General features: G+C 46.3%; 49 protein-coding genes, 2 tRNA genes and 3 pseudogenes. 28 read left to right on the top strand and 26 right to left on the bottom strand.

What is annotated here, in order from left to right:
* Nucleotides 1-127 precede the first annotated feature (127 nt).
* From FTU50_RS09370 to FTU50_RS09385, 4 genes and pseudogenes are all read right to left on the bottom strand, one after another.
* A pseudogene (locus FTU50_RS09370) lies at nucleotides 128-379 on the bottom strand (transposase); the annotation flags it as partial.
* Between the two features lie 68 nt (nucleotides 380-447).
* Nucleotides 448-801: pseudogene (locus FTU50_RS09375) on the bottom strand (IS3 family transposase); the annotation flags it as partial.
* Nucleotides 802-918: 117 nt separating this feature from the next.
* Nucleotides 919-1,554, bottom strand: a complete 636-nt coding sequence (locus FTU50_RS09380) for an HAD-IB family phosphatase (protein ID WP_104498581.1) — start codon at nucleotides 1,552-1,554, stop codon at nucleotides 919-921.
* Nucleotides 1,521-2,726 carry a DUF1615 domain-containing protein gene (locus FTU50_RS09385; protein ID WP_180069677.1) on the bottom strand — a complete coding sequence of 402 codons (1,206 nt, stop codon included), beginning with the start codon at nucleotides 2,724-2,726 and terminating at the stop codon, nucleotides 1,521-1,523. The genes FTU50_RS09380 and FTU50_RS09385 overlap by 34 nt, the downstream gene beginning before the upstream one ends.
* 439 nt (nucleotides 2,727-3,165) lie before the next feature.
* Between FTU50_RS09385 and FTU50_RS09390 the strand changes: the two genes are divergently transcribed.
* From FTU50_RS09390 to FTU50_RS09410, 5 genes are all read left to right on the top strand, one after another.
* A tRNA-Met gene (locus FTU50_RS09390) sits at nucleotides 3,166-3,242 on the top strand.
* A 175-nt stretch (nucleotides 3,243-3,417) separates the two neighbouring features.
* Nucleotides 3,418-3,648: a transposase gene (locus FTU50_RS09395; protein WP_163145698.1), complete on the top strand. Its 231-nt coding sequence runs from the start codon at nucleotides 3,418-3,420 to the stop codon at nucleotides 3,646-3,648.
* A gap of 296 nt (nucleotides 3,649-3,944) precedes the next feature.
* Nucleotides 3,945-4,154 (top strand): cold-shock protein, encoded by a 210-nt coding sequence (locus FTU50_RS09400; protein WP_005178879.1) that lies wholly within the window; start codon nucleotides 3,945-3,947, stop codon nucleotides 4,152-4,154.
* A 231-nt stretch (nucleotides 4,155-4,385) separates the two neighbouring features.
* A complete protein-coding gene (dusB, locus tag FTU50_RS09405) occupies nucleotides 4,386-5,405 on the top strand; it encodes a tRNA dihydrouridine synthase DusB (protein ID WP_257223464.1) in 1,020 nt (339 codons plus the stop codon).
* Between the two features lie 222 nt (nucleotides 5,406-5,627).
* A complete protein-coding gene (locus FTU50_RS09410) occupies nucleotides 5,628-6,218 on the top strand; it encodes a hypothetical protein (protein WP_163145700.1) in 591 nt (196 codons plus the stop codon).
* A gap of 65 nt (nucleotides 6,219-6,283) precedes the next feature.
* Here the strand turns inward: FTU50_RS09410 and FTU50_RS09415 are convergent, their stop codons facing one another.
* A complete protein-coding gene (locus FTU50_RS09415; RefSeq protein WP_016659133.1) occupies nucleotides 6,284-7,327 on the bottom strand; it encodes a nitronate monooxygenase family protein in 1,044 nt (347 codons plus the stop codon).
* A gap of 209 nt (nucleotides 7,328-7,536) precedes the next feature.
* Here FTU50_RS09415 and FTU50_RS09420 point away from each other — a divergent pair, with 209 nt between their 5' ends.
* The 3 genes from FTU50_RS09420 (at nucleotide 7,537) to FTU50_RS09430 (ending at nucleotide 10,156) form a co-directional block, all read left to right on the top strand.
* Nucleotides 7,537-8,796: a putative DNA modification/repair radical SAM protein gene (locus FTU50_RS09420; protein ID WP_180069679.1), complete on the top strand. Its 1,260-nt coding sequence runs from the start codon at nucleotides 7,537-7,539 to the stop codon at nucleotides 8,794-8,796.
* Nucleotides 8,796-9,575, top strand: a complete 780-nt coding sequence (locus FTU50_RS09425; RefSeq protein WP_075166911.1) for a TIGR03915 family putative DNA repair protein — start codon at nucleotides 8,796-8,798, stop codon at nucleotides 9,573-9,575. The genes FTU50_RS09420 and FTU50_RS09425 overlap by 1 nt, the downstream gene beginning before the upstream one ends.
* A gap of 62 nt (nucleotides 9,576-9,637) precedes the next feature.
* Nucleotides 9,638-10,156 (top strand): hypothetical protein, encoded by a 519-nt coding sequence (locus FTU50_RS09430; RefSeq protein WP_045794890.1) that lies wholly within the window; start codon nucleotides 9,638-9,640, stop codon nucleotides 10,154-10,156.
* Between the two features lie 51 nt (nucleotides 10,157-10,207).
* Here FTU50_RS09430 and FTU50_RS09435 read toward each other — a convergent pair whose 3' ends face one another.
* The 5 genes and pseudogenes from FTU50_RS09435 to ahpF all read right to left on the bottom strand — a co-directional run bounded on the left by FTU50_RS09435 (nucleotide 10,208) and on the right by ahpF (nucleotide 15,290).
* On the bottom strand, nucleotides 10,208-10,909 hold the full coding sequence (locus FTU50_RS09435; protein WP_005178853.1) for a VIT family protein: 702 nt from the start codon (nucleotides 10,907-10,909) through the stop codon (nucleotides 10,208-10,210).
* 92 nt (nucleotides 10,910-11,001) lie between these two features.
* On the bottom strand, nucleotides 11,002-12,213 hold the full coding sequence (locus FTU50_RS09440) for a YeeE/YedE family protein (RefSeq protein ID WP_104484736.1): 1,212 nt from the start codon (nucleotides 12,211-12,213) through the stop codon (nucleotides 11,002-11,004).
* 173 nt (nucleotides 12,214-12,386) lie between these two features.
* Nucleotides 12,387-13,056 (bottom strand): annotated as a pseudogene (locus FTU50_RS09445) (DUF4372 domain-containing protein).
* A 130-nt stretch (nucleotides 13,057-13,186) separates the two neighbouring features.
* Nucleotides 13,187-13,531, bottom strand: a complete 345-nt coding sequence (locus tag FTU50_RS09450) for a hypothetical protein (RefSeq protein WP_104495508.1) — start codon at nucleotides 13,529-13,531, stop codon at nucleotides 13,187-13,189.
* Between the two features lie 193 nt (nucleotides 13,532-13,724).
* Nucleotides 13,725-15,290, bottom strand: coding sequence for an alkyl hydroperoxide reductase subunit F (ahpF, locus tag FTU50_RS09455; protein WP_075166909.1), 1,566 nt, complete (start codon nucleotides 15,288-15,290; stop codon nucleotides 13,725-13,727).
* Between the two features lie 296 nt (nucleotides 15,291-15,586).
* Here ahpF and FTU50_RS09460 point away from each other — a divergent pair, with 296 nt between their 5' ends.
* Nucleotides 15,587-15,808, top strand: coding sequence for a DUF1653 domain-containing protein (locus FTU50_RS09460; RefSeq protein ID WP_005178842.1), 222 nt, complete (start codon nucleotides 15,587-15,589; stop codon nucleotides 15,806-15,808).
* A 24-nt stretch (nucleotides 15,809-15,832) separates the two neighbouring features.
* Here the strand turns inward: FTU50_RS09460 and FTU50_RS09465 are convergent, their stop codons facing one another.
* A complete protein-coding gene (locus FTU50_RS09465) occupies nucleotides 15,833-16,042 on the bottom strand; it encodes a KTSC domain-containing protein (protein WP_005178841.1) in 210 nt (69 codons plus the stop codon).
* A 280-nt stretch (nucleotides 16,043-16,322) separates the two neighbouring features.
* On the opposite strand from FTU50_RS09465, the gene FTU50_RS09470 reads away from it, so the two are divergent.
* Entirely contained in the window at nucleotides 16,323-17,423 is a 1,101-nt protein-coding gene (locus FTU50_RS09470; protein ID WP_180069682.1) for a putative zinc-binding metallopeptidase, read from the top strand.
* Between the two features lie 47 nt (nucleotides 17,424-17,470).
* Here the strand turns inward: FTU50_RS09470 and FTU50_RS09475 are convergent, their stop codons facing one another.
* Nucleotides 17,471-17,947, bottom strand: a complete 477-nt coding sequence (locus FTU50_RS09475; protein WP_180069685.1) for a hypothetical protein — start codon at nucleotides 17,945-17,947, stop codon at nucleotides 17,471-17,473.
* Between the two features lie 156 nt (nucleotides 17,948-18,103).
* Nucleotides 18,104-18,667 carry an alkyl hydroperoxide reductase subunit C gene (gene ahpC / locus FTU50_RS09480; protein WP_005178834.1) on the bottom strand — a complete coding sequence of 188 codons (564 nt, stop codon included), beginning with the start codon at nucleotides 18,665-18,667 and terminating at the stop codon, nucleotides 18,104-18,106.
* 467 nt (nucleotides 18,668-19,134) lie between these two features.
* Between ahpC and FTU50_RS09485 the strand changes: the two genes are divergently transcribed.
* The 16 genes from FTU50_RS09485 to FTU50_RS09560 all read left to right on the top strand — a co-directional run bounded on the left by FTU50_RS09485 (nucleotide 19,135) and on the right by FTU50_RS09560 (nucleotide 37,720).
* Entirely contained in the window at nucleotides 19,135-23,109 is a 3,975-nt protein-coding gene (locus tag FTU50_RS09485) for a DUF3418 domain-containing protein (protein WP_180069687.1), read from the top strand.
* Nucleotides 23,110-23,139: 30 nt separating this feature from the next.
* On the top strand, nucleotides 23,140-24,255 hold the full coding sequence (locus FTU50_RS09490) for a beta-ketoacyl-ACP synthase III (protein WP_016659123.1): 1,116 nt from the start codon (nucleotides 23,140-23,142) through the stop codon (nucleotides 24,253-24,255).
* 10 nt (nucleotides 24,256-24,265) lie between these two features.
* On the top strand, nucleotides 24,266-25,027 hold the full coding sequence (locus tag FTU50_RS09495; RefSeq protein ID WP_180069689.1) for a lysophospholipid acyltransferase family protein: 762 nt from the start codon (nucleotides 24,266-24,268) through the stop codon (nucleotides 25,025-25,027).
* A 127-nt stretch (nucleotides 25,028-25,154) separates the two neighbouring features.
* A complete protein-coding gene (cysS, locus tag FTU50_RS09500; protein WP_075166903.1) occupies nucleotides 25,155-26,576 on the top strand; it encodes a cysteine--tRNA ligase in 1,422 nt (473 codons plus the stop codon).
* A gap of 65 nt (nucleotides 26,577-26,641) precedes the next feature.
* A tRNA-Gly gene (locus FTU50_RS09505) sits at nucleotides 26,642-26,717 on the top strand.
* 309 nt (nucleotides 26,718-27,026) lie between these two features.
* Complete coding sequence (locus FTU50_RS09510) at nucleotides 27,027-28,004, top strand: SIS domain-containing protein (RefSeq protein ID WP_163145708.1); 978 nt, start codon at nucleotides 27,027-27,029, stop codon at nucleotides 28,002-28,004.
* Nucleotides 28,005-28,007: 3 nt separating this feature from the next.
* Complete coding sequence (locus FTU50_RS09515; RefSeq protein WP_005178818.1) at nucleotides 28,008-28,547, top strand: HAD family hydrolase; 540 nt, start codon at nucleotides 28,008-28,010, stop codon at nucleotides 28,545-28,547.
* Between the two features lie 40 nt (nucleotides 28,548-28,587).
* On the top strand, nucleotides 28,588-29,130 hold the full coding sequence (gene lptC, locus FTU50_RS09520; RefSeq protein WP_005178816.1) for an LPS export ABC transporter periplasmic protein LptC: 543 nt from the start codon (nucleotides 28,588-28,590) through the stop codon (nucleotides 29,128-29,130).
* Nucleotides 29,120-29,686, top strand: coding sequence for a lipopolysaccharide transport periplasmic protein LptA (gene lptA / locus FTU50_RS09525; RefSeq protein ID WP_005178815.1), 567 nt, complete (start codon nucleotides 29,120-29,122; stop codon nucleotides 29,684-29,686). Before lptC ends, lptA begins: the two co-directional genes overlap by 11 nt.
* Nucleotides 29,686-30,429: an LPS export ABC transporter ATP-binding protein gene (gene lptB / locus FTU50_RS09530; RefSeq protein ID WP_180069692.1), complete on the top strand. Its 744-nt coding sequence runs from the start codon at nucleotides 29,686-29,688 to the stop codon at nucleotides 30,427-30,429. The genes lptA and lptB overlap by 1 nt, the downstream gene beginning before the upstream one ends.
* A 142-nt stretch (nucleotides 30,430-30,571) precedes the next feature.
* On the top strand, nucleotides 30,572-32,113 hold the full coding sequence (locus tag FTU50_RS09535; RefSeq protein ID WP_180069695.1) for a TolC family outer membrane protein: 1,542 nt from the start codon (nucleotides 30,572-30,574) through the stop codon (nucleotides 32,111-32,113).
* On the top strand, nucleotides 32,110-34,248 hold the full coding sequence (locus FTU50_RS09540; RefSeq protein ID WP_180069698.1) for a type I secretion system permease/ATPase: 2,139 nt from the start codon (nucleotides 32,110-32,112) through the stop codon (nucleotides 34,246-34,248). The genes FTU50_RS09535 and FTU50_RS09540 overlap by 4 nt, the downstream gene beginning before the upstream one ends.
* Nucleotides 34,245-35,429 (top strand): HlyD family efflux transporter periplasmic adaptor subunit, encoded by a 1,185-nt coding sequence (locus FTU50_RS09545; RefSeq protein ID WP_005178811.1) that lies wholly within the window; start codon nucleotides 34,245-34,247, stop codon nucleotides 35,427-35,429. The genes FTU50_RS09540 and FTU50_RS09545 overlap by 4 nt, the downstream gene beginning before the upstream one ends.
* Before the next feature lie 102 nt (nucleotides 35,430-35,531).
* Complete coding sequence (locus tag FTU50_RS09550; protein WP_180046194.1) at nucleotides 35,532-36,131, top strand: YigZ family protein; 600 nt, start codon at nucleotides 35,532-35,534, stop codon at nucleotides 36,129-36,131.
* Nucleotides 36,124-36,741 (top strand): DapH/DapD/GlmU-related protein, encoded by a 618-nt coding sequence (locus tag FTU50_RS09555; protein WP_005178809.1) that lies wholly within the window; start codon nucleotides 36,124-36,126, stop codon nucleotides 36,739-36,741. Before FTU50_RS09550 ends, FTU50_RS09555 begins: the two co-directional genes overlap by 8 nt.
* Before the next feature lie 136 nt (nucleotides 36,742-36,877).
* The gene (locus FTU50_RS09560; protein WP_005178808.1) at nucleotides 36,878-37,720 is read left to right on the top strand and encodes a universal stress protein; all 843 of its coding nucleotides are present in this window, start codon (nucleotides 36,878-36,880) and stop codon (nucleotides 37,718-37,720) included.
* A gap of 142 nt (nucleotides 37,721-37,862) precedes the next feature.
* Here FTU50_RS09560 and FTU50_RS09565 read toward each other — a convergent pair whose 3' ends face one another.
* The 4 genes from FTU50_RS09565 to mutS all read right to left on the bottom strand — a co-directional run bounded on the left by FTU50_RS09565 (nucleotide 37,863) and on the right by mutS (nucleotide 42,676).
* Nucleotides 37,863-38,528 carry an O-methyltransferase gene (locus FTU50_RS09565; RefSeq protein ID WP_005178807.1) on the bottom strand — a complete coding sequence of 222 codons (666 nt, stop codon included), beginning with the start codon at nucleotides 38,526-38,528 and terminating at the stop codon, nucleotides 37,863-37,865.
* A gap of 132 nt (nucleotides 38,529-38,660) precedes the next feature.
* Nucleotides 38,661-39,383 (bottom strand): D-Ala-D-Ala carboxypeptidase family metallohydrolase, encoded by a 723-nt coding sequence (locus tag FTU50_RS09570; protein WP_005178806.1) that lies wholly within the window; start codon nucleotides 39,381-39,383, stop codon nucleotides 38,661-38,663.
* Nucleotides 39,384-39,513: 130 nt separating this feature from the next.
* Nucleotides 39,514-39,837, bottom strand: coding sequence for a ferredoxin FdxA (gene fdxA, locus FTU50_RS09575; protein ID WP_005178805.1), 324 nt, complete (start codon nucleotides 39,835-39,837; stop codon nucleotides 39,514-39,516).
* A 205-nt stretch (nucleotides 39,838-40,042) separates the two neighbouring features.
* Complete coding sequence (gene mutS / locus FTU50_RS09580; protein WP_180069701.1) at nucleotides 40,043-42,676, bottom strand: DNA mismatch repair protein MutS; 2,634 nt, start codon at nucleotides 42,674-42,676, stop codon at nucleotides 40,043-40,045.
* Between the two features lie 207 nt (nucleotides 42,677-42,883).
* Here mutS and FTU50_RS09585 point away from each other — a divergent pair, with 207 nt between their 5' ends.
* A complete protein-coding gene (locus FTU50_RS09585; RefSeq protein ID WP_180057024.1) occupies nucleotides 42,884-43,036 on the top strand; it encodes a hypothetical protein in 153 nt (50 codons plus the stop codon).
* Nucleotides 43,036-44,109, top strand: coding sequence for a maleylacetate reductase (locus FTU50_RS09590; protein ID WP_005178803.1), 1,074 nt, complete (start codon nucleotides 43,036-43,038; stop codon nucleotides 44,107-44,109). Before FTU50_RS09585 ends, FTU50_RS09590 begins: the two co-directional genes overlap by 1 nt.
* A gap of 76 nt (nucleotides 44,110-44,185) precedes the next feature.
* On the opposite strand, the gene FTU50_RS09595 is transcribed toward FTU50_RS09590, so the two are convergent.
* The 9 genes from FTU50_RS09595 to FTU50_RS09635 all read right to left on the bottom strand — a co-directional run bounded on the left by FTU50_RS09595 (nucleotide 44,186) and on the right by FTU50_RS09635 (nucleotide 56,558).
* On the bottom strand, nucleotides 44,186-46,189 hold the full coding sequence (locus FTU50_RS09595; protein WP_163145713.1) for a triacylglycerol lipase: 2,004 nt from the start codon (nucleotides 46,187-46,189) through the stop codon (nucleotides 44,186-44,188).
* 113 nt (nucleotides 46,190-46,302) lie between these two features.
* On the bottom strand, nucleotides 46,303-47,211 hold the full coding sequence (locus tag FTU50_RS09600; protein ID WP_005178801.1) for an ABUW_2363 family tetratricopeptide repeat lipoprotein: 909 nt from the start codon (nucleotides 47,209-47,211) through the stop codon (nucleotides 46,303-46,305).
* A gap of 107 nt (nucleotides 47,212-47,318) precedes the next feature.
* Complete coding sequence (gene cysE, locus FTU50_RS09605; protein ID WP_005178800.1) at nucleotides 47,319-48,128, bottom strand: serine O-acetyltransferase; 810 nt, start codon at nucleotides 48,126-48,128, stop codon at nucleotides 47,319-47,321.
* Complete coding sequence (locus FTU50_RS09610; RefSeq protein WP_180069704.1) at nucleotides 48,121-48,975, bottom strand: RNA methyltransferase; 855 nt, start codon at nucleotides 48,973-48,975, stop codon at nucleotides 48,121-48,123. The genes cysE and FTU50_RS09610 overlap by 8 nt, the downstream gene beginning before the upstream one ends.
* A 29-nt stretch (nucleotides 48,976-49,004) precedes the next feature.
* The gene (gene dnaE / locus FTU50_RS09615) at nucleotides 49,005-52,571 is read right to left on the bottom strand and encodes a DNA polymerase III subunit alpha (RefSeq protein ID WP_075174375.1); all 3,567 of its coding nucleotides are present in this window, start codon (nucleotides 52,569-52,571) and stop codon (nucleotides 49,005-49,007) included.
* A 266-nt stretch (nucleotides 52,572-52,837) separates the two neighbouring features.
* Nucleotides 52,838-53,533, bottom strand: a complete 696-nt coding sequence (locus FTU50_RS09620) for a methionine ABC transporter permease (RefSeq protein WP_104499638.1) — start codon at nucleotides 53,531-53,533, stop codon at nucleotides 52,838-52,840.
* On the bottom strand, nucleotides 53,530-54,555 hold the full coding sequence (locus tag FTU50_RS09625; RefSeq protein ID WP_075174374.1) for a methionine ABC transporter ATP-binding protein: 1,026 nt from the start codon (nucleotides 54,553-54,555) through the stop codon (nucleotides 53,530-53,532). Before FTU50_RS09625 ends, FTU50_RS09620 begins: the two co-directional genes overlap by 4 nt.
* Before the next feature lie 75 nt (nucleotides 54,556-54,630).
* Complete coding sequence (locus tag FTU50_RS09630) at nucleotides 54,631-55,500, bottom strand: MetQ/NlpA family ABC transporter substrate-binding protein (protein WP_005178787.1); 870 nt, start codon at nucleotides 55,498-55,500, stop codon at nucleotides 54,631-54,633.
* A 506-nt stretch (nucleotides 55,501-56,006) separates the two neighbouring features.
* Nucleotides 56,007-56,558 carry a GNAT family N-acetyltransferase gene (locus FTU50_RS09635; RefSeq protein WP_104498293.1) on the bottom strand — a complete coding sequence of 184 codons (552 nt, stop codon included), beginning with the start codon at nucleotides 56,556-56,558 and terminating at the stop codon, nucleotides 56,007-56,009.
* Nucleotides 56,559-56,870 lie beyond the last annotated feature (312 nt).

A 56,870-nucleotide genomic window follows, 5' to 3' on the forward strand; every position in this document is an offset into this window, starting at 1 on the left:
TAGACAAAATGACACCAAATGAGTTTTACTATGATCAGCTACCCCAACAAAACAAGGTGGCTTAACTAGAGCGGAATATCACTTATAAATACGCTTTTAGTTGTTCAAACAAGTGGAACCACCTCTGATAATGTTGGTTGAGCCATTCATACAGTTGTTGCATCACCGGTTGACTGTGCTGTTGCCGGTATTCGCGGCGGTGTTGCGCTGTACCATCCGTCTTTTTTCTTAATTCTGCTTCTATCGCATACAGTTTCTGAATCAGCACTAATGCCTGTTCAGCGACCTGACTTTTTTGGGTCACATGCAGTTCGTGGAATTTACGACGTGCATGTGCCATGCAGCCCACCTCAATGACCTGACCTGATCTAAAGCGTGCATAGCGACAACACTGTGAAACGCTCAAGCCTACTTCTTTTTGCTTCTGGCAGATAATATACCTTTTGGCTTTTTTACGAGTTTTACTCCGTATTCTTTTTCAAGTACATCAATGATAGCTTCAAAGAATTCAGCTTTTCTTTGGGTATCGAGCAATTCTTTTTCTAATTTTTTGATACGTTGTTCAGGTGTTAAAGGAAGTGGATCAGACATGGCCTGTACTCCATTTGAAAAAGGGGAACCTTTACTCCAATCTAATCTACCATGCTTTCTAAGCCAAACTAAAATGGTGGAACATCCTTGGATACCATAGTGATCCTGTGCCTGTTTATAAGTCATTTCACCATTTTCAACCTAGTCTACAACTGACAATTTAAAGGCGAGGCTATAATCTCGTTGGGTTCTCTTGATGATTGTTTTCATTGCACTCTCCAAATTTAGGTTTAGAAAGTGTCAACTTTATTTAGGACGGGACAACCTTAATACGAGATCAAAGGGGTCAATTTTACTTTGCCATTTGTAAGGTAAAAGGGGGCAATTTTAGAATGCCGTTGACCCTGGCAATGAATGATCTGTACCAACCATATAAGAATAAGTCGCTAAACTCAGCATGGCATCATCTTCATCACTATTACCATACGCATAAATAGTAGTATAATTATTTAAATCGTATTGTTCTAAAATCCGTATTTTCTTTTGTTCCCGACTACAATCAGGTGTTGAATATCGCCCTGTAAATTGCAGATTTTTAATTTCTGTTTTAGTACAAATCAAATCGACATTTAATTGCTGACAAATATATTGCAAATAAATATCCACACTGGCTGAAACAATCACCACATCATCACCATTTAATTGATGTTGTTTTAATTGTTGTAACAGCTGCGGATTAAGGTCATGCATTAAATCTGCTGCATAGTGCTGTGCAAGTACTAATATTTCAGCTGTACTTGCATCTTTAAACATGGCATTAAACAATTTAGGTCGCATGGCATGCGCAGGGTAAGCTTTTAAATAATAAGCCTGAATCCAAGGCAAGATTTTAAGCCCTTGTTTAATAATATGCCGGTTAGATAAAACATAGAAAATAAACCCTGTAAAACTGTCTTTGCTGCACAGGGTTCCATCAAAATCGAATAAGGCTAGATTTTTATATTTTTGGCTTTTTGCATGCATGTGGTATATCGCCCGTTGACCCGAGTAGCAAACCAGTTGGTATTATAGTCGCGGCTGAGTTTTGGTCCGGAAATTACCACCTCTGGCATCATCGCATAAAATGGTTCTTTGCCAGTTTGTTCCTGATACAGTTTTAATAAGGCGCGATACGAGGCGGTATCTTCAAAATCCTGCTCTTTTTCTTTTTTCAGATCGGAGCGGATCTGGCGTGGGGTGAGCACAATATTATGTTTGGCAAAAACACTAATCAGCTCGCGTTCAGATTGGCTCTTGGCACTGCGAACACCGCCATCTTTGCTATAGAGCAGTAAATCACCGTCTAGAGATAATTCGGCTTCGGTTAAATCATTCAGCATGCTCTGAAAAGCGGCATTACGGCTGGAATACATGCCTGAGTTATAATCGGCAAAGCGATATAGCGGTTTATCATAGTCGGCCGGATACATCATCAGACGGTGAATACCATAATACAGGCCACCATATTGGCTGTATAAATCGGTACGTAATTCTGCAATATTGCCGCCCTGGCGTTTATGTTCCTTGGCATAACTGATATGCACCTGCATCGAACCTAAGGTGGTAATCGGATTCAGCTTTTCTCCGATATTTTGACCAAACAGCTTGGCGGCGCCGGTCAGGGCCGACACATGATAATGCTTGGCCATATAGTCAAAAATTTCACGATAAAGTTCATCCAGTTCCCGTTCGGTTTTGACCCGGCGCATCTGGCTTAAATAGTTATCTTCCGGGCTAGGATGGTTTTTCAGTACATCCTGAAAATAGCCGGCAATGGTGCCACCAATGGCTTCACCGAGTTTATCTTTAAACTTCTCGTCTAAGCGTTCCTGGACTTCTTTAACTGCTTTTTCACCTAAACCATAAACCTGTGGATCGGCAACAAAGTTGGATTCCTGATCGACCACGGCGACAATGGTACACATATTTTCCTTGGTCTGCGGAATGCCCAATTGTTCACTAATATCGTAAATATCTTTGGCCCATGAATCACGATCTTTCACGCGGGAAGGAATCAGTCGTTTGATCTGATCTGCATCTAGACTTGGCTCATCGCCTTTATTCCACCAGGCGCTGTCGCCACAGGCAGCTAAACTTAAAGATAACGCAATCAGGCTTAAAGATTTGATTACAGATGACAGGAAGGTGTGTTTCATAAACAGGAAAACTCGGTCCAGACGGGTCAGCCTACAGGGCAGATGAAGTATACAGAAATTCGGCTATACAGGTGTGAATATATATGTATACGGCCTACGTTGCACTGTCAATTTTTATCTGCAAGATGCCAGAGAATTGAGTGGCTCAAAAAGCGGATACTGTAGGGTTAGATACTAAATTCTATTTCAAAATAAAGCGCTGATTTTAATTTGATGATCTTCTGTTATTTTAAGGAAAAAATTTAAATAAATAAGGGAGATGCTGTATAAAATCATCTGAATTGTTTTTAAAATATTATCTGTTGTTTTTTAATAATTCCAAAATTTTCTACCCAAAATAAAGGGAATTATTTTAGCGTAGAACTGTGGTTATTTTAGTGTGTATTTTAAATAAACCTTGTGTTTAGCAAATATAGGGCGTATAAAGCTAACTCTCCTTTGCGGGGTGGAGCAGTCTGGTAGCTCGTCGGGCTCATAACCCGAAGATCGTTGGTTCAAATCCGGCCCCCGCATCCAACTTTTAATGCTTATAGTGATTGAATATTTGTCCATAATTGTGAGAATTGGGACAGTGAAAAGTTTAAAATAATCAAATTTGATTGTGTTTTTATCCGATTTTTGAAAGATGAAATTTTAATAAAATGGAACAGCTTTCTGAAATGATCACCTAAGCTCATATAATGAGTCAGTTATGTTGAATAATGTAGAAAATTGGCAGTTGGCCACTGCAGTCAATGGTCAGGAAATTTTTGTAAAAGTGATGCCGCTGAAAAAGAAGCAGCGCTCGAGTCAAGGCTTTATCTGGGTGGAAGTCGGTAAAATGATTGAGCTTCAGTCCGGCCAGCAGGTGGAATTTAACCTGGATGGTAAAAGTTTTTATATTGCTTTAAATCAGCTATATAAATTAGACTTCTTGCGTTAGTCAAAATTTAAACAGTCCAAAGCTACATTTTATAAGGTTTTAGCCAATTCAAAAATTTGGTGAAACGATACTTTCGCAAGAGGTCTATTGAATTAATTTATTTTTATTGCATTCAGAACAGAAGTCTGTATAGTGGTCCTTAACTAGAAGAATTACTATTGTTTCAGCAAATCTTTTCCCTCCGTCGTTTTTTAATATCCTTCGTAGTATCAGATTTTTAGTTTCAAAGTCATTTTCCAGTTAATTATTGGTTTATCTATGACCAATTTAAAAGTTTTTTAATACAGGATTATCTTATGTCAAATACAGTTACTGGTACTGTGAAATGGTTTAATGAAACTAAAGGTTTTGGTTTTATTCAGGCAGATTCAGGTCAGGACGTTTTTGCTCATTACAGCGAAATTACCAACCAGGGCTTCAAAACCTTACATGAAGGTCAACGTGTTGAATTTACCATCGTAGCGGGTAAAAAAGGCGATCAGGCCAGCGGTATTACTGCAATCTAATTGCCAGTTTCGCTGCAAAAAGCTCATCTTCTGATGGGCTTTTGTTTTTTAGAATGTACTAAAACCCCACTGCGCTGTGGTCTGAACAGATACATAGAAATTTTGTTCAGAAGGCTTTAAACTAGCCCGGTTTTTAGCGCCGTATCCGATTTTCTCCCCTATGAAAGATTCGCTGCGCATTTTCTGTTTCCTGAGGTTCATACATTGAGTTCACATCCTGTCATTCAAGAACTGTTTGATCGTCCTATTGAACGAAAGCTGTGGGTGGCTCCAATGGCAGGTGTCACAGATCGGCCGTTTAGAACACTGTGCAAATATTTTGGTGCAGGCCATGCAGTCAGTGAAATGATGACTTCGGACAAGACGTTGCGCATGAGCAAAAAAAGTCTGTATCGGGCCAACTTTGATGGTGAAATCGCGCCGATTTCTGCACAAATTGCCGGTTCTGATCCGGCTGATCTGGCTGAAGCTGCGCGTTATCAGGTGGCCAATGGCGCACAGATTGTCGACATCAATATGGGCTGTCCTGCCAAAAAAGTATGTAACAAGCTGGCGGGTTCGGCGTTGTTACAAGATGAAGATCTGGTCGCCCGGATTTTAGATGCAGTGGTGGAAGCAGTCGATGTGCCGGTAACCTTAAAAACCCGACTCGGTTTTTTAAACGGTCAGGAAAATATTCTGCGTGTGGCCAAGCGTGCTGAACAGGCCGGTATTGCTGCGCTGGCCCTGCATGGCCGTACCCGTGAAGATATGTACCTGAACACGGCGCGCTATGAGTTAATCAAGCAGGTCAAGGCGGAGCTGAATATTCCCCTGATTGCCAATGGTGATATCGACAGTCCGGAAAAAGCCAAAATGGTGCTGGATTATACCGGTGCAGATGCGATTATGATTGGCCGTGCGGCACAAGGTCGTCCCTGGATTTTTCGTGAAATTGCCCATTACCTGACGACTGGTGAGCATTTGGCTGCACCAAGTATTGAAGAGGTTAAACAGGTACTGCTCGGGCATTTAACTGAACTTTATAGTTTTTATGGTGAATATTCGGGCTGCCGCATTTCACGTAAACATATTGCCTGGTACACCAAAGGACTGCGTTCCAGCAATGAGTTCCGTCAGAATATGTACCGTGTGGAAAGCACAGCCGAGCAGTATCAGGTGGTGGAACACTATTTTAATCAGCTGTTAGAACATGGCAACATCATGAGTGATGTCGAGGTCGAACAGGTCAATCTGTTAGAAACCAAATAATTAAACATCTAACAAAACCATGGCGCCTGCGGGCGTCATTTTTTATCTCTGGTTGTGTCCGTTTACATTCTCTACAGACCTGAACACAGGGCAACATACGCTCACTGAACATGGACAGGACTTGGACATTGCAAGGCTTGGCTTGCTCTATGCTAGGTAGGTCTTCACTTGGCAAGATGATATTCCAGTCTTGTTAATAACAATGATCCAGGGAGTTTCAACATGACCAATACCAATCGTCCTGTGACTGAATTTAGCCATAAGACCTCAACAGAATTACCACAAGAACGAAGCCAGGGTTTAAATGTCGACCCGACCGATGTGAATGCACGTCCTGATTTGGACACCAATCGTGTCCCGGATATGAATGAAGCAGGAGATCATCCTGTTGGTACCAGTGTGGGAGTGTTAGGGGGTGCGGCCACAGGCGCAGCCGTAGGTGCTGCAGCTGGTCCGGTTGGTGCTGTGGTCGGTGGTATAGCCGGTGGCGTGGTTGGCGGACTGGCCGGTAATGAAATTGCCGATCCGATTGATCCGATCGCAGAAGATGTATACTGGCGTGATCAGTACCAGAACCGTCCATATTATAATGAAACCCGCAGTGTCTATGCCGATGTCGACTATGATCGTGATTATCGCGGCGCCTATCGACTGGGTTATGAAAACCGGCCTTTATATGAACAAAATGTCGATTTTGACCGGGCCGAGCCAGAACTGCGCACCAAATGGGAACAGATGAAAGGCGATTCCCGTCTAAACTGGGAAGAAGCTAAATTTGCAGCCAAAGATGCCTGGCAACGTGTCACCCGTTAAAGTATTCAAGATACTATCAAGCCAATAAAAAACATCTCCGCGGAGATGTTTTTTATTATTCTCGCTTAGTGACTGGTCATTTCCAGCACCAGTTGATTAATTAAATCACCGGCTTCCATGTCACGAATCAGACCGACATTGGCACCGGCCCAGAATGCACCAAATCCCTGTTCACCTTGCTGGCTAGCTGCGGCATGTAACTGCTTGCCAATATCATAAGTATACGGATAGGTCGGTACCGGCGGACGGTTTGGTGTATCCACCAGACGGTGCCACTGATTGACCAGACCACGTGCCGGACGGCCGGAAATTGAATCGGTAATTTGGGTACAGCTCTGGCTAAATAAAGCCTTGCGATACGCCTCATTGGCATTGGAAGATTTACATTGCACAAAGGCGGTCCCGAGCTGCACCGCAACTGCGCCCAGGTTCATGACACGCTGTGCATGTTGACCATTCATAATTCCACCAGCCGCAACCACCGGAATCTGACAATGCTGGGTCAGTAAAGTCACTAAATCTACCGTGCGGATACCACCATCAATAGCGGCATTAAACAGGCCACGATGACCGCCAGCCTCTACGCCTTGGGCAATAATAATATCAATACCCGCCGCTTCAATGGCTTGTGCTTCGGCCAGATTGGTGGCAGAGACCATGGTGATAATCCCGGCCTGTTTTAGCGCCTGAATCTGATGCGCGTGCGGAATACCAAAATGAAAGCTTACCGCCTGAGGACGGGTTTCCAGCACCAGATTCAGATAATCATCATTGCTTAAAAAACTAGGATACAGATTTTTGAGCTGGGTCGGCAGCGCTACGCCATAATGGACAAAATGCGGACTTAAATAATCCAGCCAGACCTGAGCAGCAGCTTCATCCAGCGGCTCGGGTTGATGACAGAAGAAATTGACCTGAAAAGGGCAGTCGGTCAGGTCCTGGGTTTTTAAAATCTGTTCTCGGGCAGACGCCACTGAACTGGCCCCTAAACCCAGTGAACCCAAGCCGCCCTGGTTGGAAACTTCGGCAGCCAGTTCAGGTGTCGAAACACCGGCCATCGGCGCTAAAAAAATAGGATGTTTAATGCCGAGCTGTTCCAATATAGACATGCGATTTCTCCTTATTCTTCCTACACTTTGCCCAAGCTGAACAAAATTAGCAAATCATAATCATTATTTATTTTTTAAATAATCTGCTCCTTCTTACACAGCAGTTACATTCGTTGCGACAAGCTGGGTCGTGCTCACGCATCGGCTTGCTAGGCGCAGCATTTTCGCTTTTTTATAATCAGCTTATCTCCTGATTTCTGCTGAAACGCATGTCTGAACGTATCCGTGAAAAACTGCAAATTTTAGCCGATGCTGCCAAATATGATGTGTCCTGCTCATCGAGTGGTAGTCGGCGCAAAAATACAGACCAAGGGCTGGGCAATACCGGTAATGGCATCTGTCACAGCTATACCGAAGATGGGCGTTGTGTCTCGCTGCTTAAAATCCTGTTCTCCAATGTCTGTATTTATGACTGTGCCTATTGCGTTTCGCGCCGTTCCAATGATGTTAAACGCGCGGCCTTTACTGTGCAGGAAGTGGTCGATCTGACCATGAATTTTTACCGGCGTAACTATATTGAAGGGCTGTTTTTAAGTTCCGGTATTTTTAAATCGGCCGATTACACCATGGAACGGATGCTGCAGGTGGTCAAAAAGCTGCGGCTGGAAGAAAACTTTAACGGCTATATTCATTTAAAAACCATTCCCGGTGCATCTCAGGAAATTATTACTGAAGCCGGTTTATATGTCGACCGGATGAGTATTAACCTGGAAATGCCGACCGAAGCCGGACTGCAGCAATTTGCGCCGGAAAAAAGTCATGCCGAAGTGCAGAAAGATTTAGGGATTGTCCGGGATCGGCTGATCCAGATCAAGGATGAATCGAAAATCATCAAATCGGTACCGAAGTTTGTGCCAGCCGGACAAACCACGCAGATGGTGGTGGGTGCACATCATGAAACTGATCAAGACATCATTATGATGGCTGACCGGCACTACAAGGAATTCAAGCTGAAACGGGTCTATTTCTCCGGTTATATTCCGATTAATACACAGGACAAAGCTTTGCCAGCTGTCGGTTCGGCTCCGCCATTACTGCGTGAAAACCGGCTCTATCAAAGTGACTGGTTAATGCGTTTTTATGGCTTTGCCGCGCATGAACTGGTAGATGATCAACATCCCAATTTAGACTTGGATGTCGACCCGAAATTGGGTTGGGCGCTGCGTCATCCTGAAGCTTTTCCGGTAGATATCAACCGTGCCGACTACCAGCTGATTTTACGGGTGCCGGGTATAGGCGTACGTTCGGCGCAGAAAATTGTGCAGGCGCGCCGGTTTGGGCACATTCATATAGATCAGCTAAAACGCATGGGCGTGGCCTATAACCGTGCCCAGCATTTTATTCGCTGTGCCGACAGCCCGAAATTTAAAAAAGAGCCGCCAGCGCAGCAGATACGCCAGCAGATTTTACAGTCGGGGCAATCCAAATATCAGCAGCAGCTCTCGCCACAACTGGGCTTTGCTTTTTAATGGCCACCTACTGCTTTGATGGCACGCTCACCGGCTTGCTTTGCTGTGTGTTTCGGGCATTTCGCTTTCAAGAGTTTGATGTACACATTACCGCCAATCCACAGTCACAGCATGGCCTGTTTGATGAGTTTATTGTCATCCCTTCGCAGGATGAGCAGGGACAGCGGGTCTGGCAGGGCTTGAAACAGAAAATCCTGCCCGGCAGCTTGCGCCAGTTTTATTTGTGCTTTTTGTCGGAGCAGGAACAGGCTTTTCAGCATCTGTTTGATTTTTGCATTTATGTGTTTCAACACGGCCATGCGGTGGATGGTAATTATGGCCATCCGGCGGTGTTGGGCATGGCACAGTGGGCCAAGCAGGTGGGCCGGGAAAAACATCGTATGGAAGCCTTTGTACGTTTTAAAAAATGTCAGGATGGTCTGTTCTTAAGTCTGGTGCGGCCAGATTTTAATGTACTACCGCTGATCGAGCGGCATTTTAAGGCGCGTTATCAGGATCAGCGCTGGCTGATTTATGATGAACAGCGTGATTATGGCATTTATTATGATTTGGATGATGTGCATCAGGTTCAGATGAATGCCCGGCAGCTGGATTCCAAGCTGGGCAGTGGCCACAGTCAGGCCTTTAGTATCGAGCTGGATGCTGAAGAATTTTTATATGACCAGCTGTGGAAAGATTATTTTCACAGCGTCAATATTCAGGCACGGCAGAACATGAAGCTGCATATTCAGTATGTACCGAAACGTTACTGGCGCTATATGAATGAAAAGTCGCTCTAACTTTCATCCCGGCCGGTTTCATCAGTATAATGCCCGGGTTGTATCGTGGATAAGGTAAAAGCATGAAGGGGTATGTGGGGGCAGTTCTGCTCACAGTAACAGGTTTAACAGCATGTGGGCCACATGAGGCAGAGCAGGTACAGGTCCAGCCTGAACAATATCAGGTGGCCAGTGCAGAGCAGCTACAGCAGCGCTTTAGTGCCTTAAACCGTCAACTGGAAGCCGATTTTCAGCAGTTTAAGCAGCTGGAAAGTATTGCCTTTGCCCAGCAGTTTCCTTTAGATGCCGATAATCTGATGACCTTGAACCAGCATCTGGTCAGCAGTACCGCCTTAAAGCCGACCAAAGCCGGCTATTGCGATATGATGAATGGCTATTTTGCCGAGATGTATCGTCTCGGACATTATAATCTGGAACTGCTTGATCAGATCCAGCTGCCCCAGGCTCAACAGGAAAATTTAAAGCAGAATTTTGCCAATGCCGACAATTTTTATGATTTTATTTTAAACCGCTATACCAGCTATCGTCAGGTGCAGCAAACCATGAATTATGGCTGTAACCTGAAAGCGGCTTTACAGTAAACACAGCCCTAAGGTAAAAGAAAAAACCGCCCAATTTGCTGGGCGGTTTTTTTATAAAGGTGTGACATGGAACAACGAGCCAATCCAGTGTGCAAATAGCATGGCCACCACGCCCCAGACCGTGACCCGCAAGCTGCCTCTGAGCATGGAGGTGCCGGCAAAATAGCTGGACAGGGCACCCAGTAAGGCCAGCGATAAGACACCTACAATCACAATGCTTCGGTCCAGATATTCCACCGGACTAAAGACAATGGTCAGTAAAGGCAACAGCGCCCCTAAAGAAAATGCAATCGCCGAGGATGCCGCCGCCTGTACCGCATTGGCGGCAGTATTTTCATGAATGCCGATTTCATCGCGGGCGTGGGCGGCTAGGGCATCTTTGGCGGTCAGCTGTACCGCCACTTCATGTGCCAGCTCAGGCGTCAGGCCGCGCAAGGTATAAATATGGGTCAGTTCTTTTAGTTCCAGATCGGGGTTTTTACGCAGTTCTCTGGATTCCATGTGCAGGTCAGCCTGCTCGATATCTTCCTGGGATTTGACCGAAATATATTCGCCAGCAGCCATGGAACTGGCGCCTGAAATCAGGCCGGCAATACAGGTAATCAGCAGGGTCTGGCTGGAAGCACCACTGGCCGCCATCCCGATCACCAGACTGGTCACCGAGATAATCCCGTCATTGGCTCCCAACACCGCAGCACGTAACCAGCCCGTTCTTAAAATATAATGTTTTTCATGATGATGTGAATAACTCATAGCCCTCCTGATTTTTTATTGTATGCGGCTATCTTAACCCAGAGATGAAAAAAGCCCCAACTTTTGGGGCTTTTTGAACGGCAAGTCAGGAATTAACAGCCGGTCAGCTTTTCCGGTTGTGGGCGTTCTTCCGGGAAGAAGAATGGACGCAATTTGACCCCAATGCCATTGCCAATAAAGGCAAATACCAGCCACAGCCAGCCATGTAAACTGCCAGAGGCAATACCACTGAAATAGGCACCAATATTACAGCCGTAGGCCAGACGTGCGCCATAACCTAACAGCAAACCGCCAACGATTGCCGCCATCAGGGAGCGTTTTGGAATATTAAAGTTTGGTGTGAATTTACCGGCCAGACTGGCTGCCAGCAGGGCGCCCAGCATAATCCCGAAGTTCATCATCGAGGTAATATCAAACCATAACGATTCCGTTAGTGCTTTGGCATTGGCCGGTTGCTGCCAGTAGCTCCATGAAGCCACATCAACACCCACAAAACTGGCCGATTTGGCGGCCCAGACGGCCAGCGCAGAGGTCACGCCCCATGGACGTCCAGCCAATGCAAGAGTAGCAAAGTTAAGCAAGGTCAGGATGATACCGCCCCACACCAACGGCCACGGGCCACGTAAGAAGCGTTTCCAGCCCTGATACTGTGCCGCCGGTTCAACTTCCAGGCTGCCATGACGTTTCTTTTCATACCAGACGGTAACCAAGGCAATCAGGGCAAACAGCACAAAGTTCAGCAATAACGCCGGCATCACGCCTAAGCTTGTGACCAGTGAAATGGGCGCTAGATGCGGCAGGTTAAACCACCAGTCTAAATGTGTGGTGGCAATCAGTGAGCCTAAGCAGAAGAACACCAGCGTTACCAGCATGCGTGCGCTACCACCACCCACGGTATACAGCGTACCAGAAGCACAGCCGCCGCCAAGCTGCATACCAATACCAAAAATAAAGGCACCAATCATCACCGACATTGACACTGGGCTAACAAAACCATTGACCGGATTGCCAAACAGTTCACCTGCACCTAAGGCTGGGAAAAACAGCAGTACTGCCAGACCAAGCATGATCATTTGTGCACGCAGACCGCGACCACGACCTTGCTTGATAAACACCCGCCAGCTTGAGGTAAAACCAAAAGAAGCATGGTACAGAGTCATCCCCAGTGCACCACCAATCAGGAATAATAGTGCCTGGTTAATGCCCACCACCTGATAGGCGCCAATACAGCCAATAAACAATAACACCAGCGCGACCCAGATCGAGCGATTCGACCGGTCGGCTTTTGCAGCAATAATAGACATAGACAATAACAGGGAGAGAAATCAGAATCCTGAGTATTTTAGTGGAAATTTAAACTTTTAACCTGACAGAAACAGTCATTTAAGCTATTTTAAATTTGAAATTTCTAATTTTAAATATTAGTAAAATGAATAATAAAAAAGCTCCCGGAAGGGCATTGCTGTCCCACAATTTTTCACAAGAGGAAGCTCATTTGAGCTTCCTCTTGTTTTATGGGTATTTTATCGGGTGAAAATAAAGCTTTTAAAGTTCTTCTTTCAAACAAATTCACTTGAATTATTCTGAGTAAACGTTGAACTGTCCAACCTGTTTTTCCTAAATGTCGAGCGAAACTCACCAATAAATAGGCGATCATCGCAATCCAGATTTGTGTCTGAATTGCGTTCCTGCTGCGGCCTAGAAACGCTTTTAATTGAGTCGTGAACTTTGGCCCATTCACATAAGGAAAGCGACAGGTCAATATGACTGGCATCCAAGGAATACAAGGGATTCTTAAAGCGAAATTTATGAGCTACTTTTGAGTGTTCATAGTATTTAAGCAACTTGTAAAATAGCTGTTGATACAAGGCAGCAGGCTGCTGCTCATTGATTCGTGCCAGCGTGCTTCGGGGAATAGACTTTGCTCCGAGATGACTCAGCTTTTCCTGTTGGCACTCCAAATTGGATTGAATATCTCTCAGACTTTGCCTACAAGAGAATTGAGACATCAATATGGCAATAAACTGATCCCACCGGGAAGCCGCTCTAAATTTCTGTCCAACATGGTGTACTTTAGCAAGTTGTTCAAAATCCTGTCACACAACAGGTTTAATTAGCTCATGAAATACGGTATTCTGATGTGACAAAACCTGAATCCTGGTCATTAAAGTGTTTGTTTGCACTCATATTTTAACTGTTAGGACTCAGGTTTTTTTATTTAAAGCAAACTATGGGACAGCAGTGCCCGGAAGGGAGCTTTTAGTGAGGAAGTGAATTTTATTGCTGGGCTTCTTCACGTACGTTCGCAGCACCTTGTTCAACAGCACCGGCTGCGGTCGCAGTTGCATCTTTGGTGGCTTCCTTGGTTTCATCCCAAGCCTGACTGGTTGCCGCAGCAGCATTGTCCGCGGCCTGATCTAACTCTGCAGCAGCTTCATCCGTTGCAGCATCCATTTCAGCTGAAGCTTCTTCAGCAGCACCGGAAATATCATGACCTGCCTGTTCAGCAGCATTTTCCAGATGTTCGCCAGTGGTTGCACCTGTTTCAGGCGCCTGATCACGGTTACAGCCCACTAAAGCAACGGTAGCAGTAAGACCTAAAGCAACAAGTAATTTATTCATTGTCATATTCCTTTTAATTCTATTCTCAAGGCAAATATCCACAACAGCAGTGAATATTCAAAAATATAAACCAGTTCCGATCTGGCAATAGATAACAAATTGTTGATTAAATGTAAGAAAATGAAATACAAAAAAAGCCTATAGCGTAGTGCACGCTATAGGCTTGTGGTGTTCTAGAGTTAATTCAGCAGAATTACTGTCCTGAACGAATGATGTAATCAAAGGCAGATAAGGATGCTTTTGCGCCTTCACCAGTGGCAATAATGATCTGCTTGTATGGGACTGTAGTACAGTCACCCGCCGCAAATACACCTTTGACGTTGGTTTCGTTGCGGTCATTAATCACAATTTCACCACGATTGCTCAGCTCAACTTGGGTGTCTTTCAAGAAGTCGGTATTTGGCAATAAACCGATCTGTACAAAGATCCCTGCCAGTTCAACCGTATGCTCTTCATCTGTTGCACGGTCTTTATATTTCAGCGCGGTCACTTGTGAACCATCACCGACCACTTCGGTTGAAAGTGCATTTTTAATCACTGTGGTATTTGGCAAGCTGTTTAGCTTGTCTTGCAATACCTGGTCGGCACGTAATTTGGTATCAAATTCTACTAAGGTTACATGCTCAACAATACCCGCCAGGTCAATCGCGGCTTCTACACCAGAGTTACCACCACCAATGACTGCAACACGTTTGCCTTTGAATAAAGGGCCATCACAGTGCGGGCAATACGCCACACCACGGGTACGGTATTCTGCTTCACCTGGGACATTCATCTCTCTCCAGCGTGCACCGGTTGAAAGCACCACAGTTTTCGATTCCAGCTTGGCACCGTTTTCCAAGGTCACTTCAACTAAACCGTTGGCGGTTTCATCTGCACCTTTAATGTCAGATACACGTTGTAGGTTCATGATGTCGACACCGTATTCACGTACGTGTGCTTCCATTTCAGCGGCAAATTTTGGACCTTGGGTTTTCTTGATTGAAGTGAAGTTTTCAATGTCCATGGTGTCCATCACCTGACCGCCAAAACGTTCCGCCACGATACCGGTGTTAATGCCTTTACGTGCTGCATAAATCGCTGCAGTGTTTCCAGCAGGACCACCACCAATCACCAGTACATCGAACGCAGCTTTGGCATTCAGCTTTTCTGCTTCTTTGGCTGCAGAGTTGGTGTCTAATTTGGCAATGATTTCTTCCAGTGTCATACGACCCTGACCGATGTGGTTACCGTCCTGGAATACCATCGGTACCGCCATGATCTTACGTTCTTCCACTTCATCCTGGAAGAATGCACCATCAATCATAGTGGCAGTAGTACCCGGGTTATAGATGGCTATCAGGTTCAATGCCTGCACCACGTCTGGACAGTTATGGCAGCTTAACGATACGAACACATCAAAGTCCGATTGGATGCCCAAGTCTTTAATAGAAGCTAATACTTCATCAGACACTTTTGGTGCATAGCCCGAAGTTTGTAACAATGCCAGAATCAAAGAGGTGAACTCATGGCCCATTGGCAAACCTGCGAAGAATACACGCGGTTGCTCACCGGCTTTGGCGACACCAAAGCTTGGTGCACGTTTGTTGTTGCCATCGAAGCGTGCAGTCACCTGATCAGACAGGGCGGCAATTTCAGTTACCAGTTCTTTGATTTTGTCTGATTTGTCAGAGCTATCTAAAGTGGCCACTAATTCGATTGGCCCTTCAAGGCGTTCTAACAAGGCTTTTAATTGGGCTGTGGTATTTTGATCTAACATTGCTAACGTCTCCAGAGGAGTAAAATGTATTTGATAAAGACATGATAGGAGAAAATATTTAATTGGTGAAACGGTTTGTTTTCATCAAAACAATCGGTTTTTTAAATCAAACAATAAAAATCATGTATTTATGCAGAAGTTGCACATAAAAATGTATGGCTTTATCTTCTAAGATGTGGCTTGTCACTGGAATTTTCAAGAATTGACAATAAGAAAATCAAAGATTTGCTATTTGTGACTAAAACTAGGCATTATCCTGAGCAATGGCATTTAAAATTACAAAGGTGAGTATCAAGATGAGTTTAAGCCGAGGCATTTATCAGCATTATAAAGGGCAGTTGTATCAGGTGTTGCATGTGGCCACGCACAGTGAAACCGAGGAAAAGCTGGTGGTCTACCAGTGTTTATATGGTGATTATTCCATTTGGGTTCGACCACTGAGCATGTTTACCGAATCGATCAGTCTGGAAGATGATCGTGAATTACCGCGTTTTAAACTGGTTCAGGAAATGATGTGAGAGGTGAAATTGCTGCACCTCAATTCAAGGTCGCAACGAGACCTTGTTAAAGTGTAAATCGTACTCCAGATATTTTTGCACAAAAGCAGCTTTATCATGACTGCGTAGCAGATTGTTATAGATAAATTCTGGCACAGGATGATAAAGCTCTGCCAACCCATTGTTATAAAATATTTTTAAGTAGCGTGTTGAGGTATTGTATTTGCAGAAGGTTACAGTCAGGACAGTTTCCATTAGCCATTCCTCCTTTATTGTGTTTGGAATCGTTATAGTTTGACCATATGCCAAATGCAGAGCCGGATGTATTACTGATTTGTAAGAATTTTCAACTTTATCCGCGAAAGTCGAGTGTTGTGTGCCAACACTCCCGGTCAAAGCGCAGCGTATGGGGACAATCTGCACCACGGTTGCAGCAACACTAAACATTCACTGCAAAAAACTACACTCAGAAAAATCAGAATCTTCTAAGCTGAGCGGCATCTCTGTAATAAAAACAATCGACTGAACCATTTTCATGCAACTTTTTCAGTGCAGTTATTGTCAGCATCCGATTTATTTCGACAATACCCAGTGTACCGTGTGCCAGCATCATTTAGGTTTTGATGCGCAATATATGCATATGCTGGCGTTGCAACCGGGCCAGCAGGCAGGGGAATTTGTTGAAGTGGTCACGCAAAAGGCTTACCGTTTTTGCCAGAATCATCAGCATCAGGTCTGTAACTGGATTATTCCGTTTGACAGTCCGGAGCAGTTTTGTCCGGCCTGCCGTTTAAACCGGATTATCCCGGATTTAAACCAGCCGCAATATTACTGCCGCTGGCAAAAAATCGAGCTGGCCAAGCATCGTCTGGTTTATGCCTTGCTGCGCTGGAATTTACCTTTACTGAGCAAGCTGGAAAGTCCTGAACGTGGGCTGGTATTTGATTTTAAGGCCAATCCGAATGATGATCGTGCTCCCAAAGTCATGACCGGTCATGCCAGCGGGGTGATTACTTTAAATATTGCCGAAGCCGATGATGTCGAGCGGATGATGGCCAAGCAGAATATGGCCGAAGTGTACCGGACCTTGTTGGGGCATTTTCGGCATGAAATTGGCCATTATTATTGGGATGTTCTGGTGGCCAACAGTGATTATCTGACGCAATTTCAGCAACTGTTTGGGGATGAACGCGCCTGTTATCAGCAGGCGGTGAAGGATTATTATCAGCACGGTGCGCCGAGCAACTGGATGGATGCCTATATTAGTGCCTATGCCACCATGCATCCGTGGGAAGACTGGGCGGAAAGCTGGGTGCATTATTTACATATTGTTGATGTGCTGGAAACGGCAACTTCTTTTGGCATGAGTATTCATCCGCAAATTGTGCATGAAGAGCAGCATTTTATGTACTTCAAGCAACGTGAAAATCCGTATTTTTTGACCGATTTTAACGAGATTTTTCAGGCCTGGTTGCCAGTGGCTTTTGCCATGAATAGTGTGAATCGGAGTATGGGGCAGGAAGATTTTTATCCCTTTGTGATTAGTCCGAAGGTGATGGAAAAATTACAGCTGATTCATCAGGTGATTCATGGTTTGCCGCCAGTTTCGGACAATCCAATTCCTGTAGATGGTTAATGCTTGATCCATTCTCAAACCCTCATCTATCATAAAACCATCCCACCTTATAAACGGCGGCATTGTCCTGTTTTATCGCCCTGTACCGTGTTACGTCCGCCCACCGGTGGTGTCGCATTATTTTCACATTCCAGATTGCCATCGACCTGATTACGGCTAATATTGAGCGTACCCCGATTGTTTTTGAGCTGGATATTGCCATTTACACGGTTATTGTGCAGCTGGGTCAGCTTGCCGCGTTCCAGTTGAATATTGCCTTCAATGCGGTTATTGGTCGCCACCAGCTGTGCAAAACGGCCTTTGGATTCCAGATTGCCATCAATATGGCTGTTCCGGAGAATGGCTTTGGCACCATCAGCCAGCATGACATTACCATCGACCTGCACATTAATTAAGGTGCATTGCTTGCCAATGAAAATATTGTCGGAAATCGAATGATCTTTTAAGCTGTCGCTACACTGCACATCAGCCCAGGCCGGCAGGGACAGGGTGGTGAATAAGGCTGCAATTAATAGGGTTTTCATCGGTCTATCCATAGCGCATTTTTCAGTAGCTTAATCAACGCAGATGAAAATAAAAAGAATCTACAGCAGCTAAAATTGAGTAAAAATGTAAGCGCATCAATAAAAAAACCACGCGATCAAGCGTGGTTTTTTTCAATCAGTTTAATCTAATACAGATTAGATTTTACCAACTAGGTCGATTGAAGGAGCAAGTGTTGCGTCGCCTTCTTTCCATTTTGCTGGGCAAACTTCACCTGGGTGAGCGTGAACGTATTGAGCAGCTTTTACTTTGCGAAGAAGTTCTTGCGCGTCACGGCCGATACCACCCGCATTGATTTCGATGATCTGGATTTTGCCTTCTGGATCGATGACGAAAGTACCACGATCAGCAAGACCGTCAGCTTCAATTAATACTTCGAAGTTTTTAGACAGTGTCCAAGTTGGGTCGCCAACCATTACGTATTGGATTTTTTTGATTTCTTCTGAAGAATCATGCCAAGCTTTGTGCGTGAAGTGAGTGTCAGTAGAAACTGCATAGATTTCAACGCCTAATTTTTGGAATTCAGCGTAGTTGTCAGCAAGGTCACCAAGCTCAGTTGGGCAAACGAAAGTGAAGTCAGCTGGGTAGAAGAATACAACTGACCATTTGCCTTTAAGATCAGCTTCAGTTACTTCAACGAATTGACCGTTGTGGTAGGCATTTGCTTTAAATGGTTTAACTTCAGTATTAATTAAGCTCATCATTGTCTCCATGATTGAGGTTTGTTTTGAATTTCAATTAGATTATAGAAATTTGCTTTATTGCTGAAATGGTATTTTTACATTACCACCATCGGAAAAACCGAATTGATGATTGTTTAAGCCATATTCAGGCGGTGTGTATTATTATGTAGCCGAAAAATATGATGACCACATGACAATTAAAAAGTACACCTTTTTCATTCCTCATCAAACATGATGTCAAGCTCGGTAAAATTCAAGGGTAAAGCAAAAATATTTTTTATTTTTAGGCAGACTGCTTGGAAATGTTCGTCATCGTCACAATCTAGAAGCCACCGTACTCAGTTTGCGGACAGCGGATTCGCTGCAAAAGCAGACAGGCTGGAGGGTCTGTTCGTTCATTTCATGGGCGGATTCTTCCGCTGGCTGTCATTACAGCGTAAAATAGCCGATTGATATTTTTTTATTTAAATTAGGAATCTTGTTCTGTGCAGAGTCATTTAAATGTAGATCAACTCGTTATGGCGCGTGACCGTCATCGTTTAAATCGACTGCGTAAAGGAAAAGATGCAAATGAAAAACAATATTCTGAGCTATTTGAAAAATCCAATCTGAAAGTTCGGGAACGCCTGGGCCGTATTCCAAACATCAAACTGAATCAGGATTTGCCGGTCACCCAATACGCCGACAAGCTGGTTGAGGCAATTCAAAAACATCAGGTGATTATTGTGGCGGGGGAAACCGGTTCGGGGAAAACTACCCAGTTGCCGCAAATTGCCATGCTGGCCGGGCGCGGTTTAACCGGTCTGATTGGTCATACCCAGCCGCGTCGTCTGGCCGCGCGCAGTGTCTCGCAGCGGATTGCCGAAGAAGTCGGTGAAAAACTTGGTGAATCCATTTCCTTTAAAGTCCGTTTTAATGAACAGGGCTCGCAGGATTCAATTGTCCGCTTAATGACTGATGGTATTTTATTGGCAGAGCTGGCCAATGACCGTTACTTAAGCAAATACGACACCATTATTATTGATGAAGCGCATGAACGTTCCCTGAATATTGACTTCATCATGGGTTATTTAAAGCAGCTGTTGCCACGGCGTAAAGATCTCAAAGTCATCATTACCTCAGCGACTTTGGACGTAAACCGTTTCAGCAATTACTTTAATGGCGCGCCGATTTTTGAAGTCGAAGGGCGCAGCTATCCGGTTGAGGTACGTTACCGTCCCATTTCCGAACTGAGCATTGGCGGCAGTGATGATGATGAGTTTGATGACTTTGAAGAAAACCTGCCGCGTGCAGTGGTGCAGGCGGTGGAAGAATGCTTTGCCGATGCACAGGAAAAAGGTCATCCTGAACATGCCGATATTCTGGTGTTTGCCAGCACCGAGCAGGAAATTCGTGAATTACAGGAAACCTTGATCAAGCATGGCCCGCGCCATACGGAAGTGTTGCCGCTATATGCACGTCTGGCCCTGGCCGAGCAGCAGAAAATCTTTAATCCATCGGGCGGTGGCCGACGGATTATTATTGCTACCAACGTCGCGGAAACGGCGTTAACTGTACCGAATATCCGCTATGTGATTGACAGTGGTTTTGCCCGGATTTCACGTTATAACTATCGTTCACGTGTACAGCGTCTGCCAATTGAAGCAGTTTCGCAAGCCGCAGCCAACCAGCGTAAAGGCCGTTGTGGTCGTATTGCGCCGGGTGTCTGTATCCGACTGTATTCGGAAGAAGATTTCTTAAGCCGTCCGGAATTTACCGAACCGGAAATTAAGCGCACCAACTTAGCTTCGGTGATTTTGCAGATGCAAAGTCTGGGCCTTGGTTCGCTGGAAGATTTTGATTTTATCGAGCCGCCAGATCATCGACTGGTCAATGACGGCCGCAAGCTTTTGATTGAGCTTGGCGCAATGACGGAGAAGAAAGCGAACCCGTCTAAAGCGACTGACGAAAATAATAATCTCCCTCTGTCTAAAAGAGGGGTTGGGGGAGATTCTACTAATCCTCCTAAATCCTCCTTTACGAAAGGAGGACTTCAAGGCAAGGGAGATTCTCTCACCAAGATTGGTTATCAAATGGCAAAAATGCCGATTGATCCGCGTCTGGCACGGATGATTCTGGGCGGGGCACATTTTGGTGCCTTAAATGAAATTCTGGTAATTGTGGCGGCACTGGCGGTGCAGGACCCACGGGAACGCCCGGCCGACAAACAGATGCAGGCCGATCAAAAACATGCCTTGTTCCGTGAAGCCGATTCCGATTTCCTGTTTTATCTCAAACTCTGGGATGCCTTGCTGGCCAATCGTGACTTGAGTGAAAACAAGCGCCGAAGCTTTGCCCGTAACCATTTCCTGAGCTGGTTACGTTTACGTGAATGGAAGAAAACCCATGAGCAGCTGGTCGATCTGGCACAGGGGTTAAAACTGTCTTTCAATGAAAAGAAAGCTAGTTATGAAAATCTGCATCGGGCTTTATTAACCGGACTGTTATCGTTTATTGCCAATAAAACCGATGAACGTAATGTGTTTATGGCAGTGCGTCAGCAAAAAGCGCGGGTTTTCCCGGCCTCAACCTTGCATAAGACCAATACCCCGTGGGTGATGGCTTTTGAGATGGTGGAAACCTCGCAGGTGTATTTGCGGACCCTGGCCAAAATTGAGCCGGAGTGGATTCTTCTGGCGGCGCGTGATCTGTTAAAACATCATTATTTTGAACCGCACTGGTCGAAAAAAGCCGGAGTGGTCAATGCCTATGATCAGATTTCACTGTTTGGTTTAATCATTGAACCGAAACGTCAGGTGAATTATGAAAAGGTCGATCAGCCGGCGGCGCATGAGATTTTCCTGCGCGATGCCTTGACTACCGGTAACTTGGGAATTATGCCGCCGTTCTTAAAGCATAATTTACTCAAACTGGAAGAAGTGGAGCGGGTCGAAGACAAGCTGCGCCGCCGCGATCTGGTGGTAGATGAAGAAACCATCTATCAGTTCTATGCCGCAAAAGTGCCGACAGATGTGGCCAGCCGCCGTTCTTTTGAAGACTGGCGCGCGACCGTCGAGCCGAAAGAGCCACGTTATTTATTTGTTGATGATGATGCCTTGTGGCTGAATGATCGCCCGACCACGCAGCAATTCCCGGATTATCTGCGTAATGGCGAATTGCGTCTGGCGGCCAGCTACCGTTTTGACCCGAGCCATGATGAAGATGGCGCAACGGTAAAAATTCCGGTTCAGGCCTTGCCTCAGGTCGATGAAAATATCTGGTCATGGGGAATTCCGGGCTGGCGTGAAGAGCTGATTGAAGCCTTGCTTAAAGCCTTGCCGAAAGATAAACGCCGTAATCTGGTGCCAATTCCGGATACCGCGCGCAAACTGACTGCACGAATTGACGCGACGCATCTGCGTGAGCATATTTTCAGCTTCCTGGCTTTTCAGCTGCGCGGCGATCAGATCACTGAAAAAGACTTTAGCTTTGAACGGGTCGATCAGTATCTGCTGCCGTTTATTAAAGTGATTGATGAAAAAGGCCGGGTCATCGAGCAGGGCCGTGACCTGAGTGAGCTGAAAGCCCGCTGCCGCACTGAAACCCATAGTCCGGTGAAACAGCTGAAAGGTGAATTTAAAACCTTCCCGGACAACTTTGTGTTTGAAGCCTCGCAAAAAGTCACGGGTGTGGTGGTCAAGCAGTATCAGGCGCTGGTACCGACCAAAGACTTTGCTGCGCTGGAACAGAAAGATGAATCCGGTGTGGTGATTCAAACCTTTAATGATCAGGCAGAGGCAATTAAGCAGCATCGAGCCGGGGTGATTCGTCTGATTCATATGCAGTTGGGTGATTTAATCCGCCAGCTGAAAAAACAGATTTCTAAACCGCTGGCGCTGGCTTATTCTCCGTTGGGCGATAAAGCACAGCTGGAACAGATGCTGGTCTATGCCACCTTGCAGATGTCAATTGATGACTTGCCAGTCAACGCTGAACAGTTCCAAACGCTGCTACTTGAGGTAAAAAAATCATTCCTCAGCCATGGACAGAAAGCGCTGCTCAGTTTTAATGAGATTTATATTCAATGGCAAGATATCCGCCGTAAACTGCTGATGCTGGATGAATCGGTCTTTGCCAAAAATATGGATGATATTGAAGATCAGCTGGACCTCATGAACCTGGCCGATTTCGTGTATAGCAAGCCAGCAGACGTCTGGAGCGAATATCCACGTTATCTGAAAGCGCTGGTGCTGCGTATGGAACGTTTGCCGAATAACCTGCAACGTGATGATGCCGCCATTGTGCAGATTGATCCGTGGATGGACAAACTGTTCAAGTTTAAAAATGACAGCCGCTTGAAAGAATTGTACTTTATGGTGGAGGAATTACGTATTTCGTTATTCTCGCAGCCAATGAAGACCAAGATGCCAATTTCGCCAAACCGGCTACAAAAAGTATGGGAAAAGCTGGGAATCGGTTAAGATAGAGAGAATTTCAAAAAGGAGTTTTACATGGGCATTCGCATTACCGGTACGGGCTTATTCCATCCTGAAGATGTCATTACCAATGAAGAGTTAGTTGAAAGTTTAAATGCTTATGTGGAACAGTATAACTCGGCCAATGCTGACAAAATTGCAGCGGGCGAGTTAGAAGCACGCCGTGGCTCAAGTGCAGAATTTATTGAAAAAGCCTCTGGCGTGAAACGTCGCTACGTGTCAGAGAAAACCGGTCTGCTTGATCCAAACCGTTTACGTCCACATTTAAAAGAACGCGCTGATGATGAAATCTCGCTTCAGGCCGAGTGGGGCGTAATTGCAGCCAAACAGGCAATGGAAAATGCCGGTGTTACGGCTGAAGACATTGATGTGGTGATTCTGGCCTGCTCGAATATGCAGCGTGCCTATCCGGCGGTGGCCATTGAAATTCAGACTGCACTCGGGATTCAGGGCTATGCCTATGACATGAACGTGGCCTGTTCAGCAGCAACCTTTGGTTTAAAACAGGCGTATGATGCCATTAAAAGCGGTGCGCGCCGTGTCTTGCTGGTGAATGTCGAAATTACATCGGCACACAATGACTTCCGTTCGCGTGACAGCCACTTTATTTTTGGTGATGTTGCCACTGCGTCAATTATTGAAGACACCGACAGCAAAACCGGTTTTGAAATTGTGGATACCCAGTTATTTACCCAGTTCTCGAACAACATCCGTAATAACTTTGGTTTCCTGAATCTGTCTGAAAATGCCGATATTGATGACAAGCGTTTCCGTCAGGACGGCCGTAAAGTCTTTAAAGAAGTGTGCCCACTGGTTGCGAAAATGATTACCGCGCAGCTGGAGAAAAATGCGATTGCACCAGCCGATGTAAAACGTTTCTGGTTGCATCAGGCCAATGCCAGCATGAACGAACTGATTCTGAAACTGGTGGTCGGTAAAGCGGCTGCGGAAGCAGATCCGGCGTTGGTGCCAATTATTCTTGATGAGTTTGCTAATACTTCATCTGCCGGGGTCATCATTGCCTTGCATCGTACTGCGCATGAAGTGAATGATGGCGAATATGGCGTGTTATGTTCATTTGGTGCTGGCTACTCTGTGGGCTGTATCCTGGTACAAAAACACGTGGTTTAAGGAGCAGAGATTGCAGGTCCAGCATGATGCAAAATGGATCAAGACGCTGAGCGCCTTATCTAAACGCTATTTCACGCCGACCTTTTTAGGCAGTGAATATATTGATGCATCCCGACCTGCCATGTATGTGGGCAATCATTCCCTTTACGGGATTTTTGATGCCCCCGTCATTATTGATTATCTGTTCAATGAACATCAGGTGGCTGTGGTCAGTATTGCCGACCACAGCCATTTTTATTTGCCGATCTGGCGCGATATTGTCAAAAAGTTCGGTGCAGTCGATGGCCAGCGTGAATATGTGCGTGCCTTGATGCAGCAAGGCTATTCGATTCTGGTCTTTCCGGGCGGCGGACGTGAAGTGCTGAAACATCCGGGCGAGCAGTATCAACTGATCTGGAAGCAGCGCTACGGCTTTTTACAGTTGGCGCAAGAATTTCAGTACAACATTCTTCCTTTTGCTGCCTTTGGCCCCGATGATATTTTCGAGTTTGGTTTTGATGCCAGAACCGTGGTGCAGCATCGCCTGTTTCAAAAACTGCTCAAAGTCCCTCAACTGGATAAATTATTACGTCATGGTGATGTGATTCCCTCGTTACCCAAACACCTGATTCCCAAACGGGTACCTTTTTATTTTCAGTTTTTGCCACCGGTAGAGGTCGGGCAGAGATTAGGTTCTGAAGATTTGACCACGCTGCGAGAGGAAATCGCTCAGCAAATTTACCAGAGCTTAGCGCAGCTAAAAGCCCGTTCAACTGGGCACTCATCCTCATAATAGCCGGGTTGTGCCTGAGTTTAAGCCCGCATAAGTGATTTTTGATAAAAATAACGAGAAAACTTTATGAAAAATAATGCTTAGGTTAAGATGAACCATCCTTTTATTTGAAGTCTTTTGAACAGCTATGCAACCATTTGTTCTCTATAACTCAGAGCAGCGCAAAAAAGTAGAATTCGTGCCACGCGTCGATGGACAGATCGACATGTATGTCTGCGGTATGACCGTGTATGACTACTGTCATATTGGTCACGCGCGTGTCATGGTTGCATTTGACTACATCATCCGTTTCTTGCGGAGTCAGGGCTGGAAAGTCAAATATGTACGCAATATCACCGATATTGACGACAAAATTATCAAACGTGCCAATGAAAATGGCGAGAGTATTACCGCTTTAACCGACCGCTTTATTCAGGCCATGAATGAAGATGCAGAAAACCTCGGCTGTCTGGCTCCGGATGAAGCACCGCGTGCCACTGACTATATCGACCAGATGCAAAACATGATTGGCAATCTGGTTGACAAGGGCACCGCTTATCCGGCTTCAAATGGTGATGTTTATTTCCAGGTTGAAAAATTTGCAAAATATGGCCGTTTATCCGGTCGTAAACTGGAAGATATGCAGGCTGGTGCTTCAGAGCGTGTCGATGTCGAAGTAGAGAAAAAACATCCATTTGACTTTGTGCTCTGGAAACATGCCAAAGAAAATGAACCGGCTTGGCCATCACCGTGGGGCAAAGGTCGTCCGGGCTGGCATATTGAATGTTCGGCGATGTCGACCTGCTGCCTGGGCAATCATTTTGATATTCATGGTGGTGGTTCAGATTTAATGTTCCCGCATCATGAAAATGAAATTGCCCAGTCTGAAGCCTCTACCGGTGAGCAGTATGTTAATTACTGGATGCATGTGGGCTTTATTAATGTCGATGGCGAGAAAATGTCAAAATCGCTCGGTAACTTCTTTACCATTCGGGATGTGATGGAGAAATTCCATCCGGAAGTGATCCGTTATTTCATCGTGTCTTCACACTATCGTAGCCCGGTGAACTTCTCGGATGTGGCACTAAAAGAAGCCAAGACAGCGCTGTCCCGCTTCTATCATTCATTTAAAGCCTATCAGGCCGTGTATGGCGATAAACTGGTGGAAACGCTAGATGACACATTGGTCGAACGCTTTAATACCGCAATGCGGGATGATTTCAATACCGCGGAAGCGATTGCGGTGCTGTTTGAAGTCAACAAGGAACTGAACCGCGCGGTGAAAGAAGAAAATGCCGAACAGGCAGCAATCTTCTATGCCACCTTGCGTCATCTGACCAATATTCTTGGTCTGGTACAGCACAATGTCGATGAATTCCTGAAGTCAGACATTGGTCAGGATGCACTTGGTTTATCTGAAGAACAGATTGAAGATCTGATTCAACAGCGTAAAGATGCCAAAAAAGACAAAAACTTTGCTCGTGCCGATGAAATCCGTCAGTCTTTGCTGGATCAGGGCGTGGTGCTGGAAGATACCCGTCAGGGTACCGTTTGGCGTCGTGCTGATTAAATCACCACTTGGAAGCATAAAGAGTTGACAGTTGTATGAAACTCTCTATAATGCACTTCCATATTGCGGGAATAGCTCAGTTGGTAGAGCACAACCTTGCCAAGGTTGGGGTCGCGAGTTCGAGTCTCGTTTCCCGCTCCAAAATTTTAAAAGCCTCAGTCAAATGATTGAGGCTTTTTTTATGCGTTTTTATCCAGATATGAAACATTATCCATTATTTACACTCAAACTTAGCTTAACTGCTTGAACTAAAAAATGAGATTGATGTTCACCATCTTCCTGTGCTGTGGTTTATCAACAACAGGCGGAATCATGAAGAAATCGTGTGAAATCTTATACATTTAAAAACGTGACATTTGCATAGATATGCTAAAATTGCGAAAATTAATTTCTGCTTGAATGAAGACCGTTCAGCCCTGAACGAAGGTTAAAAATTTGAATTCTGAAAACATGTCAAACCCGATTGATTTTCAAGGTGTGGCGCTCAGTACCTTGCGTATAGAAGAACAAGCTCTGCAAACACTGGCCACACAAATTGACGAGCGCTTTAGCCGCGCCTGCGAAATTATTTTGCAATGTAAAGGCCGTGTGGTGATCACCGGTATGGGGAAATCCGGGCATATTGGCCGTAAAATGGCGGCGACTTTTGCCTCGACCGGTACACCTTCATTCTTTATGCATCCGGGCGAAGCAGGACATGGCGATTTGGGTATGCTGGTACGGGGTGATGTGCTGATTGCCATCTCCAATTCTGGCAAAAGTGATGAAATCATGATGCTGATGCCGCTGATCAAACATCTGCAAGTACCGTTAATTACCATTAGCGGAGATGATAGCGGACCAATGCCACAAAATGCCGATGTGGCTTTAACGTTAGGGAACATTCAGGAAGCCTGCCCGCTGGGTCTGGCACCGACTTCGAGCACGACCGCGACATTGGCCCTAGGGGATGCACTGGCTGTGGCCTTACTTGATGCGCGTGGGTTTACCGCAGATGATTTCGCCCGTTCCCATCCTGCGGGTGCTTTGGGTAAACGCTTGCTGTTGCATGTCAAACACTTAATGCATACTGGCGCCGAGCTGCCAAAAGTCGCGCCAGAAACACCAATGAACAAAGTACTGTATGAAATTTCCGACAAGCGTTTGGGTCTGACCACGGTGGTGGATGAACAGGACACCTTATTGGGGATTTTCACTGATGGTGATTTGCGCCGTTTAATCGACAAACAGCAGGGCTTTGATATTCATCTGCCGGTGGCTGAAGTCATGACCAAGCAGCCTGCGACCATTTCTCAGGAAGCCCGTGCGGTTGAAGCACTGGCACAGTTACGCGATAAAAAAATTAATCAATTCGTAGTGGTCAATGATGCACATCAGGTGATTGGTGTGATCAGTATGCATGACCTGATTCAGGCCGGGGTAAATTAAAAAATGGCATCGTATATTTTATTGGAACAGGCGCGTCACGTTGAGGCTTTGGTTTTAGATGTCGATGGTATTTTAAGTGATGGCTTTGTCACCTTAACCAATAGCGGTGACGAAATTAAAAACTTTGATATTCGTGATGGTTTGGGCATGAAACTGGTGCAGCAGGCCGGGGTGAAAGTCATCATCATTACCGGGCGTACCAGTCATATTGTTGAAAAACGCATGAATGCCTTGGGCGTCGATCTGATTTATCAGGGTCGTGAAGATAAAGGCGTGGCTTTACGTGAAGCCTGTGCCCAGCTGAATCTGGCACCAGAAGACTGCCTATATATGGGTGATGACTGGCCAGATTTATCTGCCTTTGCTATTGCTGGAATGAAAGTCACGGTGCCGAATGGTCATGTTGAAGTGCGTCGTCGTGCTGATCTGGTGACTCAGGCGCAGGGTGGCCGCGGTGCGGTACGTGAAATTTGCGATATGATCCTAATGTCAAAAGGCGTATACGAACAGTTACTTGAAAAGTATACCGCGATCCCTCATTAATAAGATATTCCTCTGATTGAGTTGAGTTAAAACCCCACTTATGGATACCCGAGTTTTATATATTACTGCGATTGCAATTGCAGCTGTAAGTGGTGGTTATTACTATTACAGCGGTAAGGGCAATAAACTGGATACCGAGGGTTCCAGAAGTATGACCTATACGGCGGAGCAGATTAATCTGACTCAAACCGATGAACAGGGGAATTTATATGTTCGCGCTCAGGTTGACCGTTTAGAGCAGGATATGCAAAAGCAGACCTCTCAATTACAGAACCTGAATGCGTCGATGTATAAAGAAGGGAAAGTTGATGCCACTTTTTATGCCAAGCAGGCGCATGGCTATAATGACAATGAAAAAGTGGTGTTATCTGACCAGGTGCGTGCCACCAAAATTTTAGCGCAAGGTCAATTAGAACTGCAGACGACAGAATTGACGGGCTATCCGGACAGTCGGGAAATTGAAACCGATAAACAGGTGATGGTGCAGTCTCCACAAGCTGAATTTGTAAGCCAAGGACTGAAAGCCAATTTGAATGATGGTCAATACGAATTTTTTAATATTCGAGGAACATATGAACGTTAATCCGAAGCTTGCAACACCTCGTACTTTCCTGAAGAAAGCCGCGCTTGTAGGTTTGGCAGTATTGTCCTCAGCTACAGCCTGGGCCTTGCCTTCAGACCGGAACCAGCCAATTACCCTGGTGGCTGACCGTGCGACATTTAATGAGCGTACCGGTATTACCACCTATACCGGTAATGTGATTATCGAGCAGGGCACAATGCGCTTGCAGGCCAATTCAATTGTGGCCAATCTGAACAGTAAAAAAGAAATCAGCACCATTACCGCCAATGGTAGTCCGGCACAGTTCCAGCAAAAGACTGACCCGAATAAAGGTCTGGCCAAAGGTCAGGCGCAGAAAATTGTCTACAATGCGGAAACCGGTATTATTACTTTGTCGGGCGGGGCATTTTTACAGCAGGATGGGGCCAGTATTCGCGGCAATACCTTGCGTTATAGTATGAACAAAGGCGATATTGAAGCCATTGGTACGCCAAACAACACCGGATCATCTTCAGGTCGCGTACAGATTGTGATTCCACCATCCAGTTCAAAATCATTCCCGGGAGCACGCGATTAATGGATCAGGTCGTACAGCCACAAACTCTGACAATCAAACACCTGGCCAAAAACTACAGTAAGCGCTGGGTGGTGAAAGATGTTTCTTTCTGTATGCAAAGTGGCCAGATTGTCGGCTTGCTTGGCCCAAATGGTGCAGGTAAAACTACCAGCTTCTATATGGTGGTTGGCCTGGTGCGTATGGACAAGGGGGAAATTCATCTGGATGAACTGGATTTATCTGACCTGGCCATGCATGAACGTGCGCGCAAAGGCATCGGTTACCTGCCACAAGAGGCGTCAATTTTCAGAAAACTGACCATTGCTGAAAATATCATGTCGATTCTGGAAACCCGTAAAGACTTAAACAAGCAGCAGCGTCAGCAACGTTTAACCGAACTGCTGGCCGACTTTAAAATTACCCATATTAAAGATTCACTGGGCATGAGTGTATCGGGTGGTGAGCGACGTCGTGCAGAAATCGCCCGTGCTTTGGCTGCCGATCCGAAATTCATGTTGCTGGATGAACCTTTTGCCGGGGTAGACCCGATTTCTGTCGGGGATATTAAAGATATTATTGGTACCCTTAAAGATCGCGGAATTGGTGTATTAATTACCGACCATAACGTGCGTGAAACATTGGCAATTTGTGAACGTGCCTATATTGTCAGTGAAGGTGCAGTGATTGCCGAAGGAACTCCACAGGAAATTCTGGAAAATGAAACTGTGAAACAGGTCTACCTAGGTGAAGATTTTAGGGTGTAGTTGGTGAAAAACACATATAATTGTTATTTGTTGTATGTGTTTTATCCTGAAAGCGTTTTATAATTAACAAAAGTATAAAAAACTAGCTTAAAAACATTTACAATTTTAAAAATATTTCAAAATATTAGTTTGAATGACGACAATGATGGGTTGCAAGAGCTTAACAGTTCATAAAAATAAATTATTCAGGCAGACGCTACTGTGGCAGGCTTTATTGCTGAGTGGACTGCTGAGCCAGTCGCTTTATGCTGAAACGACGACTTCAGAACGGCAAACACTTCAACAGAGCGTGGCACGTTTATTTACCCCGCAATCTGACCAGAATTTTACTCGTGTCCGTATTAGTGAGCTGAGCCAGTTTCAGCTCGATACACAAAATATTCAGGAAATGCCCCGGGTAGTGCCAGCATCATCTGTTTCAGAAACTGCGGCATCAGCCCGATCCTCTGTGCAACAGCCTTTGAGTTTTAATGACACCATTCGGACCGCTGTTCAGCGTCATCCTGAAATTTCCCAGGCCATTTCCACTCTGGCAGCCCAGAATGCCACTATTGATGTGGCGAAGTCCGGTTATTATCCGCAATTATCTGGTGGTATTTCCACAGCAGACCTGACCAAAGGCGAGCGTGGCCGTCAGCTGCTGAGCCTGAATGCCACGCAAATGCTCTATGATTTTGGCAAGGTCAAAAGCAGTGTCAACTTGGAACAAGCCCGTTTAGCCGCAGAGCAGGCCAATGTGCTGGTCAGTATTGATGATATTGCTTACCAGACTGCCAATGCCATGATTAATATCAAACGCTATCAGGAAATTACGCGTATTGCCGAAGAGCAGATTCAGGGGATTGCCCGCATTGCGGAAATCACCAATTTACGTGCTGAGGCTGGAATTAGTACCCAGGCCGACCCGATTCAGGCCCGTTCCAATCTGGAAGCTGCAGAAGCCAATTTAATTGTGCAGCAAACCCAGCTGCGCCAATTCCAGCAAAAGCTGCGTACCTTGGTCGGGTTTGAGGTTCATCAGCGCAACTGGCAGATTCCAGAGCGGCTGGTCAAAGAAGCGCAATTATATTCAGAGCCGGTTTTTCAGCAGATTCCCGGACTAATGGCTGCTCAGGCTGAAGTTGAAGTGGCCAAATTACGCAAGCAGCAATCACGTTTAAGTGCCTATCCTACTTTAAATGTGAAAGGCTCTGTAAGTCAGGCCATCAATGGTCGCAATCCGAATAACAATGAGGATGATGGCCTCTATAATTCGATCATGCTGGAAGCCAATAGCAACTTTTATCAGGGCGGCGCAATTGCATCACAAACCCGGGCAGCCAGTTATGCAGAAGAAGCGGCCAAGGCACGGGTCAATAGTGTGTATCTAGAGGTGTTGGATGAAACCCGCATGCTGCGTGAAGAAATCCAGAACAAACAGCGCCAGATGAATATTCTGGTCAAGCGTCAGGCTACCACCATTCAGACCAAAGAGCTGTATCAGGAACAATATAAATTAGGCACACGCTCAGCCGTCGATTTACTGAATGCCGAACAGGCAATTCATAGTGCCGCCCAGGAAATTGAAAATACGCGTTTTGATATTTATGCCGCTATTGCGCGTTATATCTCCATTACCGGACGGACACGCGATATTTATGATTTAAACCATATATCCATTCAGGGGTTTGAAGTTCAGCCATGAGTACTAAAATAAATTATCAACCGTGGCTTCAAGCAGTGCTGAGCATTGCCAAGCATTACCGGATTGAACCATCCGCAGAACGTATCCGTTTACAGCTGGACTGGAATCCGAACCAGAACATTGATGATATTTTAAATCTGATTGCCCGTCAGGTGGGCCTAAGTCTGCGTAAGACCGATTTTAGCGCCAAGGTGATCAATCCCTGGCGTTTGCCGGTACTGGTTGAATTCCAGGATGGTCAGGTGGGCGTAATTGACAAGGTCGATGCTGAGGGTAACCTGAGTATTCAGTTCAGTGGTGATCAGGGTTTGTCACAAACGCTGGCCAGCGACACCTTGGCGGAGCATGTGCGGCATGTCTATATCCTGCGTCCGGAAAAATCGGTTCCCGATGCGCGGGTAGATGAATATGTCAAACCCTATGAAGATAACTGGTTCTGGTCAATTGTGCTACGGGACTGGAAACGTTATATCGATGTAATGTTTGCCTCCCTGATGGCCAATATTCTGGCACTGGCCACCATCCTGTTTTCGATGAATGTCTATGACCGGGTAATTCCGGCGCAATCGGTTCCAACCTTGTGGGTATTGGCAGGCGGGGTGCTGATTGCGGCCATTTTCGAGTTTAGTTTAAGGGTCGCACGGATTTATCTCTCCGATATTGTCGGCAAGCGCGCTGATCTGCGTATTTCAGACCGGGTCTATGGGCATGCGCTACGGATTAAAAACAGTGAACGCTCCAAATCGACCGGGACCTTTATTTCACAAATCCGTGAACTAGAAGGGGTGCGTGAACTGGTGACGTCGACCACCATTTCTGCAATCGCTGATTTGCCTTTCTTCCTGCTGTTCCTTGGCGTGTTCTGGGTGATTGGTGGGAACCTATTCTGGGTGATGCTGATTGTGGTACCGCTCATGATTATTCCGGGCATTCTGGCGCAAAAGCCTCTGGCTAAACTGGCCAACGAGGGGATGCGTGAAGGCGCAATCCGCAATGCCATGCTGGTGGAATCGGTACAGGGCATTGAAGACATCAAGTTATTACGCGCCGAAGCCCGCTTCCAGAATCAGTGGAATCATATGAATGAAGTTTCCGCCGATATTGCCATGCGTCAGCGTAAAATTGTCGGTGTCATGACCGCCTGGACCCAGAAAATTCAGGGGCTGACCTTTGCGATTGTGGTGCTGGTGGGATGTTTTGCGGTGATGGATGGGGAAATGACCACGGGTGCTCTGGTGGCCTGTTCAATTTTATCTTCACGGATGTTGGCGCCAATTTCACAGATTGCCGGCGTACTGGGCCGTTTGCAACAGGCCAAAGTGGCGAAACAGGGACTGGATGAATTAATGAAAAAACCGGTTGATCAGCCGGAACATAGCCACTTAATTCATCGTCCGGTGTTAAATGGTCATTATGAATTAAGCGGGGTCAGCTTTAAATATGGCGAAGATGATGCCAAACCGACCTTGATGGTGGCCAAGCTCGAAATTAAAGCCGGTGAAAAAATTGCTATTCTGGGCCGGAATGGTGCCGGGAAATCTACCTTGTTGCAGCTTTTTTCCGGCATGCAAACCCCGAATCAGGGCAAAATTAAACTCGATGGCGTAGAACTGGGCCTGATTGATCCTGCTGATGTACGTCGTGATATGGGCCTCTTGAATCAGAATGCGCATCTGTTTTTTGGCACGGTACGGGAAAACCTGACTTTGGGTGCACCATTGGCCAATGATGACGATATTTTGCAGGCACTTCGAATTACCGGTGCGCTGGCCTTTGTGCAGGAAAAGAAAGAAGGGCTGGACCATCTGATTCTGGAAGGTGGTGTGGGGTTCTCTGGCGGCCAGAAACAGGCCTTGCTGCTGGCACGTTTGCTGCTACGTCAGCCGAATATTTTATTGCTGGATGAACCGACGGCTGCAATTGATGATGTCTCCGAGAAACAGCTGATTGATCATTTGAAAATGTGGCTTGGGCACCGGACTTTGGTGGTGGCCACCCATCGCCGTGCAGTGTTAGAGCTGGTGGACCGGATTATTGTGGTCAATGATGGAAAAATTGTGATGGACGGGCCACGAGATCAGATTCTTAATCAGTCTGCATCTCAACCACGTCAGATGGCAGGAGCGAAGTCATGAGTGAACAATTAAGCAAACGTTCAATGCAGGTGACCGAGCTGGAGCCACCTTTACCTAAAGCCAGTCTGTTTATCTGGATTATCTGTATTGGACTGGCAGTTTTGCTACTCTGGGCCTGGCTGTTCAAGCTGGAAGAAGTATCCACCGGCACTGGTAAAGTGGTGCCATCTTCGAAAGAGCAGGTGGTACAGTCTTTAGAAGGCGGGATTCTCACCACCTTGAATGTCCGTGAAGGGGAAATTGTCAATCGGGGTCAGGTGCTGGCCCAGCTGGACCCGACCCGGTTTGCTTCTAATGTGGGTGAATCGGAATCTTTACTGGTATCTTCCTTGGCCACTTCGGCCCGGTTACGCGCTGAAGTAAATGGCACGCCTCTGGTTTTTCCTGAAGAAGTGCTGAAAGAGCCAAAACTGGTACAGCAGGAAACTGCTTTATACAATTCGCGCCGGGCCAACTTAGAAGAATCGCTGGCCGGTTTACGGCAGGCTCTGGTGCTGGTCGAGCAGGAATTGCGTATGACTGAACCCTTGGTGGCCAAAGGTGCGGCCAGTGAGGTGGAAGTGCTGCGTCTGAAACGCGAGGCCAATGACCTGCGTAACCAGATGAATGATATTCGTAACCAGTATTATGTCAAAGCGCGTGAAGAGCTGTCCAAGTCCAGTACCGATGTACAGACCCAGCAACAGGTGGTACGTGGCAAGTCCGACACCTTGAACCGCACAGTCTTCAAGTCGCCGGTACGGGGTGTGGTCAAGGAAATTGATGTGATGACCATTGGCGGGGTCGTACCGCAAAATGGCAAGTTAATGACCATTGTGCCTTTAGATGAACAGCTGTTAATTGAAGCGCGGATCTCGCCGCGAGATATTGCATTTATTCGCCCAGACCAGGAAGCACTGGTCAAAATTACCGCCTATGATTATTCGATTTATGGCGGTTTAAAGGGTAAGGTCACGGTGATTTCACCGGATACCATCCGTGATGAAGTCAAGCAGGACCAGTTTTATTATCGGGTCTATATCCGGACTGATACCGATAAACTGACCAATAAATCTGGCCAGCAGTTCAGTATTACCCCCGGAATGGTGGCCACGGTTGATATTAAAACTGGTTCTAAAACCGTACTGGATTATCTGATTAAACCGTTTAACAAGGCCCAGGAAGCATTACGCGAGCGTTAATCGTCAACTCAACATAACCTCCCAGTTTGGGAGGTTTTTTATTGCCAAAATTTGCCTGAAAATACGTTATAATTTCAGAGATTATTGCATTTTAGCTGTGTTATGCCATTTACCATTGCCTCCCTTGTTCGCTTTGAAGAAGATATTAAAAAGAGCCGTTTTGAGGCCATTGCCGTACCGGTAGAAAACGAACAGGCGGTTAAAGATTTTCTGGAAGCCAACAAAGACCTGACCACTACCCATCAATGCTGGGCATGGAAAATTGGCCATCAGGTGCGTTTTAATGATGATGGTGAACCTTCTGGCACTGCCGGCCGACCTATTCTGGCTACCATTGAGGGCAATGAGCTGACCAATGTGCTGGTGCTGGTCAATCGCTGGTATGGCGGGATTAAACTTGGCACCGGTGGCCTAGTGCGTGCCTATGGCGGTTGTGCCGGGCAATGCCTGCTGCTGGCAGAAAAAATTGAACTGATTGAAAAGAAAAAAGTCGAGTTTCAGTGCCGGTTTAATGAATGGGCCATTTTTCAATATGAACTGAATAGCCAGAATATCGAGTTTCAGGAACAGTACGGGGCAGATGGCGTGCAGGTCAATGCCTTATTACAGGTGCATCAGATTGAGCCTTTGGCCTTAAAAATTCAGGACGTTACCCGTGGCCGGGAACAGCTCAAAGTCATGGAGGAGCCAGCAGATGACTGAACATGATCCTTTGCTGAAATATCGGGAACAGCATAAACATCGGCTGAATTATATGCCATGGTTGTACTGGTCGCTGAAACCGAAAAACCGGGTTTGGGCCGAAGCCTGGCAAAAAGACTATCAGGCCTATTTGATGGAGATGGAAACGGTAGAAATTGGCGAGAACTGCTTTATTTCACCGTTGGCACATATTTTTGCCGAACCGGGACGTAAAATTATTATTGGGGATAATACCTTTATTGCCGCAGATTGTACCTTGCATGGCCCGTTGGACATTGGCAGTGAAGTGGCAATTAATCATCATAGTATTCTAGATGGTGGCCGGGTCGGCATTAAGATTCACGATCAGGTGCGTATTGCCGCCTATTGCCATTTATATGCCTTTGATCATGGCATGGATTTGGCTCAGCCGATTTACCAGCAGCCGGTGCGTTCGCAGGGCATCGAAATTGAACGCGATGTCTGGCTGGGTGCTCATGTCGGCGTTAAGGATGGTATTAAAATTGGCGCCCATGCGGTTGTCGGCATGCACAGTATGGTCACCAAAGATATTGAAAGCCGGGCCATTGTCGCGGGGAATCCGGCACGTTTGATTCGTTATCGTGATTAATCTCATACATAGCTCTCTATCTTCAAATGTCTGTGTTTTATTTACATTTTGTCATGTCATCCGCTGAGGACTTATGCTAAGTTTTAGATAACAATTAAAACGAAAGCCTGGCAGACAGGCAACAAGAGAGGCGACAATGAAACGAGTAATTGCCTGTATTGATTCTTCACCCTGTATCAATGCACTCGCGGAAGCCGCAGCGTGGATAGCCAAGCAGACCCAGCGGGAACTGGTGCTGTTACAGGTGCTGGACTATTATCCGGCCAGTTATCACTTAGGTGAAATTAGCGGGGTCATTGGTTTTGAAAGCAATGCCATGTTATTGAAGGAACTGGCCGAGCTGGAACAGAAGCAGAGCGACATTGCGCTGGAATATAGCAATAATCTGCTGCGTCATATTTCCGAGATGGTGCAGCAAAAATATAATATCGTGCCGACCCAGATTCAGGAAAAAGGCGATTTTCTTGAACAAAGTTTTAATGTCTTGCAAGAAGATGATATTGCGGTCATCGGCCGGGTTGGGGAGCGTTCCGCCGAACGCAATAAAGCCCTGGGCAGTAACGTCGAAAACTTTATCCGCGGGGCCAATTGTGCCGTTATGACCGTGGGCGAGCAGTTTAAGCCGCCAACCCGTTTTATTTTCGCTTATGAATATTCACCAACCTGCTTAAAAATCATGAAGCGCATCACCCAAAGTGATTTGCTGCGTCTGCTGCAATGTCATTTGCTGTATGTGGGTGATCATCCGGAAATATTAAATGAACCGACCCAGTATTTAAAAGCCGCTGGTTTAGATGTGGTGGTGGAATATCGTTATGGAGATGTGGCGGAGAATATTCTGGATTATCAGCGTGAACATGGTATTCAGCTAATTTTGCTTGGGGCCTTTAGCCACAGCAAAATCCATCAGTTTTTCTTAGGCAGTATTACCACCACCATTTTCCGGAATTCCAATGTGCCGTTACTGGTGGTGAAATAAAGCCCAAATATCTTACACGCATCTGATGAATTACTGTCCAAGGTTATCCGCATTTATTGTGGATAACTATATGGACAGTATATGTAAGTTTATAAAAAATAAAATAAATATTATTTTGTGTGTTTTTTGTTCTGTTTGGGCCTTATTTAACGATGGCCAAGGCAAAGCCATCATGCCCTTTGCTGCCTACCGTTTGTAAGGCAGTTGAAGACAATAAACGTGGATGCTCCTGCATTAGCTTAAACATCTCGCGAATGCCTTCAATGCTGGGCTTGTGATTGTCCGGATTGATGATGTCACCGGCGCGAATTACATTGTCCAGAAAAATTAAGGTGCCGGAGCGTGACAGATTCAGGCTCAGTTCCAGATATTCCGGATAGCTCTGTTTATCCGCATCAATAAAAATAAAGTCAAACGGGGCAGTATCAGCTGGCAGGCTTTTTAAAATATCGGCGGCGCGGCCCACACGCAAATCAATAGTCTGTTTCAGCTTGGCCTGATCAATATTTTCCTGTGCCACGGCGGCGTGTGCATCACGACCTTCAATAGTCAGAATATAGCCATCTTCCGGCAAGGCACGCGCCAGCCACATGGTGCTATAGGCAGCAAAGGTACCAAGTTCCAGAATACGTTTACAGCCGTTCATCTGAATTAACATCTGTAACAACATGCCCTGGTTGGGCGCAACAGCAAGGTGATCCGGATAACCCCGATCATCGGTATGTTTTAAGGTTTGGGTCAGAATCGGATCTTCAGGAATTAAATGTGTTTCGATGTAGTGGTCGAGGTCGGTCCACATTTGTTTCATAGTCGGGGGCACCTTTGTTGCAATGCATGCATTTTAAACTTTTCCCCCTAGAGTGCAATTTTTATCGGGAGAGTTGCAGAATTAATAGACATAAAAAGAGGTGCCGCAGCACCTCCGTATTCAGATCCGGATTTATTCGTAATAGCACATTGACGAATAGCGGCTTAAATCCGGTCCCCAGGTACGATAGCCCTGCGTATCAATATGGATTTGCCCTGAAGCATACAGTCCCAAGCCCATATTCAGGCTTTGACCATACTGGGTCCAGAACTGGCACAGTCTGAACTTGGTATTTTCAATAAAGGCATAATCTTGCGGCTGTGGAAATTCCGGCCCAATCCGGAAATCAATAGCGGAATTATATAAATGCCGTGAGGAACTGGCACCACCGGCGCACTGGTTCAGCGGTAAATCGCGATAGACTGAAGTGACTTCAAAATCGGTCAGGACTTTGGAGGCAACCAGATATTTAAAGACTTTTAAGGTTGGAATCTGATTGCGCCATAATTCGCGGTTGGGCACCATGTATTGCGAGCGGCCACATTTTTGCCAGTCACGTGCGGTGCGCAGTAATTCAAAACTTGGAATAATATTGCCGACGCCTTCAGCATTCAGGAATTTTTCATATTCGCGGACCTGGCGCAGGTTATCGGTCACGGCAATCCAGCTGTTATAGGCATAGGGCACCACTTTTGGTGCGACCTTGCGTTCATAGCTGATTTTTTCTTGTGGGATATAAATCCGTTTTCCATCAGGCGAATGAATCGTTTTCCCTTTCTGCGGTGTGGTTGTACATCCGAGCATGATCAGGGGCACGATGCTGAGCGAGAGCACCGCCTTGAGAAATTGCGTCATTATGCAAATCAAACGTTTACTAAAATCCTAAGCATTCTAATCTAAAAGCTTCGGTAAAAATTGAAAATATTGCAATCAAATGTGTGTTTTAGGTATAAAAAAAGATCAGCTTTTGCTGATCTTTTTAAAATTACTTTTCTAAGTATTGTAATTTGTCCGGCTTGCCATTCCATTCTTCACGGTCAGCAGGCTGTTCACCAATTTGCGTGATATTTGGCCATTTTTCTGCCAGTTCAGCATTCAGCTCGATAAATACTTCCTGACCTTCTGGTAGCTCATCTTCCGAGAAAATCGCATTGGCTGGACACTCAGGTTCACACAGTGCGCAGTCAATACATTCATCCGGGTTAATCACCAGGAAGTTTGGACCTTCATAGAAACAATCTACAGGGCATACTTCTACACAGTCTTGATATTTACATTTAATACAGTTTTCAGTGACAACAAATGTCATGGCGACAGCTACCTAAAAATATGGTTCTAATAACTAAGCTGTATTTTAGGCAAAAATGATGTGAACTAACAATTGCTTTTACTGATATTTGATATAGACAGTGCTACTAAATTTGATAAAAGTGCTATAAAACCATCAAAAAAACTTATAAATGAAAAAGACTCTCAAATGAGAGCCTTTCCATATATGAAATTCAAGTCTTGAATCAGGCGTTTAGCTGCTCTTTCAGGGCATACAATTGCTCTAGAGCCTGACGTGGGGTGAGATTATCGACATCCAGTTGACGTAAGGCTTCGAGGGCCGGTGATGGTTTTTCAACTTCGACAATCCGTTCAATCACTTCAGTTTCTACCACCGGTTCACTGAATAAATCATGCTGGACCGATTTTTGTACCGACTGATGTGACTGCTTTTCCAGAATCTTCAGGCGATTTTGTGCTTCTTTAATCACATTGGCAGGAATACCGGCCAGTTTGGCCACCTGCAAACCATGACTCTGGCTGGCCGGACCCTGCTGGACTTTATGCAGTAAAATCAGGTTACCATTGAGTTCTTTGGCCGTAACATGATAATTATCAATACCTGATTCTTTGCCCAGCTCGGTCAGCTCGAAATAATGCGTAGCGAACAGGCATAAGCATTTGATCCGTTTGGTTAAATCCAGCACACAGGCCCAGGCCAGGGACAGGCCATCATAGGTACTGGTGCCACGGCCGACTTCATCCATCAGCACCAGTGACTGATTGGTGGCATGATGCAGAATTTGCGAGGTTTCGGTCATTTCCACCATAAAGGTTGATTTACCGGTAGACAGGTCATCGGCCGAACCAATCCGGGTGAAAATCCGGTCAATCGGACCTAGCACCGCAGCTTGAGCCGGCACATAACTGCCACAATAGCCAAGCAGGGCAATTAGTGCGGTCTGGCGCATAAAGGTCGATTTACCGCCCATATTCGGCCCGGTAATAATTGCCATACGATGGTTAAAATCCAGTGTGGTGTCATTTGGGGTAAATGCGGTTTTGCTCAAGGCTTCCACCACTGGATGACGGCCGGCGACAATCTTGACTCCAATTTCCGGTGAAAATTCCGGACGGGTCCAGTTTTTCAGGCGGGCCTGATGGGCAAAGTTGGCCAGCACATCAATCTGGGCAATGGCGCTGCTCATCATCTGCAAATTGCCAATGTCCTGACGCAGCTCATCCAGCAGCATTTCAAACAGCATTTTTTCCCGTGCCAGCGCGCGTGATTCACTCGATAATACTTTGTCTTCAAAACTTTTCAGTTCTGGGGTGATATAACGCTCGGCATTTTTTAAGGTCTGACGGCGAATATAATGCTCCGGTGCCTGTTCAGCCTGCGCACGGGACAGTTCAATATAGTAGCCACTAACGCGGTTATAGCCAATTTTAAGCGTGTTGATGCCAGTACGTTCACGCTCCTGAATTTCCAGATCAATCAGGAACTGGCCGGCATGATCACGGATTTGACGTAACTCATCCAGCTCGCTGTCAAAGCCTTCGGCAATGACATTACCATCACGCAGCAACACCGGTGGCTGTTCCACAATGGCCGCCATTAAACGCTGGTAAAGGCCCTGAAAATCGCCCAGTTCTTCATTCAGCTGTTGTAAATATTTGGATTGGCCGGCACTGACAATCGGCTGCACGGCATGACGTAAATACGGAATCTGGGCACAGGCCTGACGCAGCTGCACCAGATCACGTGGGCGCGCACTGCCTAAAGCGACCCGGCTCAGCACACGTTCAATATCACTAATTTCTTTCAGTACCAGACGAATTGGTGCATCGTGATAACCGGTTAAAATCGCTTCGGTCGCATCCAGCCTTGTATCCAGCAGTGCGGTATCACGTAGCGGTTGCATTAAGGTGCGGCTAAGTAGACGACCACCCATCGCGGTCTGGCAGTCATTAATCAGCTGAAACAGTGAGGTGCCGTGTTCAAATAAAGGTTCAATCAGTTCCAGATTACGCCGGGTCACCGGGTCTAGCGCAATAAAATCGCTACTTTGTTCCAGCTGAATCGAGCGGATATGCGGCAACGCCGTTCTTTGGGTTTCTTTGGCATAGTGAATCAAGGCGGCGGCGGCGGCTTTGGCCAAAGGCAAATGATCAATCCCAAAGCCAGATAGGGTAGCTACGCCTAGCTGGTCACACAGGGTTTTCTGGGCATTATTCAGGTTAAAATCGACATTTGGACGTTTGGTAACCGGGCAATCCAGCTGTTTTTTAACAGACTCGATGATATTCGGATCGACAATATCTTCATCGACCACAATTTCGCTTGGCATGAGACGCGACAGTTCAATCGTCAGCTGTTCCGGTTGATACTCCTGCTGCTGGACCTTGAAAATACCGGCACTTAAATCTAGCAGTGCAATCCCGATCTGGTTCTGCTGTAAACAGAGCGCGACCAGATTGGAAGATTGATAGCTGTTGAGCAGGGCATCGTCGGTGAGTGTGCCGGGGGTAATAATCCGTACTACGCCACGTTCCACCGGGCCTTTGCCAGTTACCTCGCCAATTTGCTCGCAGATCACCACGGTTTCGCCTTTTTTGACTAGTCGCGCCAGATAACCTTCGGCAGAATGATAGGGCACGCCGGCCATCGGAATTGGCTGGCCATTGGCCTTACCGCGATGGGTCAGGGTAATGCCTAACAGTTTGGCCGCCTTGTGCGCATCATCAAAAAATAATTCGTAGAAATCACCCATTCGATAAAACATTAAAGAATGTGGATGTTGCATCTTCACTTTTAAATATTGTTGCATCATCGGGGTATGCGAAGATAAGTCAGCCACAATTTCTTGCATGTTCATGTACATTCAGTTCCTTCAATTAACGCATGGGTGTTGGAATGGCTTTCACCGCGTGGATGTCATTTGGGCCAGCTGGAGCAGATAAAACATCGTGTTTAAATCCTGCACGTCGATGCTGTTGACGACCCAACAAGCGCTTCATCTTAACAAATTTAGCTAGGCGGAAAAAACCGATTCTGGAAAATCTGTGCTGAAACTGAGCAGCTTATGGCGGAGAAAATTAAGCGAGCAATACAGCTGATGAAGATTGCAGCAAAGAAGACCAGGAAATATGGAAAGCAGCGTTGCAGCAATGCGCTCGAAGCAGCAGGAGAGGCACTCTATACTGGGGTAAAGAACAACATGAAGATGAGCCCATGATGCCCAAATTCTATTATCAGGCTTTGCCAGTACAGGTGTATTTTGGTGCGGGGGAAGCCAAGCGCACGCAGGATATTCTCAAGCAGGCCGGTTATCACAAGATTCTGCTGATTGCCACGCCCGGCCAGCAGAAGGCCGCTGAGCAGCTGGCCCGGCAACTTGGTGATTTGACCGTTACGGTTTATGCTCATGCGGTAATGCACGTGCCGGCAGAGGTGGCACGGCAGGCGGTTCAGGCAGCACAAGAATTACAGGTGGATTGCTGTCTGGCTTTGGGTGGCGGTTCGGCTATTGGTTTAGCCAAAGCCATTGCACTGGACACCCATCTGCCAATTGTGGCAATTCCGACCACCTATGCGGGCAGTGAAATGACCCCGGTATATGGTATTACGGAAAATCAGCTGAAAACCACCGGCAAAGCTGCACAGGTGTTACCGAAAATCGTGATTTATGATCCAGCGCTTAACCTGAATCTGCCGGCAGAGATTTCTGCCTGTTCGGGCATGAATGCCATGGCGCATGCGGTGGAGGCTTTGTATGCAGAAAATAAAAATCCGGTGATTAGCCTGATGGCGCTGGAGGCGATTCGCTGTCTAGCCACCGCTTTACCGGAACTGGTACAGCATCCGAAAGATATCCAGCTGCGTGAACAGGTCAGCTATGGCGCGTGGCTGGCTGGGATTTGTCTGGGTTCGGTGGGTATGGCGATTCACCATAAAATCTGTCATAGCCTGGGGGGTACCTTTAACCTGCCTCATGCACAAACCCACGCGATTATACTGGCCTATTCGGTGCATTATAACCGCCATGCCGATGTACAGGCGATGGATCAACTGGCCGCTGCACTGGGTGTTGACAGTCGGGAGGAGCTGGGCCGTTTTATCTATCAATTAAACCAGCGCCTGCAGATTCCTCTGGCTTTAAAAGACTTAGGGTTACCGGAACACGCCCCGGCGGACATTGCCCGGATGATTTGTGATTCGCCGTATTATAATCCGCGTGAATATGACGATGACGAATTAAAGCAGCTGTTGCTGCAGGCTTATGCCGGTTTGCCTCCTGCCACACTTTAATACATAGCAATATGTAGCCATCTTCCAGAGATAAAAAAACCGAAGCGGTTGAAGGCTTCGGTTTTTTATTGGCAGGTTAAGGTTTATATAAACCCAGCTCCTGCAAGTGTAAGCGTAAAATCCGGCGCAGTTCCAACACTGCTTCTGGAGTTTCCTGAATCGAGTGGCCGCCGGTAATAATTTTTTCAGACTGGGCCTGTTTCAGATGTGCACTTTCATAGGCCACAATATCATCGGTGATGAGAGCAGGGTCGTTACTCTGACTGGTATTGCCCATAATACTATGATATTTCAGTCCTTTACGTGGCTGAATATCTTGAGTTAAGGCAATAAATTTGGATTGATGGCTTAAATCGCTTGGGCCATTTTGGATCAGGCCTTTATCTAGTTCATTGACCAGATCTTTCAGGCTCGGGTCTTCATTTAACAATGAATCGGTGGCCGCATTTAAAAATGCCCCCGGTAAACGGATAATTTTACGCGCCACTTTGGTAAACCAGCGATCGGCATATTCGGTGCCGCGGTGCGGAGCGGCCAAGAAAATTGCCCGGTTAAAGTTAGGAATATCCTGCATAATCAGGCGCTGCTGAATCACGGGAATACGGCGGTATTTGGCCAGTTGTCGGCCACTCATCATCGACAGGGCTTCTTTGGACACATCGGCATCACTGACCAGGAGTCGGGCAATAATCCCGCCCATACTGTGGCCGACCAGCACCGCATCTTTTTTTGCTGCGGCTTTAGGGTTGACCTGCTGGAAGGCTTGGGTCAGCAGGGCATGAATCTGGAAACGGCTTTCAATAATTGGCATATTGGTCGAATAAAACACCTGCCAGACCTGATAATGCTCGCGTAACACTGGATCACCCATAATATCGTTGGTTAAGCGAATCCAGGCTTCCGGACTACTGGCCAGACCATGCACCAAAACCAGCACTTTTTTATTCGGATTATATGGTTCCAGAAAATATAAATGCGGCATGGTCAGCTTGTCATCACGGTCAATCAGTGACAGATAAGCCGATTTCAGCAGATTATTTTCCGCCAGCCACAGTCCATAAGGCGCAGAAAAATTAGCCGCCAGCGGATAGTTTTTATTGGCAATGCGGGCCTGTTCATATTTATAGGGATCATAGGCGCGCAGGCGAAAATCCTTGTTCAGGATATCCTCTACATTGCCAAACTGCTGCGGTTCAGCCACCAGGGTTGCCGCCAGATAACGGGCCTGATGGATATTCGGATTCTGATTGTTTGGATAACGATGGCTTAAAGGATCAATAATATAACGGGCTTTCTCTGGCTGATCTGCGCGTTGCTCCGGCAGAATTACCAGAAATTCCGAGCCAAAACCATCACGACGGGTAATGGAGCGCAAGCCTGAAAAGTTCAGGTCATAGGTGGCTCTTAACTGCTCGATTTTTTGCTGTTTTAAGGTTGGAAAATAATTGAAGTCAATATGATAGGTACTTTCACCGACCTGAATCTGGCTGGCCACCACATCCGGCTGATAGCGCAGGGTATAGCTGGACACTAGTTTGGCAATGGCCTGATTATAAAAGTCGCGGATTTGTACCTGACGGTTGTCAAAAATCCGGTCTTGTGGCGCCCGTTCGGTTTTGAACATATAGGCATAGCTATAACGGATACTTTTATCTAGCATAAACAGCTGCTGGTCGAGGCATTTTTGATAGTTCTGCTGCTGTAATTGCTGTTTTTCTTCGGACTGGTGTTTGCTTAAAATTCCGATTTTACAATTGGAAGAATCGGCCAGTTGCATGGCTTTGGCCAGATAAACTTCGCTGGCAGTGGACAGCAGCTGTTCATCCAGAATTTCCGGAATCTGCTTCAGTTCATCAATACACTGTTTCGGGTTTTCGGTACAGATTTGCGCTTCACGGCCAGTCATGGACAAGACATTGAGGCTGGCCTCGCTCAAGCGGTCACGAGATAAAATACTTTCCCGCTCGTTGGCAATGCTGACATTTAATGCTTGCTGTTTAACACTGACCGTTTGGCAGCCAACGAGAATGGAACTGCTGAGCGCGGTGGCCAGCATCATCTTATACGTCATAGTGGTCATGTGAATTCGCATCGTATTTTATAAGTTTTTTTTAATCATACTGAATTTCTTGGTTTTTTCAATTGACAAAAAAATAGGCCATCTAACATGACCTATTTTTTCTTGCACCGGGCTTAAGCCTTCGGTGTCATGATTTGCCAGACATTCCAGCGGCCCTGTTTTTCAATTTCAGTAATTAAACGGTCGGCCACAGCTGCTTCTTGCGGATACTTGATCTTGTAGTTTTTCAAGGTCTGTACCGCATTTTTCTTTTGCTCTAAAGCAATATAGTTGTTGGCAGCAGCCAGATAGGCTTCCTGTACGCCGGCCTTCATGGCTTTGTCTAAATAAGAAATTGCTTCACGATGACCGCCACCTTCAGACAGGGCAAAACCAAACCAGAAATTGGCTTCGGCATCTTCCTTGTTAATTTTCAGGATGCGCTGCGCATAAGCCAGAGAACGGGTGGTATAAATTGAACCTAAGTCCAGATTACGTGCCATTACGCTGGCTTTAAAGGCACGAATCAGCACATCAAAAGAGGCATTTTCCTGTACCGCCAGGCTGTCCAGTTGTTGGGTGACTTCTTTGAGTTTAGCTTCAAAACCGCGGCGTTCCTGACGGTCAGTAAAACGTGGTGGATAGTGACGTGCTTTACCTTCGACCATCTGTAAAAAGTCATCAATTTCGGTGATGTCAATTTCATTTTCACCGGCCAGCACCGCAAACTTCAAGCTGCGCTGGTTGTTGTTGATGGTCGGAATAATCAGACGGTTGGTGTCTAAAGTAATTTTTTTCGATGGATTATCCGGGGCAGTTACTTCCATTTTAGTCACTGGCTGGGCCGCAGCCTGTTGCAGGTTCAGTTCAAATGGAGGAGGTGCATCATAATTAAACGGATTTAAAGCATAAAATGGAGGGGTCAGATCAGGCTCGGTAAACACAATTGGTGCATTGGCTGGGTTTTGTTGTTTTGGTGCAGTGGAACAGGCTGAAACTAAAGTGGTCGCAATCAGAGCAAATGCCAAAGGCTTAAGCGTCATAATATTCATCCGTTAATTTATTTTAAAATGGCTGAGCATGTTCGTCAGTCTAAAAAATCTGTGACGAACATGCAAGAGAAGGCAAGAAGTTTGCTGTTACCGTGTTGTTAAGCTTTGGACTGGCTGCTTTGTGCTTCACATTCACGGCGCACATCTTCAATAATTTTTAATTCTTCAGCACTAAACGGCTGTTCGTTTTGCTGCTGCTTTTTAAAGCTTGGGTCGAGTAAAGACAGACGCTGGCATAAGGTATTCATGCGTTTTTCATTGTGCTGAATACGGTCGAGCAAGACCCGCATACCGTCTAGAATCGGATCAGACTGATCCTGGGTAGCCGCATACGGCTGGAAACCGATGCTTTCGGCATAGTCACGGCGGCGTGCTTCGGCTTCATCTTTCGGCTGATCTTTGGTAATAAAACGCGCCGGATTGCCGACCGCGGTGGTATTGGCCGGTACCGCTTTGGTTACCACTGCGTTGGAACCGACTTTGGCATTTTTACCCACGGTAAATGGCCCGAGAATTTTCGCGCCAGCACCAACAATCACGCCATCTTCTAAAGTCGGGTGACGTTTGCCTTTGTTCCAGGTGGTCCCCCCAAGGGTCACGCCATGATACAGGGTCACATCATCGCCAATTTCGGCTGTTTCACCAATCACCACACCCATACCGTGGTCAATAAAGAAACGGCGACCAATTTTCGCGCCCGGATGAATTTCAATACCGGTGGCAAAGCGGCTAAATGAAGACAGCAGGCGCGCCGAACCCTTGCAGTCTTTGTTCCAGAGTTCATGTGCAACCCGATGCATGATCAGGGCATGAATGCCGGGATAGGTGGTTAAGACTTCCAAGGTATTGCGTGCAGCAGGATCGCGCGCAAAGACAGCTTGTATATCTTCTTTGAGCTGTTTAAGCATTATCTTGATCCTCGTCCTGTGTCGATGTTGTTGATGATTTTTTCCATGAACCGTTATTCAATGCCTGTACGCGACTAAAAATGCCACGTAATAAGTGATATTCCATACGATCTAATTGTATACGTCCAAAAAGCCGACGCAAGCGCAAAGGTAATAATCTTGGATTTTTCGGATCCATAAATTCAATCTCGGCCAGCATTTTTTCAATATGCGGATAGAACTGTTCCATCTGGGCATGGGTCACTAAAGGTTCATCCCATTCCATTTCGATACCATCAAGAACTTGCATGGTGGCTTTAGGGTCTGGCTGCTGTTCTACCCGGGCCATGGCTGCCATCCGCATTTCATAACAGATAATCTGAATGGCCTGGGCCACGTTTAACACGCCGTAATCGCTATTCACCGGAATGGTGACATGGTAATTGGCTAGGGCCAGTTCTTCATTGGTCAGACCACGATCTTCACGGCCAAAAATCACCGCAATTTCCTGATGCGATGCCGTGACGGCCTGCATGGCTTTTTCCGCAGCCGGGCGGACATCCAGCAGCGGCCAGGGAATGGTGCGGCTGCGCGCACTGGTACCAAACACCAGATGACAGTCCTGAATGGCCTGTTCCAGGGTGTCGACAATTTCAATCTGTTCAATCAGATCGGTGGCACCGGCCGCCAGTGCGTCAATATCCGGATGCGGATAGGTCTTCGGTGTGACCAGCACCAGTTTGGACAGGCCCATGGTTTTCATGGCGCGTAAGGCGCTGCCGATATTGGCGGGCAGAGTGGTATTGACCATGACAATACGCACATGGGAGAGATGTGCTGACAAGGCAGCATTGTCGACTTGACTCATACAAGGTCCAGAATAAAGAAAATTTTAAATTAAGAATATTGACCCATTTCGGCCTGATATAAATCGAGCGCATCATCCATGCTCATGTCCGCTGGAGGTGCCGGAACGTGGGCAGGCTTGGGCTCATGCGCAACCGCTTGGGCGGCTTTAGATTTCACCTGATATTCGATATGCAGAGCATCTTTACCAAAATAATCACGTAGCTTGATCAGCAGTTCATCCATTGGCGCGACTTTCCATTGCACGCCTAAATGCAGTTCAGCAGTGGCATAACCATAATCTACATACAGAATCACAGGAATATGCGTGCTCATATCAATATTGGTATACGGCATCAAAATCTGCTGTACATCACGACTCAGCGTTTTGCTGTCATGTTCAGCAGACAGCGTAATCTTGATACTGTTGGCCCGTTTCTGACGGATTTCATTCAGGCTAAAGGCTTTGGTCAGACGCCCCATTGGACGGTCAAAACCTTCACGCTCATAAATTTCGCCTTCAATCACCACCACTTTTTCTACCTGAATGATGTCTTTAAAGCGCTGGAAACGCTCGTGATTGGCTGATACTTCAATTCGTGCGGTGCCATCATCTAAGGTCACCACCACCCGGTTCGGGAAGTTGGCCACATCCAGCACCAGTCCGGCAAAGACTGTGGTCACTCCACGGCGGGTCGGACTCAGTTCATTAATTCGCGCCGGAATAAAGGATTTCAGTTCAGCCCGGTACACATCAATCGGGTGGCCGGTCAGGTACAGGCCTAAAGTATCTTTTTCACCTTTTAAGCGGACTTCATCGGACCACGGTTTGACCGGTTTGGCCGGTTTACGCTGCACTTCTTCGACTTCACCAAACAGGTCCATAATCCCGGTTTCACGGTTAGAACGGGCCTGTTCTGCGGCTTGCACTGCTTCCGGTAACTGCGCCATCAGGCTGGAACGTTCAATGCCCAAACAGTCCAGCGCACCGGCACGGATTAGGGCCTCTAAGGTCCGTTTATTGATTTTTTTCAGGTCAATCCGGTGACAGAAATCAAACAGATCTTTATATGGTCCTTGCTGGATACGCGAATCAATCACCGATTGCATGGCCTGTTCACCCACGCCTTTAATTGCGCCTAAACCATACACAATGGTTTTGTCATCGGTGGCATGGAAATGATACAGCGACATATTCACCGATGGCGGTAAGACTTCCAGACCATTGTGGCGGCAGTCATCAATCAGGAACACCACGTTATCGGTGTTCTGCATTTCCGAGGACATGACGGCAGCCAGGAACTCAGCCGGGTAATGGGCTTTGAGCCAGGCGGTCTGGTAGGCCACTAACGCATAGGCAGCCGCGTGTGATTTGTTAAAACCATAGCCGGCGAACTTTTCCATATAGTCGAAAATATGGTTGGCGGTGGCTTCATCAATATCTTTTTGGGCTGCACCTTCAATAAAGATTTTACGCTGCTTGACCATTTCTTCGGGTTTTTTCTTACCCATGGCACGGCGCAGCAAGTCTGCACCACCAAGCGTATAGCCGGCACAGTACTGTGCGGCCTGCATCACCTGCTCCTGATACACCATAATCCCGTAAGTTGGCTCCAGTACGCCTTCGAGCAGCGGATGCAGGTATTCAAATTCACCGCCATGCATACGGTGAATAAAGTCCGGAATCAGGTCCATTGGACCCGGACGATACAAAGATACGAAGGCAATAATTTCTTCAAACTTGCTTGGGCGTGCTTCTTTCAGCATCTTTTTCATGCCCACGGATTCAAACTGGAATACCGCAGTAGTATTAGCATTGGCAAAGACCAAATAGGCATCTTTGTCATCCAGCGGAATATGCGCAATATCCAGCGGGATCTCGGGTTTAACCCGTTTATTAATATTCTGCACCGCATCTTCAATTACGGTCAGGTTACGCAGCCCCAAGAAGTCGAACTTGACCAGACCGGCGGCTTCAACGTCATCTTTATCGTATTGGGCCACCCGGCCGGTGCCATCGGCATCGCACAGCACCGCAGAGAAGTCGGTAATTTTGGTCGGTGCAATGACCACACCACCGGCGTGTTTACCAGTATTTCGGGTAATGCCTTCCAGCTTTAACGCCATTTCCCAGATTTCAGAAGCATCGTCATAGTCGGGGTTGCCCGGATTGGTGACAATATCTTTTAACTGCGGTTCAGCCGCCAGCGACTCTTCCAGACTCAGCCCCAAAGGTTTGGTCGGAATCATTTTGGAAATACGGTCGGCCAGACCATAAGATTTACCCAAAACCCGGGCCACGTCACGAATCGCGCCTTTAGCGGCCATGGTACCGAAGGTGGCAATCTGCGATACCGCATCACGGCCATAGGTACGGGCCACGTAGTCAATCACGCGGTCACGGCCGGCAATACAGAAGTCGACGTCAAAGTCGGGCATCGAGACACGTTCCGGGTTCAGGAAACGTTCGAACAGCAGTTCATAGCGCAGCGGATCCAGATCGGTAATTTTTAAACTGTACGCCACCAGCGAGCCGGCACCCGAACCACGACCCGGGCCGACCGGCACGCCGTTGTTCTTCGACCACTGAATGAAGTCCATTACGATCAGGAAGTAACCCGGGAATCCCATCGAGTTAATAATATTAATTTCGTATTCAATCCGCTCATCATAGGGTTTACGGATTTCAGGCCAGTCTTCATCGCGCTGCGCTACCGGATAAAGATGGTTCAGACGTTCTTCTAGACCTTCCTTGGATAAATGCGCAAAGAAGGTTTCAATGGTGTGGCCTTCCGGAATCGGGTAATCCGGCAGGAAGTATTTGCCCAGTTGCAGCGTCACATTACAGCGCTTGGCAATGTGATAGGTGTTTTCAATGGCAGACGGAATATCGGCAAATAGCTCGGTCATTTCTGCGGCGGTTTTAAAATACTGCTCCGGGCTGTAGTTTTTCGGACGGCGGCTATCGCCCAAGACATAACCATCGGCAATACAGACGCGCGCTTCATGCGCTTCAAAATCTTCACGGCTGATGAAGTGCACATCATTATGTGCCACCACGCCAATATTATATTTTTTCGCCAGCTGGACCGCTTCATAAATGAAGTCTTCTTCATTCGGGCGATTGGTGCGGGTCAGGGCCAGATAAACCCGGTTGCCAAACTTGGCAATCCATTCTTCAAGTAAAGGTTCGGCTTTTTGCGGGTTCGAGGTGCAGAGCATTTTACCGACATCGGAGTGAATGCCGAGCAGGGCGATTAAATCGTCATGCTGCTCCAAGACCCAGTCTTTATGTACGCAGGGAATATCCAGCTGCTGGCCTTCAATAAAACCGCGCGACACGATTTCGGTCAGATTACGCCAGCCATGATTGTTCATGGCCAGTAAGGTCATGCGATGTTCGGCATCATTCAGGCGGATTTCTGAGCCCATGATTGGCTTGATGCCTTTGCCCAGACATTTGCCATAGAATTTGACGGCGGCATGCAGGTTGGACAGGTCGGTGATGGCCAGGGCAGGCATTTCTTCACTGGCTGCGGCTTTGACTAAATCAGGTATACGTACGATAGATTCTGTAATCGAAAATTCAGTATGAATACCAAGATGAACAAAGTGCATAAATCAGTCCCTGCAAAAACCACTGCACATTTTAGCACGGGATTTTGGCTTTCAGTTTGAAATTAAGGGGAAATGGCGAAGTTTTAGATATGTAAACCAACGTAGCGGATTGGTTTCTCATCACTTGAACAGTAATCTGCATGGGCTGAAAACCAGCGTTTTCGGGCTGCTATGAGGGTGATTAACAGCCAAAATAAAACCCTCCGTAGAGGGTGATTGATTTGAGGATGAGTAATCTGTCTCGTTCTGGATAGAGAGGTGAATCCTTATCTGAGTTTAGCCAGCCATTCACCCAGCATCTGCACAATTTGCACCAGAATCAGCAGCACAATGACGGTCAGAATCACCACGTTGGTATCAAAACGCTGGTAACCGTAAGAAATGGCCAGATCACCAATACCACCGGCACCGACGGCACCAGCCATTGCGGTTGCACCAATCAGGCTGATGGTGGCGGTGGTCAGGTTTAGAATTAGCGAGCTTCGTGCTTCCGGCAAAATAAACTTGAAGATAATTTGTAGTGGCGTGGCACCCATGGCTTGTGCCGATTCAATAATCCCTTCATTGACTTCCAGCAATGAGGTTTCCACCAGACGGCCAATATATGGACCGACATAAATGGTCAGCGGGACAATCGCAGCCCAGGTGCCAATTGAAGTGCCAACCAGAAATTTGGTTAAAGGAATAACGGCAATTAACAGGATAATAAACGGCAGGGAACGTAGTGCATTTACAATTGGGTTCAGGCCATGATAAATCGCGCGGTTCGGTAAAATACCGCCCGGACGGGTAGCGACCAGGATAATCCCCTGAATAAAGCCCCAGATACAGCCAAACAGCATGGCAAAAAACACCATGTGGAAAGTTTCTTGTAAGGCTGTGACAAACTGGTCCATCGACAGGGCGCTTTTCCAGAACGGCGCGGTCAGGCTGGTGAGCCACTGGACAATTAAATCTCTCATCCTTGTACTCCTGCTTGTTCAACCTGAACCCCATTTTGTTCGAGGAACTGAAGTGCTTGCTGAATAATGGCCGGGTCCCCTAGCAACTGAATAAACATCTGCCCAATCACCGCGCCATTAATTTCAGTCATGTTGGCAAATAAAATATTCAGGCTTAAATCAAACTGTTTAATTACTGCCTGAATCACGGTTTCCTGCGCCGATTTCCCTAAAAATTTCAGGCAGTAAATACTGTGCTGATTCTGGTTTTCCAGATTGTTTAAAATATTCACCGGTAACTGCTGTTGCAGCACGGTTTGAATAAAATTCTTGGTGGTTGGATGCTGCGGCTGGCTAAAAATGTCCAGGGTAGAACCGGTTTCAATCACCTGGCCATGTTCCATAACGGCCACATAATCACAGACTGATTCAATTACATCCATTTCATGGGTGACCATGACAATGGTAATGCCTTGTTCACGATTAATTTTTTTTAGCAGTTCCAGCACCGATTGCGTGGTTTGCGGATCCAGCGCACTGGTGGCTTCATCACAAAGTAAGATTTTAGGATGATTGGCCAGGGCACGGGCAATCCCGACCCGCTGTTTTTGACCGCCAGACAGCTCATCTGGATAGGCATCTTTTTTATGTTTCAGATCAATAAATTCGAGCAGTTCATTCAGGCGTTTTTCACGCTCTGCCGCCGACCAGCCGAGCAGTTTCATCGGCATTTCAATATTGGCCGCTACGGTTTTGGTTTGCAGCAGGTTAAAGTGCTGGAAAATCATGCCGATATTGGCACGTTCCTGACGCAGCGCCTTGGCACTTAAAGCGGTAAAGTCAGTGTTATTGATGATTACCTGACCTTCATTCGGGCGCTCCAGCAAATTAATCAGGCGAATGAGGGTACTTTTTCCTGCACCACTATAACCAATAATTCCAAAGATACTGCCATCTGGAATTTGCAGATTGACCTGATCCAGCGCGCGAATGGTCTGGCCTTTAAGCTGATAATGTTTGGAAATATTCTTAAATTCGATCATAGCGTCAAGAAACTGTACAAAAATGAAAAACAGGCAAAGTACACTTTGCCTGTTTGTTAATTCAGCATTATATGCTTAATTGGTTTCAGTTAAATAGCTGACAGGTTTATTTACCGCAACTTTTGTGCCACCGAAGTTTTGATCTACATACTGTTTCACCGCTTCAGTGTGATAAAGCTCACCGACTTTTTTCAGGATCGGGTCATCTTTACGTGCTTCTGCAACTGCCAATACGTTGACGTTCAGCTTGGTGCTCTGGTCAATTGGTTCGTAGAAGATTGAATCTTTCAGTACGTTTAAACCGCCTTCCATCGCTAGGGTATTGCCTAGCACAATGGCATCCACTTCATCTTTGACACGAACGGCTGTCGCCATTTGAATTGGCTTGATCACAATTGCTTTGGCATTTTCAGTAATGTCATTTGGAGTGCCCGTTGCAGGAGAGAAGTCTGCTTTCAGCTTGATCAGACCTGCAGATTGCAATAACAGCAGGGCACGCGCTTCATTGGCTGCATCATTTGGAATGGCAATGGTCGCGCCGTTCTGGAATTCTTCCACTTTTTTCACTTTGCTGGAGTAAATACCCATTGGCTCAAGATAGGTGGTCGAAACCGGCGCAATCTTCTGCTCATTGTTGGCATTGTAAGCCACCAGATAAGCATAAGACTGGAATGCGTTCACATCAATTTCGTTGTTTGCCACAGCGGTGTTCATTGAAACGTAATCGGTGAAGTTTTTCACTTCCAGCTTGATACCCGCCGCTTCAGTTTCAGGCAAAGTCGCAATATAGCGCCAGATGTCAGCATCGGAACCGGTAGATGCCATGGTGACGGTTTGTACAGTTGCAGCATCAGTTTGTGCGGCGTCAGTTGCCGGCGTTTCCTGTTTTGCACAGCCAGCTAAACCAACAGAAAGACCTAGAACCAGGCCAAGGAACTTTTTCATGTGTCCATCCCAAATAAAGTGAAGCAGCCAAGCTGTTACTTTATTGATAATTTTAAGCGCCGGAGTTTCACTTGAGCCGAAAGAGGCGAGATTCAAGTCCATCCAGTGCGCGAATTCGTTTAGGCTTTCAGCTATCTGCTGTATTTTTCAATTGACTTTAAAAGCGCTTAAAGCCATGTAATTGAAAACTTTATTTTTAGAAGATAGCGAAAAAATGGTCTACATCATAACAATAAATTGATATACAAAATAGTGTATAGAAACTAGACCTTTAGCCGTATTCTTTCATAAGTAAAGTTCATAAAATAAGAAAAGAATAAATAAATCAATTTACTATTTTGAATTGAAAGGGCTAAATCTATGAAAAAATCTTATAGATGTTTATATAAAAAATTATCCAATCTAAATCGTAAAAATAGATATAGCACAGATGGGGTAGGATGATAGATCTTTATAATGATTATTTCCTTCAATCCTATGACAGTTTTCATCCAAACTTGAGATTTTTAATGCGCTTGCAGATAGCTTTGGCGATCAATTTGATAGAGCACATGCATGAGTAAAGGATGATCTGCCGGCACCAGCGGATGCGCAAAGGTTTTGACTTTGCTTAAGCCAATTTTTTGCATGACTTTTTCCGAGGGCGTGTTGAGCACGGTAGTAAAGGAAACTACGTTGTCCAGCTGTAGCTCACGAAAAGCAAAATCCAGTACGGCTTTTGAGCCTTCGGTGGCATAACCGTTGTGCCAGTATTGCTTGGCTAGTCGCCAGCCAATTTCAATACATGGGGCAAAATCATAGTGTTCTAGATGCTGATGTAAACCAATAAACCCGATAAATTCACCGCTACTTTTTAATTCGACAGCAAACAGGCCCCAGCCGTGTGTGGCAATAAAATTCTGGATGCGTTGCATAAAAGCCAGACTTTGCTGCTCGGTCAAGGGATTGAGGAAATAACGCATGACTTCAGGGTCGGCACACATTTGGATAAATGGGGCAGCGTCGCTGTCTTGCCATTGGCGGAGGATCAGGCGAGGGGTTTGCAGGTGGATTTTCATGTTAAAACGATTAATAAGCTCTTGATGCATCATAAATGCATTTATCAAGAAAAGAATGATAATTTCCGTAATGAGATAAGACATGAAATCCCTTCTGCCTTTAGGGTGAGGGTTTTCACCTCTCCCTGACCCTCTCCTGAGAGGAGAGGGAAACCTTCGAAGCATAAAAAAACCCCGCACTCAGCGTAATGCCAGTCAGTTAAGAGATTGACTGGCTTTTTCTTGGGTATTTTTGAGGTTTTCCTTTTACAACCCTTGGATAACTCCTCACTCTTCTCTCAGGTATAACATACCGATTAGATTTCTCCATTA

The organism is Acinetobacter sp. YH12112 (genome assembly GCF_013418945.1).
Taxonomy (GTDB): domain Bacteria; phylum Pseudomonadota; class Gammaproteobacteria; order Pseudomonadales; family Moraxellaceae; genus Acinetobacter; species Acinetobacter indicus.

Coding starts and splice junctions, on each gene's coding strand:
- FTU50_RS09380 (WP_104498581.1), bottom strand. CDS start 1,554: ATGCATGCAAAAAGCCAAAAATATAAAAATCTAGCCTTATTCGATTTT.
- FTU50_RS09385 (WP_180069677.1), bottom strand. CDS start 2,726: ATGAAACACACCTTCCTGTCATCTGTAATCAAATCTTTAAGCCTGATT.
- FTU50_RS09395 (WP_163145698.1), top strand. CDS start 3,418: ATGTTGAATAATGTAGAAAATTGGCAGTTGGCCACTGCAGTCAATGGT.
- FTU50_RS09400 (WP_005178879.1), top strand. CDS start 3,945: ATGTCAAATACAGTTACTGGTACTGTGAAATGGTTTAATGAAACTAAA.
- FTU50_RS09410 (WP_163145700.1), top strand. CDS start 5,628: ATGACCAATACCAATCGTCCTGTGACTGAATTTAGCCATAAGACCTCA.
- FTU50_RS09415 (WP_016659133.1), bottom strand. CDS start 7,327: ATGTCTATATTGGAACAGCTCGGCATTAAACATCCTATTTTTTTAGCG.
- FTU50_RS09420 (WP_180069679.1), top strand. CDS start 7,537: ATGTCTGAACGTATCCGTGAAAAACTGCAAATTTTAGCCGATGCTGCC.
- FTU50_RS09425 (WP_075166911.1), top strand. CDS start 8,796: ATGGCCACCTACTGCTTTGATGGCACGCTCACCGGCTTGCTTTGCTGT.
- FTU50_RS09430 (WP_045794890.1), top strand. CDS start 9,638: ATGAAGGGGTATGTGGGGGCAGTTCTGCTCACAGTAACAGGTTTAACA.
- FTU50_RS09435 (WP_005178853.1), bottom strand. CDS start 10,909: ATGAGTTATTCACATCATCATGAAAAACATTATATTTTAAGAACGGGC.
- FTU50_RS09440 (WP_104484736.1), bottom strand. CDS start 12,213: ATGTCTATTATTGCTGCAAAAGCCGACCGGTCGAATCGCTCGATCTGG.
- FTU50_RS09450 (WP_104495508.1), bottom strand. CDS start 13,531: ATGAATAAATTACTTGTTGCTTTAGGTCTTACTGCTACCGTTGCTTTA.
- ahpF (WP_075166909.1), bottom strand. CDS start 15,290: ATGTTAGATCAAAATACCACAGCCCAATTAAAAGCCTTGTTAGAACGC.
- FTU50_RS09460 (WP_005178842.1), top strand. CDS start 15,587: ATGAGTTTAAGCCGAGGCATTTATCAGCATTATAAAGGGCAGTTGTAT.
- FTU50_RS09465 (WP_005178841.1), bottom strand. CDS start 16,042: ATGGAAACTGTCCTGACTGTAACCTTCTGCAAATACAATACCTCAACA.
- FTU50_RS09470 (WP_180069682.1), top strand. CDS start 16,323: ATGCAACTTTTTCAGTGCAGTTATTGTCAGCATCCGATTTATTTCGAC.
- FTU50_RS09475 (WP_180069685.1), bottom strand. CDS start 17,947: ATGAAAACCCTATTAATTGCAGCCTTATTCACCACCCTGTCCCTGCCG.
- ahpC (WP_005178834.1), bottom strand. CDS start 18,667: ATGAGCTTAATTAATACTGAAGTTAAACCATTTAAAGCAAATGCCTAC.
- FTU50_RS09490 (WP_016659123.1), top strand. CDS start 23,140: ATGGGCATTCGCATTACCGGTACGGGCTTATTCCATCCTGAAGATGTC.
- cysS (WP_075166903.1), top strand. CDS start 25,155: ATGCAACCATTTGTTCTCTATAACTCAGAGCAGCGCAAAAAAGTAGAA.
- FTU50_RS09510 (WP_163145708.1), top strand. CDS start 27,027: ATGTCAAACCCGATTGATTTTCAAGGTGTGGCGCTCAGTACCTTGCGT.
- FTU50_RS09515 (WP_005178818.1), top strand. CDS start 28,008: ATGGCATCGTATATTTTATTGGAACAGGCGCGTCACGTTGAGGCTTTG.
- lptC (WP_005178816.1), top strand. CDS start 28,588: ATGGATACCCGAGTTTTATATATTACTGCGATTGCAATTGCAGCTGTA.
- lptA (WP_005178815.1), top strand. CDS start 29,120: ATGAACGTTAATCCGAAGCTTGCAACACCTCGTACTTTCCTGAAGAAA.
- lptB (WP_180069692.1), top strand. CDS start 29,686: ATGGATCAGGTCGTACAGCCACAAACTCTGACAATCAAACACCTGGCC.
- FTU50_RS09535 (WP_180069695.1), top strand. CDS start 30,572: ATGATGGGTTGCAAGAGCTTAACAGTTCATAAAAATAAATTATTCAGG.
- FTU50_RS09540 (WP_180069698.1), top strand. CDS start 32,110: ATGAGTACTAAAATAAATTATCAACCGTGGCTTCAAGCAGTGCTGAGC.
- FTU50_RS09545 (WP_005178811.1), top strand. CDS start 34,245: ATGAGTGAACAATTAAGCAAACGTTCAATGCAGGTGACCGAGCTGGAG.
- FTU50_RS09550 (WP_180046194.1), top strand. CDS start 35,532: ATGCCATTTACCATTGCCTCCCTTGTTCGCTTTGAAGAAGATATTAAA.
- FTU50_RS09555 (WP_005178809.1), top strand. CDS start 36,124: ATGACTGAACATGATCCTTTGCTGAAATATCGGGAACAGCATAAACAT.
- FTU50_RS09560 (WP_005178808.1), top strand. CDS start 36,878: ATGAAACGAGTAATTGCCTGTATTGATTCTTCACCCTGTATCAATGCA.
- FTU50_RS09565 (WP_005178807.1), bottom strand. CDS start 38,528: ATGAAACAAATGTGGACCGACCTCGACCACTACATCGAAACACATTTA.
- FTU50_RS09570 (WP_005178806.1), bottom strand. CDS start 39,383: ATGACGCAATTTCTCAAGGCGGTGCTCTCGCTCAGCATCGTGCCCCTG.
- fdxA (WP_005178805.1), bottom strand. CDS start 39,837: ATGACATTTGTTGTCACTGAAAACTGTATTAAATGTAAATATCAAGAC.
- mutS (WP_180069701.1), bottom strand. CDS start 42,676: ATGAACATGCAAGAAATTGTGGCTGACTTATCTTCGCATACCCCGATG.
- FTU50_RS09585 (WP_180057024.1), top strand. CDS start 42,884: ATGGCGGAGAAAATTAAGCGAGCAATACAGCTGATGAAGATTGCAGCA.
- FTU50_RS09590 (WP_005178803.1), top strand. CDS start 43,036: ATGCCCAAATTCTATTATCAGGCTTTGCCAGTACAGGTGTATTTTGGT.
- FTU50_RS09595 (WP_163145713.1), bottom strand. CDS start 46,189: ATGACCACTATGACGTATAAGATGATGCTGGCCACCGCGCTCAGCAGT.
- FTU50_RS09600 (WP_005178801.1), bottom strand. CDS start 47,211: ATGACGCTTAAGCCTTTGGCATTTGCTCTGATTGCGACCACTTTAGTT.
- cysE (WP_005178800.1), bottom strand. CDS start 48,128: ATGCTTAAACAGCTCAAAGAAGATATACAAGCTGTCTTTGCGCGCGAT.
- FTU50_RS09610 (WP_180069704.1), bottom strand. CDS start 48,975: ATGAGTCAAGTCGACAATGCTGCCTTGTCAGCACATCTCTCCCATGTG.
- dnaE (WP_075174375.1), bottom strand. CDS start 52,571: ATGCACTTTGTTCATCTTGGTATTCATACTGAATTTTCGATTACAGAA.
- FTU50_RS09620 (WP_104499638.1), bottom strand. CDS start 53,533: ATGAGAGATTTAATTGTCCAGTGGCTCACCAGCCTGACCGCGCCGTTC.
- FTU50_RS09625 (WP_075174374.1), bottom strand. CDS start 54,555: ATGATCGAATTTAAGAATATTTCCAAACATTATCAGCTTAAAGGCCAG.
- FTU50_RS09630 (WP_005178787.1), bottom strand. CDS start 55,500: ATGAAAAAGTTCCTTGGCCTGGTTCTAGGTCTTTCTGTTGGTTTAGCT.
- FTU50_RS09635 (WP_104498293.1), bottom strand. CDS start 56,558: ATGAAAATCCACCTGCAAACCCCTCGCCTGATCCTCCGCCAATGGCAA.